The following is a 55,635-nucleotide window of genomic DNA, read 5'->3' as shown; positions in this document are numbered from 1 at the left end:
CGCCGGGCACACCACCACGGATCTCGACTCGACCGTCTTCGTGCGCACGGCCGACCCATCGGCGCTGAACAAGCTGAACGAGCGCTGGCCCGCGCTCAGCGTCGCCTCCGCCGCCACCTCGCCGCAGGCGGGCGAGACCTCCGCGCAGTTGTGGATCAACATCGCGGTGCTGGCCGTTCTGCTCGGGTACGTGCTGGTCTCGGTCGCCAACCGGCTGGTCGCCACCACCGCGGCCCGGGGTACGGAGCTGACCGCGATCAGGCGGCTCGGCGCGACGCCCGGCCAGATCCGCTCGATGATCCGCTGGGAGGCGCTGCTGATCGCGCTCACGGCGTCGGCGGCCGGCCTGCTGATGAGCGCGGTGCCGCTGATGTTCCTGAGCATCGGCTTCCTCGGCCGCCCGTGGCCGGCCCATCCGCTCTGGCTGGCGCCCGCGGCGGTGGCGGTGGTGTGCGCGGTGGTCGGTCTGGCGTACGACCTGCCCGCCCGCCGGCTGGTACGGCGCAGCGAGCGGGTGGCGTGAAAGCGCTCCCAACGCGTAAAACGACCGGCGCGACCTGGGCAAACAGTCCGGGAGCACTGAGAGAGCGTTCTCTTATGTCGCTCGGATCGTTATCTAACCTCCGTTGACGAGCTGCGGTGAAGGGCGGGATAACTCTGAGAGAGCGCTCTCTCATCGTTCCCAGGAAAGCCTTGGAGGGTTTCCATGACCCCTCGTCTGCGACTGCTCGCCGTACCTCTGATGCTCGCACTCGCCGTCACCGCCTGCGGAGGCGGCGGCGGCGAGACCGCCGGCACGGCCTCCTCCGCGAAGCCCGCCGAGAAGGTCAAGCTCACCGTCGGCCTCTTCGGCGACTTCGGCTTCAAGCCGCTCTATGAGGAGTACAAGAAGACGCACCCGAACGTCGAGATCGTCGAACAGGTCACGCAGTTCAACGACCACCACAACAACCTGGTCAAGCGGCTGGCGACCAACGCGGGGGCGGCCGACATCGAGGCGGTCGAGGTGGGCTACATCAGCACGTTCACCGCGCTGACCGGCAAGTTCCACGACCTCAAGCAGTTCGGGCTGGACAAGCGGCAGGCCGACTACCTCGACTGGAAGTGGCAGCAGGGCATCAGCAAGGACGGGCAGCAGGTGCTGGGCCTCGGCACCGACGTCGGCGGGCTGGCCATGTGCTACCGCAAGGACCTGTTCAAGAAGGCGGGGCTGGCCACCGACCGCGCCGAGGTCGCGGGGCTCTGGCCCACCTGGGAGTCCTACATCGAGACCGGCAAGAAGTTCGCGGCCGCCAACGTGGCCGGGGCCAAGTTCGTGGACTCGCCCGGTGAGATCTTCCGCGCGATGGTCAACCAGGCGCCCGTCGGGCTGTACGACACCTCTGACAAGATCATCGTGGACTCCAACCCCGACGTGAAGAAGGCCTGGGACCTGTCCAACCAGATCTCCCAGAACAACCTGTCGGCCAAGCTGGCCGCCTTCTCCCCGCCGTGGAACACCGGCTTCGCCAAGGGCTCGTTCGCCACGATCATCTGCCCGGCCTGGATGACCGGCTACATCCAGGAGCAGGCCAAGAACGCCTCCGGCAAGTGGGACATCGCGGCCGTGCCCGGCGGCTCCGGCAACAGCGGCGGCTCCCACCTGATGCTGCCCAAGCAGGGCAAGCACGCCAAGGAGGCGGCCGAGCTGATCGACTTCCTCACCTCCAAGGAGAACCAGGCGCGGGTCTTCAAGGAGGAGGGCACCTTCCCCTCGATCCCGGCGCTCTACGACGACCCGTCGATCCAGACGTTCACCAAGCCGTTCTTCGGCGACGCCCCGATCGGCAAGATCTACTCCGACGCCGCCAAGGCGCTCAAGCCCCAGCACCTCGGCCCGAAGGAGGCCGACGTACGCACCGCGATCGGCAACGGCCTCGGCCGGGTCGAGCAGGGCAAGCAGTCGCCCGACGAGGCGTGGGCGCAGGTTCTCCAGGACGTCGCGAAGATCAAATGAGCGTCATCTCGCTGAGGGCGCTCTCCAGGAGGCGCAGACGGCACGTCGTTGACATGAAGGTGTCGCCGTATGCGTACGTCGCCCCCTTCTTCCTGCTGTTCTGCGCCTTCGGGCTGTTCCCGCTCCTCTACACCGCATGGGTGTCGCTGCACGAGTGGACACTGCTGTCCGACGTGCACACGTTCGTCGGGCTCGGGAACTTCGGCACGCTGCTCGGTGACGCCTACTTCTGGAACGCCACGTTCAACACGCTGTCCATCGGGGTCATCTCGACGGTGCCGCAGCTGCTGCTGGCCATCTGGCTGGCGCACCTGCTCAACCGGCCGCTGCGGATGCAGACGTTCTTCCGCATCAGCCTGCTCCTGCCGAACGTGACCAGCGTGGTCGCGGTCGTGGTGATCTTCAGCCAGCTGTTCGGACGTGACTTCGGGCTGATCAACTGGATGCTCGGCTGGTTCGGGGTGGGCACCATCGACTGGGCAGCGGGCACCGCCACGTCGCACGTCGCCATCTCCGTCATGATCATGTGGCGGTGGACCGGGTACAACGCGCTGATCTTCCTCGCGGCGATGCAGGCCGTACCCAGAGAGCTGTATGAGGCGGCCACCATCGACGGCGCGTCGAACCTCACGCAGCTGCGCAGGATCACGGTGCCGATGATCCGGCCCACGATCGTCTTCGTGGTCATCGTCTCGACCATCGGCGCGATGCAGATCCTGGCCGAGCCGCTGCTGTTCGGGGGCTCCAGCGTGACTGGCGGTCCCGACCGGCAGTTCCAGACGCTCTCGCTGTTCGTGTACGAGCACGGCTTCACGAAATTCGACTTCGGGTACGCCTCGGCGGCCTCCTGGATCATGTTCCTCTTCGTGGTCCTGGCGGCCGGGATCAACTACCTGCTCACGCGCCGGATGAAGGGCGGTCTGTGATGCGGCTCCGGTACCTGACGCTGATCGCCGTCGCCTTCTTCTCCGCCTTCCCGCTCTACTACAGCGTCGTCGTGGCCTCGCGGCACAACTCGGCGCTGGCCGAGGTGCCGCCACCGCTGCTGCCCGGCGGCAACTTCTTCGCCAACGTCTCGCGCGTCTTCGACACCGTGCCGTTCGCGCTGGCGCTGGCCAACTCGGTGCTGGTGGCGGGGGCGATCTCGGTGGCGGTGATGTTCCTGTCGACGCTGGCCGGGTTCGCCTTCGCCAAGCTGCGCTTCCGCGGCAGGAACGCGATGTTGCTGATCACGGTCGGCACCATGATGGTCCCGGCCCAGCTCGGGATCATCCCGCTCTACATGCTCATGGTGAAGGTCGAGTGGACCGGCACGATGTACGCGCTGATCGTGCCCGCCCTGGTCAACGCGTTCGGGGTGTTCTTCATGACGCAGTTCCTGGAGCGCGCGCTGCCCAACGAGCTGCTGGAGGCGGGGCGGGTCGACGGCGCCACCACGTGGGGTCTGTTCTGGCACGTGGTGCTGCCCGTGGCCAGGCCCGCGATGGCGGTGCTCGGGATGCTGACGTTCATGTCGGCCTGGAACGACTACTTCTGGCCGCTGGTCGTGCTGACCCCCGACAACCCCACGGTTCAGGTCGCGCTCTCGACGCTGGCCAGCGGCTACGTCAACGACTACGTGCTCGGCCTGGCGGGGACGGCGATCGGCACGCTGCCGCTCGTCCTGGTCTTCGCCGTGTTCGGCAAGCAGATCATCGGTGGAATCATGCAAGGAGCTGTTAAGGGATGATTTTCCCGGAAAACTTCGTCTGGGGTGCCGCCACGGCCTCCTACCAGATCGAGGGGGCGGCCAAGGAGGACGGGCGCGGCCAGTCGATCTGGGACACCTTCTCGAGAACGGCCGGCAAGGTCGTCGGCGGCGACACCGGCGACGTCGCGTGCGACCACTACCATCGCTACGCCGACGACGTGAAGCTGATGCGCGAGCTCAACCTGGCCGCCTACCGCTTCTCCATCGACTGGCCCCGCGTCCAGTCGACCGGCTCGGGCGCGATCAACCCGGCAGGCCTCGACTTTTACGACAGACTCCTGGATGAGCTACTTAAGGCCGAAATTTCGCCTTACGTGACGCTTTATCACTGGGATCTCCCCCAACCACTCGAAGACCGGGGCGGCTGGGCCACCCGGGACACCGCCTACCGCTTCGCCGAATACGCGGCAGCCGTACACGCGAGGCTGGGTGATCGTGTCGAGCACTGGGCCACGCTCAACGAGCCCTGGGTCTCGGCGTTCCTCGGCTACGGCAACGGCGTGCACGCCCCCGGCCGCACCGACCCCGCCGCCGCCATGCGCGCCGCCCACCACCTGCTGCTCGGCCACGGCCTGGCAGCCAGGCAACTGCGCGCCGCCGGGGCCCGCAGTCTCATGCTGGTGGTCAACGCCGCCCCCGTCCTGACCACGGCCCAGGTGAACGATCCGGAGGCGGAGCCGTCCGAGGCGGACGCGGCGGCAGTACGCAGGATCGACGCGCTGCTCAACCGCCAGTTCCTCGACCCCGCGCTGCGCGGCGCCTACCCCGGGGAGGTGCTCGCCGCCGCCGAGCGCAACGGCGGCACCGCGCACATCCTCGACGGCGACCTGAACCTCATCAACGCCCCGGTGGATCTCATCGGCGTCAACTACTACAACCCCTGCCTCGTGGCCTCCGCCCCCGGCACCCCCGCCGACCCGGCCTGGCCCGGCTCGGACGACGTGGCCTTCACCTCCGTGGACGCCCCCAGGACCGCGATGGGCTGGCCCGTCGTCCCGTCCGGCCTGTCCAGGCTTCTGGTACGGCTGTCGCGCGACTACCCCCAGGCCGGCCTCATGGTCACGGAGAACGGCGCCGCCTACGAGGACGTCGTGGAATCGGGCCGGGTCCACGACGCCGACCGCCTCGCCTACCTCGACAGCCACCTCCGAGCCGCCCACGACGCCGTGCAGCAGGGCGCCGACCTGCGCGGATACCTGCTGTGGTCGCTGCTGGACAACTTCGAGTGGGCCGAGGGCTACCGCCGCCGCTTCGGCATCGTCCACGTCGACTACGACACCCAGGCGCGTACCCCCAAGGACAGCGCCCTGTGGTACCGCGACGTCATAGCCAGGAACGGACTGTAGATTCCTAGCGTGATGAAACGTCCGACGTTGGAGGCGGTCGCGGCGCGGGCCGGGGTTTCGCGCGCGACCGCCTCGCGGGTCGTCAACGGCCAGACGACCGTGGCGCCGGGAATCCGCGATGCCGTGCTGCGGGCGATCGACGAGCTCGGGTACGTGCCCAACAGCGCGGCCCGCAGCCTCGTCACCCAGCGTACCGACTCGATCGCGCTGGTCGTCTCGGAGCCGCCGACGCGGGTCTTCTCCGAGGATCCGCTGTTCTCGACGGTGATCAGGACGGCCAGCGTCGAGTTGGAGTCGGCCGACAAGCAGGTCGTGCTGATGCTGGCCTCCTCGGCCAAGAGCCACGCGCGCGTGGAGCGCTACATCGCGGGCGGGCACGTCGACGGGGTCATGCTCATCTCCATGCACGGCGCCGACCCCCTGCCCGCCGCCGTCTCGCGACTGCGCGTGCCGGTCGTCTCGTACGGCAGGCCGGCCGTACCGGTGGACATCCCGTTCGTCGACAACGACAACGTGGGCGGCGCGGAGTCGGCGGTGCGCTACCTGCTGGAGACGGGCAGGCGGCGCATCGCGACCATCGCCGGCCCCCTGGACATGATCGCCGGGCAGGACCGCCTGACCGGCTACCGCAACGTGCTGCGCGACTCCGACCGCCGCTCGATCGTGGCGGTGGGCGACTTCACCCGCGAGTCGGGCGCGACGGCGATGCGGCAGCTCCTGCACGACGATCCGGCGCTGGACGCGGTGTTCGTGGCCAACGACCTGATGGCGGTCGGCGCGCTGCAGTCGCTGCGGCAGGCGGGCCGGCGGGTGCCCGATGACGTGGCGGTGGTGGGGTTCGACGACATCGAGGCGGCCAAGTACACCGAGCCGCCGCTGACCACGGTGAAGCATCCGGTCTTCGACCAGGCTGCGGCGATGGTCCGGCTGCTGCTGGCGCTGTTCGAGAACGGCCCGGCCGATCCGGTCATCCTGCCGACCGAGCTGATCATCCGCGAGTCGGCCTAGAACCTAGGACTGGACGCGGAAGACGCGCATCTGCAGGGCGAGCGTGCGGTAGTAGCCGACCAGCGTGGTCAGCTCGAACACCACCGGCGCGGCCAGCAGCGTGTACTCCTCCTCGTCCAGGTCGCCCCGGGTGACCAGGGCGCGGGCGATCCGGTGGACGGCCAGTTCCTCCTCGTCGTCGAGTGACGGCTCCTCACCGGCGCGCAGCGCCGCCAGTTGCCCTTCGGTGAAGCCGAGGTCGCGGGCCAGTCTTTCGTGCGCCTGGCGTTCGAAGGCGCTGTCGCAGTGGTTGGCGACGACCAGCGTGGCCAGCTCGCGGCAGCGGCCGGTGAGGCGGGAGCCGTAGCGGATGGCGGCACCGAGCTCCTGCAGCGCGTCGCCGACCGGCGGGCTGAGCAGCATGGCGTTGAACGGGCCGATGAGGGCGCCGTTCGCGTCGGTCACGGAGGCTCCGCGCGGTCCAGAGGTGATCTTGTCGTAGACCGCGCGGGCGTCCGGGTCCAGCCGGTCGGGGCGCGAAGGGGTGAGTCTGGTCACGCGTCCCGATGCTAGATCAGCCAGGCGGTGGTGTCCTGGGGGATGCGGTCGCCGGTCAGCGGGCCGCTGGCCAGCAGGATCTCGCCGGGTGGGAGGGGTACGGGGTCGGGGCCGAGGTTGGTCACGCAGGTCAGGCCGGAGTCGCGGGTGAACGCCAGGACGTGCGGGCCCATGGGCAGCCAGGTCAGGGTGCCGTCGCCGAGCAGTTCGTGGCGCAGGCGCAGGGCCGTCCGGTAGAGGGAGAGCATCGAGCCCGGGTCGCCGGTCTGGGCCTTCGCGGTCATGGGCGCCCAGTCCGCCGGCTGGGGCAGCCAGGTCGGGTGGCCGCCGAAGCCGAACGGGGCCGACTCGCCCGACCACGGCAGCGGGACGCGGCAGCCGTCGCGGCCCCGGTTGGCGCCGCCGGAGCGGGCGTACATGGGGTCCTGGCGGGCGGCGTCCGGCAGGTCCTCGACCTCCGGGAGGCCCAGTTCCTCGCCCTGGTAGACGTAAACGCAGCCGGGCAGGGCCATGGCCAGCAGCGCCGCCGCCCGTGCGCGGCGCGTCCCCAGTTCCGGGTCCGAGGGGGTGCCGTGCAGGGCGCCGCCGTGGGCGAAGGTGGTGTCGGCCCTGCCGTACCTGGTGACGGGGCGGGTGACGTCGTGGTTGGACAGCACCCACGTCGGCGGCGCGCCGATGGGGGTGTGCGTGGTGAGGGTCAGCTCGATGACGCGGCGCAGCTCCGCCGGCTCCCACGGGCAGGACAGGAAGTCGAAGTTGAAGGCCGTGTGCAGCTCGTCCGGACGCAGGTAGCGGGCGAAGCGCTCCTGGTCGGGCAGCCACACCTCGCCGATGAGGATGCGGTCGCCGTACTCGTCGGCGATCTCCCGCCAGCGCCGGTAGACGTCGTGGACGGGGTCGAGGTCCTCCCAGCGCTCGGCGTCCTTGAACAGCAGGGCGGCCGAGTCGACGCGGAAGCCGTCCACGCCGCGCTCGAACCAGAAGCGCAGCACGTTCTCGAAGTCGGCGTGCACCTCGGGCGAGTCCCAGTTGAAGTCCGGCTGTTCCGGGGCGAACAGGTGCAGGTACCACTGCCCGTCGGCCACCTGCGTCCACGCCGGGCCGCCGAAGATCGACTGCCAGTCGTTCGGCTCGTCGCGGAACCAGAACCGCTCGCGCGTCTCCGGCGCGGTCAGCGCCTCCTTGAACCAGGCGCTCTCGGTGGAGCTGTGGTTGGGCACCACGTCGATGATGACCTTGATGCCCAGCTCGTGGGCGTCGGCGATGAACCTCTCCGCCTCCTCCAGCGTGCCGAAGACCGGCTCGATCCCGCGGTAGTCGGCCACGTCGTAGCCGCCGTCGGCCATGGGCGACGGGTACCAGGGGTTGAGCCAGATCGCGTCCACACCGAGGTCCTTCAGGTACGGCAGCCGCCCCCGCAACCCGGCGAGGTCGCCCACGCCGTCCCCGTTGCCGTCGGCGAAACTACGCAGGTAGACCTGGTAGATCGCGGCCCCCCGCCACCACGCTTGCGACATGTGGTTACCCCTTGATGCTTCCGGCGGTGAGACCCGCCATGATGTGCCGCTGGAAAAGGAAGAACACGATGACGGTCGGGATGCTGGCGATCACCAGGCCGCCCATGATCGCGTTCTGGGTCACCTGGCCGGCCGTCTGGGATAGGCCCACGGAGACCGTCATCTTGTCGCTGTCGGACAGGACGAGGAACGGGTAGACGAAGTCCCTGAAGACGTTGACCACGGTGAAGATGGAGACGACGCCGAGGATGGGCCGCGAGACGGGCAGCACCACCGACCAGAGCACGCGCGCCGCGCCTGCCCCGTCGATCTCGGCGGCCTCCAGCAGTTCACGCGGGATCGAGTCGAAGAACCGTTTGAGCAGGAAGATGTTGAACCCGTTGACCGCCGCCGGGAACCAGATGGCCCAGGGCGTGTTGAGCAGGCCCAGGTCGACGACGGTGACGTACAGCGGGATGAGCACCACCATCGGCGGGATCATCAGCGTGGCCAGCATCGCGCCGAGGATGAAGCCGCCGAACATCGGCCGCAGCTTCGACAGCGCGAACGCGGCGGTGACGTCGATGACCATGGTGAAGGCCCAGGCGCCGAGCGCGTAGACGCCGGTGTTGCGCAGGAGCGTGCCGATGTCGAACAGCTCCCACGCCTCCAGGAAGGCGTCCAGGCTCGGGTTGGCCGGGAAGAACGTGGGCGGCATCTGGGCGATCTCCTCGCCCGTCTTCATCGCCCCGGTGATCATCCAGTAGAGCGGGAAGACGAAGGCGAGGGTGAAGGTGACCAGCACGGTCACCAGCACCAGCCAGTAGACGCGCCTGCCCCAGCGGGAGCCGAGCTGCAACGGAGAGATGATCGTCCGGGTCATGGGCGGTCCTGGCGGTTCAGCCGCAACTGCACGGCGGCGAAGGCCAGCAGCACGAGCATGAGCATGAGGCCCAGCGCGCCGCCCGCGCCGTAGTTGCCGCCGTAGACGAAGGCGTACTGGTACATGAGGTAGGCGACGGTGAGCGTGGCGTTCTCCGGTCCGCCGAGCGTGAGCATGAACGGCTCGATGAACACCTGCATCGTGGCGACGATCTGCAGCATCAGCATGAGCAGCAGGATCAGCTTCGTCTGCGGGATCGTGACGTGGCGGATACGCCGCCAGACCCCGGCGCCGTCGAGCTCGGCCGCCTCGTACAGCTCGCCGGGGATGTTCTGCAGCGCGGCCAGGTAGATGAGCGTGCCGCTGCCCAGGTTCATCCAGGTCGAGACGATCACCAGCGAGATCAGCGCGGTGCTGGTGGAGTCGAGCCAGGCCAGCGGAGGGATGCCGGCCACGTCCAGGATCTGGTTGAACAGGCCGGGCCCCGGGTCGAAGAACCACCGGAACATCAGCACCGACACGATCGGCGGCAGCATGACCGGCAGGTAGACCACGAAGCGCAGGTACGCCCGCGCGTGCCGCAGTTCGTTGAGCACGATCGCGATCGCGAACGGCACCACGTACCCGCACAGCAGTGCCAGGACGGTGAACTCCAGCGTGTTGAGCCACGCCTCGCCGAAGGCCGGGTCGTCGGCCACCGTGCGGAAGTTGTCCAGCCCGACCCAGGTCGGCGCGTCGATCAGGTTGGTCTGCTGGAAGCTCAGGATGAACGTGCGCACCATCGGGTACCACGCGAACACCGCGAAGCACGCCAGCGCCGCGCACAGGAACCCGTAGGCGGTCAGGTTGCGCCGGATGGAACGGCCGAGCCGCGACGGCACGCGTGCCCGCCGCCGCGTCCCGGCATCCGCGATCAGCATCAGCTCTTGGCCAGGACGGCGTTGGCCTTGCTCTCCGCGTCGGTGAGCAGCTTGTCCACGTCGGCGTCCTTACGGCTGAGCACCGCGGACATGGCCACGTCCAGGATGGCGTAGAGCTCCTGCGCCTTCGGCGGCTCCAGCTTCGGCGGCACCGCCGCAGAACCCTCGACGAAGGGCGAGAAGTTCTCCACCGGCAGCGTGGCGTGCTGCTTCTGCAGGTCGGCGATCTTCTTGCCGGACGGCGAGTCGCCGAACAGCGAGTTGTTGGGCAGTCCGACCGGGTTGCCGATCGTCTTCGCCCGCTCGTAGTTGAAGGCGCCCTGACCCGGCGTGGTCCAGTAGAAGTCGATCCATTGCAGTCCGGCCTTCGCCTCCTCCGGCGTGGCCTTCGGGTTGATCATGAAGCCTTCGCCGCCGCTCAGCGAGGCCTTGGCCTCGGGGAACGGGGCGATGCCGTAGTCGGCGATCTGCCCGCCGAACTTGTTGACCAGGTCGGGCACGACGTCGGGGGCGCCGAGCATCATGCCGGTCTTGCCGCTGCCCATGGCCTGCATCAGCGACTCCCAGCCGACCAGCAGCTTGGTGCCCATGCTGTTGTCGCTCCAGCGCAGGTCCTTGAGGAACTGCAGAACGGCCTTGCCCTCGGGGCTGTTGAAGGCCGCCTGCCTGCCGTCGGGCGTCACCATTTCGCCGCCGCGGCCGTAGATGGCCTGGTTGAAGTGCCAGCCGCCGGTGTTGCCGCCGCTGTACTCGCCGTAGCCGACGTAACCGGCGCCGATCCCGGCGATCTTCTTGGCCGCCTCGCGGACCTCGGCCCAGGTCTTGGGCGGGGTGTTCGGGTCGAGTCCCGCCTGGGTGAACAGCTTGCGGTTGTAGACGAGGCCGACGCTGTAGGTGCTGGTCGGGATGCCGTAGACCTTCCCGCCCGCGCTGTAGGGGGTCATGGTGGCGGGCGAGAAGTCGGCGAAGTTCTTCACCTCACCGGTGAGGCCGGAGATGTCGAGCGCCTGGCCCTTGGCGATCACGTCCTGGGTGTTGGTCACCGGTACCCGGAAGACGGTCTCCACCTGGCCGCCGGCCAGTTTGGGGCCGAACGTCTTGGGGTCGAAGCACGGCTGCTGGTCCGTGCTCACGACCGTGACGTCCGGATGCGCTTTCTGGAAGGCGGCGACGTCGTCGTCCCAGACCTTGCGGTTGCGCGGGTCGCTCTTGGCCGGCTGGCACGCCACCTTGATCGTCACCTTGCCGCCCTCGGTCTTCGAGGCGGGTGTGGACGTGCCACATGCCGTTGGTGCCGCAAGCCCCGCGATGAGGAGCAGTGCCAGGGCTCTGCGATTGCTCTGCATGGATCTGACCCTTCTGGTGCGATCCCTGTGGTGTGGCCCACACGATAGGTTCGCGGACAGAAGGCTGCAATAACTCGACAGATATACGCAAGATAACGATTAGGCGCGGGCGGTCGACGACCTCACCACGAGCTCGGGCTCGAACAGCAATTCGTCGGCCGGCACGGCGGCCTTGCCGATCTGCGCGACCAGCAGGTCGACGGCCGCCCTGCCCATCGCGTCGATCGGCTGGCGGACCGTGGTGAGGGGCGGATCGGTGCAGTTCATGAGCGCGGAGTCGTCGTAGCCGATGACCGAGACGTGCTCGGGCACCGACAGCCCGGCCCGCCTGGCCGCGCGGACCGCGCCAAGCGCCAGCAGGTCGCTGGCGCACACGATGCCGGTCACCTCCCGCCTGACCAGCCTGGCGGCGGCGGCGTGCCCGCCCTCCAGCGAGAACATCGTCTGCTCGACCAGTTCGGGATCGCCGCCGCTCGACAGGAACACGGCCAGCTTGCGCCGCGAGGGCATGTGGTCGGCGGGGCCGAGGACCATGCCGATGCGCTCGTGGCCCAGCGCGCGCAGGTGGGCCAGCGACATCTCGGCGGCCACCGTGTCGTCGCAGGAGACCTGCGGGAACCCCAGGTGCTCGACGGCGGCGTTGACCAGCACGGTGGGCAGCTTGCGCTCCAGGATCAGCTCGTAGTGCCCGTGCGCGGCGTCGGCCTGCGCGTACAGGCCGCCGGCGAAGACCACGCCGCTGACCTGCTGTTGCAGCAGCAGATCGACGTACTCGGCCTCGGTCACCCCGCCGACCGTCCTGGTGCACAGCACCGGCGTGAACCCCTGCTGCGCCAGCGCCCCGCCGACGACCTCGGCGAAGGCGGGGAAGATCGGGTTCTGCAGCTCGGGCAGGACCAGGCCGACGAGCCTGGCCCGGTCGCCGCGCAGCTGGCTCGGCCGCTCGTAGCCGAGGACGTCGAGGGCGGTCAGCACCGCCTCCCGCGTGGCATCCGACACCCCGGGCTTGCCGTTGAGCACGCGACTGACCGTCGCCTCGCTCACTCCGACCTTCTTGGCCACCTCTGCCAGTCGTCGCGTCATGCGCAAATCATACGACTATTCACGCAAGAATTTACACTGACTTGCGCTCACTTACGTAGATGTCGTCCTAGCGGCGGTGGCGCAGCACCAGGAGGTCGGCCGCGGCCACCACGGCCACGAACCCGGCGATCGCCGCCTCCCAGAGCCAGACCTCCTCGCCGGTGCTCATCGCGCGCAGCAGGCAGAAGATCGCCAGTGCAGCGCCCACGACCAGCGCGACCACCGACAGGATCCGGCGGGCGCGCACCGGGCTGCGCGCGCTCAGCGGCTCCGTGCCCTCGCGGTTGCGCAACCACATGATCGGCCTCCTCTCAGGCCAGGCACCTCAGTGCCCCGGCGATCCGCGGGTCGGTCCGCTCGTCGGGACGGCCCACGGTCGCGTTGACGAACTCGGGATAGGACAGGGTGGCCTCGTGGCCGTCGGCGTTCACCCAGATGTGGTCGGCCGGCTGCTCGACCTGGATCTTCGCGTCCTGCTCCTCCAGGGCGAAGCGGCCCACCGCGACCCGCCAGAGCGTCCTGCCCTCGACCTCCGCCTCCGTGACGGGCGCGCCGACGTCGTCGGCGTGGGTCGCGTACTCGGAGTCGTAGTGGAAGGTCTGGTCGCCGACGGGGTAGGGGCCGGCGAGGGTGTCGAGCGTCGCGTCCCGGCCGAGGGCGCGCATGCGGGCGCGGGTCTCGCCGTTCTTCTCCCGCCATTCGGCCAGGACCTCGGTCAAGGGTACGGCGCGGCGCTGCCGTACACACCACTCGTTGAAGTCGTTGAAGCCGGTGACGCCCTCGCCCGCCAGGCGGGTCATGAGCTGCTGCACGGTGCCGTCGAGGGCGGCGTGGTTGTACAGCTCCTCCCCGGCGAGGTGGCCGAGCACGTCGCGCACCGACCATCCGGCGCAGCGCGAGGGCCGGTCCCACCCGGCGGCGTCGAGGCCGGAGAAGAACGCGTCCAGGCGCGCCGCCTCGGCGTCGAAGATGTCGAACGGGTCGAAGTCTTTCAGCAGCTCCATACCCTTTAGCTACCTCGCTGAGGCCGTCGTGAACATGCGAGAGCCCGGCCCCTCGCGGGACCGGGCTCTCAGATGGTGCTCAGTGCTTAGTGGTGCCAGCGGACGACACGCACGTAGTCACGACGGCTCTCGGAGCCGTTGAGCTCGTCACTGCCGTTGAAGACGGCCTTGAACGTGCCGGACTTCCAGGCACGCGACTTGGCGTAGAACTTGCCGCCCCACCCGGTCTTGCCGGAGGCGACCCACTTCCAGGTGCTGTAGCCGTTGGCGCGGTAGTAGATGTTCACCTTCTCGCCGCGAGCACCCTCCCAGCCGTCGTCGTTGACCTGGAGGCGACCGGTGTAGTGGATGTACTTGCCCTTGCGGACCTTGTACGGGTCGGCGTTGAACCGGGTGATCCGGGTGTCGGCCTTGCCCGCGTCCTCGATGTCGACGGAGAAGTACGCCTTGTCCTCGGCGACCTTCTTGCCGTTCTTCCACGCCTCCGCGATGGCGCTCCACTTGCCCTCAGGGTCGTTGCTGTCGAACGACACCGCGAAGCGCCAGCTGTGCTGGGTGACGGTCTTCTCGCTGAGAGTGCGGAAGCTGTCGCCCTCGGGCTGGACCTTCACGACGACCTTGTCAACGTCCGAAGAAGCGTTGACCCTGATGAACGCGTCCTCCTCGCCGCCCTTGGGGACGACGACCGGGTTCGGCGAAATGCTCTGGATGTCTACGGATGACGTCTTCTGCTGAGCGGAAGCGGCGCCACCGGTCAGCAGCATCGCGCCGCCGACCATGGCGGAGATGGCGCCTACTGCGATCTTCTTCATGAGGGTGCTAATCCTCTCCCCGTTCTCTGGAGCCGGCTCGGGATAGCCAGCTCCTCTACTACTTTGAGGCACCGGGAGTGGAAAAGGTTGTCTAAAGTTACGAGAAATATTTGATCACGGTCCCGACCAGGGGTAAAGCGCAGAAATCCGTTATGTGCGGCTACAGTCAGGCTCCATGACCGATGTCTACACCCTGGGCGCCGTCATGGGTGTCGTCTCCAGCGGCCGGGTCCGCCACGACAACGAGGCCAGGCTCGACCTGTGCGGGCCGGAGTTCTCCCTGGCCATAGGCCTGTCGCGGCTCGGGCACCGGGTGGCCTTCCTCGGCAAGGTGGGCGCCGACGAGCTCGGCGCGCGAGCCCTTTCCGTGCTGCGCGGAGAGGGCGTGGACATCGCCGACACCCGGGTGGACGACAGCGCCACAACGGGGCTGCTGCTGAAGGAGTCGCGGGTCGGATACCCCGGCCTGACCTCCTACTACCACGGCGGTTCCGCCGGAACCCGCCTGTCGCCGGGCAACGTCCCGATCGACAGGATCGGGGCCGCGCGGCTGCTCCACATCACCGGGACCACCGCGGCGCTCGGCCGCGACTGCCTGGAGGCGGTACGCATCGCGGTCACCGCCGCGCGCAACGCCGACGCCCTGATCTCCTTCGCCGTCACCTACCGGCCCTCGCTGTGGCCGTCGGTACGCGAGGCGGAGGAAGTCCTGAGCGAGCTGGCCCGCGCGTCCCACCTGCTGTTCGTCGACCAGGACGAACTCGACCTGGTCAAGCCCGCGCTCACGCCCGAGCGCGAGGTGGTGGTCAGCCGGGGCACGAAGGGCTTCAGCGTGCGCGCCGACCGGATGCGCTACGACGTGCCGCGCACGCAGGTGCCGGTCGTGGACGTGGCCGGGTCGGAGGAGGCGTTCGCGGCCGGCTACATCTCCGCCGCCCTGGACGGGCTCACCCCGCCCGAGCGCCTGGCGCGCGGCAGCATGCTCAGCGCGGCGGCCACGACCGGCGCCAGCGAGTGGCAGACGCTACCGGCCCGTGCCGACCTGCCGCGGTTCGGCGCGGGTACGGCCCAGGCGGGCGCGGGCTGAACGGTCACCCTTACTTGCCGCCATAGCGCTGCCTGAAGCGCTCGACCCTGCCCGCGGTGTCCAGGACCCGGCCGCGGCCGGTGTAGTAGGGGTGGCTGGCGGAGGAGACGTCCACGTCCACGACCGGGTAGACGCGGCCGTCCGTCCACTCGATCGTCTGGGCGCTCGACCTGGTCGATCGGGTGAGGAAGGCGTAGTCCGCACTCTTGTCGCGAAGGCTCTTGTCGCGAAGGCTCTTGTCGCGGAAGACGACCGGCCGGTACTCGGGGTGCAGGTTCTTCTTCATGGCCGCCTCAACCAGGTGGCAATGGTTTTCATTCCCTGGCTTCGGGGTCGAATCCGAGCACGGTCCTGCCGCCGTCCACCGGGACCGTCGCGCCGCTGACGAACGACGACTCCTCCGACAGCAGGAACGCCACGACGGCGGCGATCTCATCCGCCCTGGCCACCCTGCCCACCGGGTGGAGGCGGGCCATCTCGCGCTCGATCTCCGGCGTGGCCATCTGGTCGTAGCGGCCGGTGGCCACCGAGCCCGGGGCCACGGCGTTGACCCGGATGCCGTGCCTGCCGTACTCGACGGCGAGGGATCTGGTCAGGCCTTCGATGGCGGCTTTGGCCGTGGCGTAGGGGAGGGCGCCGGGCACCGCCCTGGTGGCCTGGTGGGAGGTGAGGTTGACGATGGCGCCCGCCGTACCGGATCGGAGGAAGGTCTGGACGGCGACGGCGCAGCCGACGACGGCGAGGTCGAGGTTGGCGGCGATCAGGCGGCGCACGTGCTCGACGGGGGCGTCGTGGAGGGAGGTGTCGCCGAAGACGGCCGCGTTGTTGACCCAGCCGGCCAGCGGGGCCGCCAGGCGGGCCGCCTCGCGCGCCACCTGCTCGTCGGCGGCGTCGCCGAGCACCGGGATCACACGGTCGTCGTGTCCTTCGGGGGGTTCCCTGTCGAGGACGACGACGGTGCCGGGCAGGCGTTCGGCGATGGCGCGCCCGATGCCCTTGCTGCCTCCTGTGACGACATAGCCCATAGGTGATGCATATCACCACATAGCATGATTGTTCGGGGGAAGGGTCTTGAGTGTGATCGTGGAGGATCGGCGTGGGTCTCCTCCGCAGGGGATGCGGATGGTCGCCGCTCTGGCGATCACGCAGACCGCTGGCTTCGGCGTGCTTTATTACGCTTTTTCGGTTTTTATCATGCCGATGTCGCGGGAGCTTCGTGCGGGCGTGCCGCAGCTCACCGGGGCGCTTACGCTGTCCATCCTGCTGTCCGGGCTGGTGGCGCCGCTGATCGGCGGCTGGCTCGACCGGCGCGGCGGACGCGGGCTGATGACGCTCGGCTCCGCCCTGGGCGCGGGCGCGCTGCTCGCCTGGTCACAGGTGCAGCACCTCGTTCAGCTCTATCTCGTCTGCGCGGTGCTCGGGGTCGCGTCGGCGATGGTGCTGTACGAGGCGGCGTTCGCGGTGATCGTCGCCTGGTTCGACGCGGCGCGGCGGCCGCGGGCGCTGCTGGCCGTCACGATCGTCGCGGGGTTCGCGTCCAGCATCTTCCTGCCGGTCACGGGCCTGCTCGTCGAGCGGTACGGCTGGCGTACCGCCCTGGTCGTCCTGGCGGTGGGGTACGGGCTGCTGGCCGTACCCCTGCATTGGCTGACCGTGAGGAGGCGCGCGGCCGGACGCCCGCCGTCCTCGCGCGCGGCGGTCGGCGCGGCCCTGCGCGAACGGCCGTTCTGGCTGCTGGCGCTCGCCTTCCTGGCGCAGACCGGCGCGGTGTCGGTCATGGGCATCCTGCTGGTCACGTACCTGATCACGCTCGGCCACTCCCCCGTCTTCGCCGCCGCGGTCGCGGGCCTGCTCGGGGTGCTCTCGGTGACCGGCCGCGTGGTCACGACCGGCCTGCAGAGCCGTTTCCGGGTCGCGCCCGTGGCCGCCGCCGTCTTCGCGCTGCAGGGCGGCGCGGCGCTGCTGCTGCCGATCGCCGGCCGCAGCGTGGCCGGGGCGATCGGCGCGGTGGTCCTGTTCGGGCTGGGCTTCGGCGTCGCCACCATCGCCCGCCCCGCTCTCCTGGCCGAGAGGTACGGCACCGCCGCCTACGCCTCCATCAGCGGCGCCCTGGCCCTGCCGATCACCGTCGCCAAGGCCGTGGCACCCCCGATCGCGGCGCTGATGGGCTTCCCCGTGGCCATGATCGCGGTCGCCGCCTGTTGTCTCACCGGGACTGTCGGCCTGATCGCCTACGATCGCCTTGTCTCACGGGGCCTGTCGGCCTGATCGCCGTGGGCGAACGCCCTGACCCGTCTCCCCTCGCCACGTAAGGTAGCCGCATGGATACGCCCCTGGAGGTCCTGCACCGCGTCTTCGGCTACGACTCCTTCCGGCCAGGCCAGCAGGAGATCATCGAGCACGTGGTCGCGGGCGGCGACGCGCTCGTCCTGATGCCGACCGGCGGCGGCAAGTCGCTGTGCTACCAGATCCCCGCCCTGGTCCGCCCGGGCGTGGGTGTGGTGATCTCCCCGCTGATCGCGCTGATGCAGGACCAGGTCGACGCGCTGACCGCGCTGGGCGTCCGCGCGGGCTTCCTCAACTCCACCCAGGACTTCGACGAGCGCCAGCGGGTGGAGAGCGCCTTCGTGGCGGGCGAGCTCGACCTCCTCTACCTGGCCCCCGAGCGCCTGCGCGTCGACTCGACGCTGCGCCTGCTGGAGAAGGGCGAGGTCGCCCTGTTCGCGATCGACGAGGCCCACTGCGTCTCCCAGTGGGGCCACGACTTCCGCCCCGACTACCTCATGCTCTCCGGCCTCCACGAGCGCTGGCCCGACATCCCCCGCATCGCCCTGACCGCGACCGCCACCCCGGAGACCCACGCCGAGATCTCGGCCCGCCTCGGCCTGGAGCAGGCCCGGCATTTCGTGGCCAGCTTCGACCGGCCCAACATCCAGTACCGCATCACCGCCAAGAGCGAGCCCAAGCGGCAGCTCCTCGACTTCATCCGCACCGAGCACCCCGACGACGCCGGCATCGTCTACTGCCTGTCGCGCTCCTCGGCGGAGAAGATCGCCGAGCACCTCTCCGACCACGGCATCGCCGCCATCCCCTACCACGCGGGCCTCGACACCCGCACCCGCGCCCTGCACCAGTCGCGTTTCCTGCGCGAGGAGGGCCTGACCGTGGTGGCCACGATCGCGTTCGGCATGGGCATCGACAAACCCGACGTCCGCTTCGTCGCCCACCTGGACCTCCCGAAATCCCTGGAGGGCTACTACCAGGAGACCGGCCGGGCCGGCCGCGACGGCCAGCCCGCGACCGCGTGGATGGCCTACGGCCTGCAGGACGTCGTCCAGCACCGCCGCCTGGCACTGGAGGGCGACGAGGCCCACCGCCGCCGCCAGGCGCTCCACCTGGACGCCATGCTCGCCCTCTGCGAGACCGTGACCTGCCGCCGCGTCATGCTCCTCGACTACTTCGGCGAAAAGGGCACCGCCCCCTGCGGCAACTGCGACACCTGCCAGACCCCGCCGGAGACCTGGGACGCCACCGTGCCCGCCCAGAAGGTCCTGTCCACGGTGCTGCGGCTGGCCAGGGAGCGCGGGCAGAAGTTCGGCGTGGGGCAGGCGGTGGACATCCTGCTGGGCAAGAAGACGGCGAAGGTCGAGCAGTTCGGCCACGACACGCTCACCGTCTTCGGCATCGGCACCGAACTGACCGGACCGGAGTGGCACGGAGTCGTCCGCCAGCTCCTCGCCCAGGGCATCCTGGCCGTCGAACCCGCCTACGGAGCCCTGGTGCTGACCGACGAGAGCGCGGGGGTGCTGCGCGGCCAGCAGAAGGTCAACCTGCGCCGCGACCTCAAGCCGCGCACGCCGTCCCGCTCGGGTGGTGGCTCCTCGAAGTCCCGCGAGGTGGTGGACCTGACGCCGGAGGCGGCTCCCCGGTTCGAACGGCTGCGGGCGTGGCGTGCCGCCACGGCGAAGGAGACGGGGGTTCCGGCCTACGTCATCTTCCACGACGCGACACTCCGCGAGATCGCCACCCGCAACCCGACGACGCTGCCGGAGCTGGGGACGGTCAGTGGGGTGGGCGAGAACAAACTCGCCAAGTTCGGCCCCCAGGTCCTCGAAACCCTCCACTCCTAAGGGCATGGTCCTCGCGCGGGGGGCGCTACGCGCCAAGGGCTCGGGCAGTGACAGCGGGGGCAAGCCCCGCACCCCCGGCGAGAGGCCTCCGGCCCCTCGCGCTCCCCGGGTCGTGAGCCGGTTAGCCGGAGTCCATACTCACCCGGCTGAGTACCGACAGGCAGGGATGGGACCGAGACGGCTCCGATCTCGGGAGGGAGGCGTGGGCCGGGGCGGTGGGGTGAGGTCACGGACCCGCCCACGCCGCCGCCGGGGGCCTGCGGCGGGCTACGGTCCGGAGCGGTGCGGAGTCCGCGGCAGCGGGGCCTGGAGCACCCGGGCCCCGGGCAGCGTGCTCGGGGCAGCGCGAAAGTCCGGGACAGCGTGCTCGGGGGGGCGGAGCCCGGAGTAGCGTGCTCGGGGCGGCGGGGGCCTGGAGGGGCATGGGCCCGGGGGTGGTGTAGGTCAGGGCAGCGGGATGTCCGCGACGCGGGGGTGGTGCAGGTGGGGTGGGTTGTGGCGAGGGGGGTTGGTTAGGGGTGGGGTGGGTTTTGGGTGGTTAGGGTGTGGATCCGGGTGGCTGCTTGGTCGGCTATCTCGTGACCGGGTGGGCGGGTTACCAGGTCGCTCAGGGCGAACATGTCCAGGACCCAGCCCAGGTATTCCCAGCCGTCCGGGTGGTGGCTGCCGAAGGTTTCGCGGAAGGTGTTCACGAAGTCCTCGGGGTAGTCGGCGCCGAAGCGGGTCATGTTGGCGGCGTCGCCGTACGGGCAGCCTGAGTAGGCGAACTCCCAGTCCAGGATGGCGGTGACGTGCCAGGCGCCGCGGGTTCTGGCTACCAGGATGTTCTTCGGGTTGATGTCGGCGTGGACCAGGAAGGGCTGGGTGTCGATCTCGCTCAGGGCCGGGGCATGGGCTGTGCAGAGGGCGAGCCAGGCTTCTCTTGTCCCGGGGTCCAGGCGGTCGCCTGCCGCGGCCATGCAGGTGGCGGCCATCTCTGGGAGTTGTGATGACCACGAGGGTTCTGGGGGGATGGACAGGGCGGCGTCAGCGAAGAAGCCCGGACGGTCGAAGGTGACGGTGGCGATCTGGGCGACCACCCGGCCTACCTCCTGGCCCAGTTCCTTCATGCCGGGTTCGGTGAAGGCCTCGGTCAGGGGGATGCCGGGGACGTATTCCAGGATCATGGCTTCTGGCAGCAGGTGGAGGACCTCGGGGACGGGGACGTGGTCGCGGGCCACCGCCATCACCGCCGCTTCGATCGCCGGGTCGGGGCCGCCCAGCCGTACCACGACCTGGCCGTCGGGGAGCTCCAGGAGGCATGTCTCGTGGGAGAAGCCGCCTGCCAGCGTTGACACCGATGTCACCGGGCTGCCTAGGGTCTCGGAGATCAGGCTGAGGTCTTCTGGGCGCATCGGGCCAGTATTCAGGGTTCGGCACCTGGGGCGGGACTGAGCCTCCATGGCCTCACGGGGTCAGTTTGACGGTCGGGCGGGTTCGGTTGCCTCGGGTTTCGAGGGTCAGGGAGGTTCTGTCCGTGACCGCCGAGATGTCGCCGTTTCTGGCGAGGACGCGGACGTTGACCGGTGTACCGCGGCCGGGCTCCCCGCGGAAGAGCTGCGATCTGCCACGGGCTATGTCGCGACAGCTTCGCCCGCGGCTCGGCGGCCCGCGACGTGTCCTGGCGCCACACGTGACCGCACCCGGTGCACAGGTATCGGCGGAGGCTGACCTCCAACACCGTGGGCCGCCACCCGAACGGCTCGTGCGCCAACCGCCGGACCACCGTGTCCCTGGCCGCGCCCTGGCATCCGCAGCGACGACACCAACTGTCGGGCTCGACAACCCGGCACCGGAAAATCGCCCGATCAGGCTCCAACCGCTGCCCGAGCACTTCGAGCCCGAGATCATCAAGACGAGCGAACGTGGTCAGGTCAGGGCGGGCGAAGGTAGCGTCAGACACGTCGAGGTCTTCCAGATGGACGGCATATTCACCTCCATCCTCGGGAGACCTCGACCCGTACCCGGCCATCGACGCGCCGACCGGACTACACCCTCAACTGCGACTGCGAAGAGCCCAAAAATAGCCTCGGTGCGAGGGTCGGCCCGCGTGCTACGTTCCGGCCATGACTAGACCCGGTGAGATCCTCGGCAGCGTGTTCGCCGCCAGCGAGCGCGAGCAGCTCGAGACGTTCCTGGATTACCTGCGCGACGCCGTCGTGCGCAAGGCCCGCGGGGTGTCGGAGGAGGACGCCCGGCGCAGCCCCGTGCCGACCGGCACCAACCTCGGCGGCCTGATCAAACACCTGCGTTGGGTGGAACTGGGCGGGTTCGCCGAGCAGATCGGGCAGATCCCCGCCGCGGAGCTGCCCACGCCGCCGTGGACCGACGCAGACCCGGAGGCCGACCTGCGGCTGGAGCCGAACGAGAAGCTCGACGACGTCATCGGCGCCTACCAGGCGGAGTGCGACCGCTCCCGCGAGATCGCCGCCCAGCACAGCCTCGACTACGCCGTCACCACGCCGCGGGGCAGGGAGCTGACGTGGGTGTACCTGCACGTGATCGTGGAGACCGCCCGGCACGCGGGCCACGCGGACCTCCTGCGCGAGATGATCGACGGCAGCGTCGGCGACTGACGGCTCGCGACGCGTCGTCGGTCCGTGTTCCGGGTCGTCGGAGGCGGCGTTACACGGTATCGGCGGAGGCTGACCTCCAACACCGTGGGCCGCCACCCGAACGGCTCGTGCGCCAACCGCCGGACCACCGTGTCCCTGGCCGCGCCCTGGCATCCGCAGCGACGACACCATCTGTCGGGCTCGACAACCCGGCACCGGAGAATCGCCCGATCGGGTTCCAACCGCTGCCCGAGCACTTCGAGCCCGAGATCATAGTCACCTCCATCCTCGGGAGACCTCGACCCCTACCCGGCCACCGACGCGTCGACCGGACTACACCCTCAACTGCGAAGAGCCTCACTTCCGGCTGTGACGAAGAGCAGTACGGGCTCGCCTCCGCGCCGGGTTCAACGGGGCGGCGGAATCAGCGGTAGGTGTCGGCTAGGAAGGTCTTCCAGGCCCGTTCGGTTTCCTTGACGTCGTCGGTGCCGAACAGGTGGACGGCCATGTCCACGCCGCCGCCCATGCCCTCGCCCAGGCCGTGGAAGCGGTAGAAGGCGTCAGCGGTCCGTACGCCGAACATGAAGCCCTTGTCGCCCGAGATGACCACGTAGTCCACGACGCCTTCGGCTCCGTCTGGCGTCAGCCGTACCCGATCGCCTTCCGCGGGGGCGGCGGGGAGGTCGAGTGCGGCGCTGAACCTGGGCCAGAGGTCCGTCTGGCCCTTGGGGCCCTCGGCCAGCGCGTAGACGGCGGTGCGGCCGGGGAAGTGGAGGAGGTACTGGGCGAGGGTGTAGAAGTACTGGTCCCAGCCGGTGTTGAGGCTGGAGATGAACTCCTCGCCCCAGCCTTCGCCGACGTGGCCGGAGTGGATGAAGCGCAGGACCGTGGTGTCGCCGTCGCGGCCTTCGATCAGGTACTCGTAGGCCTGGAAGGCGCCGTCGTCGCCCTCGGCGCTCTTCACGGCCAGGCGGTTGGGCGGGTTCCAGCCGGTGATCGTGGATTCCTCGGTGACGCCGGGCACGTCGAGGCGCATGACGCCGCCCACTCCCGGCTCGATGGCGAAGGGGAACAGCCACGAGCTCAGCCCGGGGCCGGTGGCTATGGCGTCCCAGACCTGCTCGGGGGTCGCCCGCAGCTCGGTCTCCTTCTGGATAGAGAAGTCCTTACCCATGCTCTGGCTCCTTGACGACGGGGTGGACGGCGATCAGCAGCCGGTGATCGCGTCCTTCTTCGGTGTGATATTTGCTGATGAGGACGGCGACCGAGGTGGCCAGTTCCTCGGCGAACGCCGCGCGCTCGGCGGCGGAGGCGAAACGGATCTCGCCGTCTACGGCGAACGTTGCGAGGCGCTTCTTGGCTTTTGCCGCGCCGGTGATCAGTTCGCCTAGTTCGCGGACGAGCCGGGCGCCGAGCGCGAGGAGCCAGCGGGCCGACAGCTGGTCGGGCGCGCGGGCGGGATCGGGTTGTACGGCGCCGAGCGCGCTGGGCGAGATCACGTACGACGCGGCGGAGGCCCGCATGACGCGTTCGGTGAAGTTGCCCTTCTTGCGCTCCTCGACGAGTTCGACGAGGCCGTGCTTCTCGAGTGTCTTGAGGTGGTAGTTGACTTTCTGCCGGGCGAGGCCGACCTTCGCGGCCAGCGTGGTGGCCGATCCGGGTTCGGCGAGAGCGGCCAGCAGCCGGGTGCGCATCGGGTCGAGTGACGCCTCGGCCGCGGCCGGATCTTCGATCACCGCGATGTCGTGCATGCCTCCAGGCTGCCCTTGAAAAATAAAACTGTCAAGCCGACCTGCCGAGGAACGCCAACAACCGATCGGAAGAACGCGCAGGTGAGGCGGGCCGTACCGGAGCATGGAAGCGGTGCGGCCGGTCGTCGTCGTCCACGAACGCCAGCGCGAGATCGAGCAGTGCGGCGGCCAGCGGCTCCGGCACGGGACGGGCGTGACCGCAGGCGGCGGCGACGTCCCAGCCGTGGACGGCCACCTCGATCGCGCCGATCCCCGCCACCACCTCGCGCGCCAGCCACGCGTCCCCGACCGCGATCTGCGAGCAGCGGGACGCGTCCGGCCAGGCGGCGAGCAGGCGGCACGCCCTGCGTTGCAACATCCCGGCCGGGTCGCCCTCGCAGCCGGTGGGCCGGAGCGCGACGTGGCCGAGGTCGCCCGCCTCCGCGAGCGCGAGCAGGGAGTCGTTCATGTGGTCGAGCAGCGCGCGCAGGTCCCACCGCGCGCAGGGCGTCCGGTTGCCCAGCAGCTCAGGTCTGACCAGGACCAGGCTGCCGAGGGTGTAGCTGACGGCTCGTTCGAGCAGGACGGCGCTCACACAGGGATAGACCCGGCCCCGCCGGGGAAATCATCGCCTCCGGCCGGCCACCCGAACACGGCGAACGGCTCCGCGCGCCCGATCGCGGCCAACGCGGCGGCCGGATAGTCCACAGTGTCGGCGGGCAGCCCGGCCAGCGGATGCCAGCCGATGGCCGAGCACTTGTGCGGCTCGGCGTTGTACGGCTCACCGGCCCACTCCCGGGCGGCGAAGAACAGCCCGACCCGGTCGGGCGAGCGGTGCATCACATGGACGAACCGCAGCGCGGCGGCCGCGATCACCACGCCGACCTCCTCGCGCGCCTCCCTGATCGCGCCCTCCACGACCGTCTCGCCCGGCTCCAGGTGCCCGCTGGGAAGGTGCCACTGGCCGTCGCGGTAGCCGGTGCCGGCCCGCCGGATCAGCAGCACCTCCTCCGGCACACGCAGGAGCAGGACGTGCACGTCCACGATGGCGCGGAATCGATCCACGAGGCTAGGGGAGGATCCGGTCAACGAAGGCGGTGACCTCGCCCAGGACTTCGTCCCTGTTGGTCTCGTTGAACACCTCGTGCCGGGCGCCCGGGTAGACGCGCTCGCTGAAGTCGGCGCCCTTGATCGCCTCGACGCCGCCCCGGCTGCCGCTGAGCGGGACGAGCTGGTCGTCCTCGCCGTGGATCCACAGCGTGGGCAGGGCGCCGAGCGAGCCGCCACCGGCGATCTGGCCGAGGGTGCGGGCGAAGGCCTGCAACGTGGGGCGTTTGAACGGGCCGTGCCAGACGAGCGGATCCCCCGCGTACGCGGCGCCGACCGCTGGGTCGCGCGAGAGCGTGGCGGGGTCGATCGGGATGTCGGGCAGGTCGTCCATGGCGAGCAGGACGCCGATGACGTCCCAGGAGCCGATGACCGGGCCGGACAGCACGAGCCCGGCCAGGTCGGCGCCGTAGCGCTGGGCGTACCGGGCGGCGATCATGCCGCCCATCGAGTGGCCGATGACCACGACGGGCAGCCACGGGTGGTCGGCTCTGGCGCGTTCTTCCAGCTGGTGTACGTCGGTGACGACCTCTTCGAAGTCGTGGATCAGGACGCGTTCGCCCGACGAACGTCCGTGTCCCATGTGGTCGACGGCGTAGCAGGCGGCGCCGTGCCGTACCAGGTGGGCGGCCACGTGTTCGTAGCGGCCGGAGTGCTCGCCGTACCCGTGGACGAGGAGGGCGACGTAGCGCGGCGAGGGGTGGGGCCAGTGGCGGGCGGTGAGGGGCCCGCGCGTGCCGGTGAAGGTGATCTCCTGCGCCTCTGACATGCGACCTCCACCGTAGTTGCGGAGATCGTATTCCTTCCCGGGGACTCAGACCAGGGACTCCTCCACGAACAGCCGCTCCAGGTCCAGCAGGTACGCCTCGATGGCCAGCGGCGACAGCATCCCCGTGTCGGCGTAGAGCGAGACCTCCGTGCGGTCCGGCTCCCCGGCGACGCGCAGGTGGAAGTCGCAGATGTTGCGGTCCATGGCATCGGTCCAGGCCAGGTCGGTTTTGTCCATGGCCAGCCGGATCTGCCGCGCGTCCAGCTCGGGAGCCTGGTCGTGCCGGACCGGCCGACGGTCGTCGAAGCGGCCGAACGTCCTGACCCGCCCGGCGAGCGCCTCTTCCATCGCATAAGGGTTGTACTCCGCCCGGCGATCCGCCCGCGAGACCGCCTGCCGGCCCCGCGCGAGCAGTTCGCCGAAGTCGGGGGTGCCGAGGTCCAGGACGACCAGCCCTTCCTGGGCGATCGTGGACACCACGTCCCGCCGTCCGCCGCCGGAGCGGTTGTCGACGGTGACCCGCATGCCGCAGGTGCGCTGCCCGGTCAGCCGCCCCGCCAGGCTCACGGCCCCGGTCAGCAGCGCCGTCGAGGAGCTGACCCGTCGTCGCGCCGCCACCGTCCGGACCGCCGCGGCCAGGGCGGGCGAGGACATGGTCGCCTCCATGTACCGGGGCCGCCTGGGCGTGGCGGTCAGCTCGAAGGGGTCGATGCGCGCGTACTGCTCCAGCCACCACGCGATCACCTCGTCCGAGTGCCCGCGCCCGTCGCCCGAGACCTGCCACGCGGCCAGGTCCCGCGGCCGGTCGGCCTGGTGCGGCGGCAGCTCGCCGCGCCCGAGCAGCGCGCGGAAGTCGCGCACCACCAGGTCGGCGGCGGGCCCGTCCACGGCTAGGGGGCAGAGCACCAGCACGACCTGGCGCACGTACCCGTCGGCGACCAGGAACGCCACCCGCAGCGGCCACTCGTTCCCGTAGTCGAACGGCGCCGCCGACAGCCGCTCCGACACCCGGTGCGGCCGCTCCCCCTCCACCACCTCGACCTGCGGCTCGGCGGACTCCGCGAGCGCCTGCCGTGGGGCCGTGCGCGGGCCGGTGAGCCGGGTGCGCAGCGCCTCGTGCCGGGTGATCAGCCGGTCGAGTGCGCGGTGCGCCCGCTCCGGGGTGACCGGGCGCTGGGGGACGAAGAGGCGGGCGAGGTTCAGGTACTGCTCCTGCGGCGCGGCCGCGACGACCGCGCGCCAGACGTCCTGCTGTCCCCAGGTGAGCGGCGCCTCCGTCATGAATCGCTACCTAAGCATCATCTTCCACGTCGATCTCGACGTAGTCGAAGTCGTCGCCGACCGCGCGGCGGAGCTGGCGGTGGACCTTGTTCTGGTCGTCCTGCGGGCTCGGGACGTAGAACGGGCGTCCGTCGCGGCCGAACGTGATCGCCGAGGGGCCCTCCAGGTCGCCCAGATGCCCCTTGACCTGCTCGAAGTCCTCGAACGACGAGAAGCCCAGGCCGCTCGCGTACTCCTCTGAGCCGTAGACGATCTGCCTGGCCAGCTCGATCGGGGCTTCCTGGTAGCCGGAGTAGTCGCTGAAGAAGAAGTCGCGGAACTGGCGCATGCCGCGCTCGTCCATGATCTCGGGGCCGTGGGTGACCTTGACCCCCAGGCAGTACACATCGGCCAGATACCCACAGATCGACACCCGGTTGTAACCGTGGCGGCGCGCGACCAGCACGCTGACCAGGCCGCCGGTGCCGGGCTCGCCCGCCGCCGCGTCCGTCCAGCCACGGTCAGGGGCGACCGCCAGGCCGGTGCTCCAGCCCGCGCTCACCCACGACCCGACCAGCTCAGGCGCGCTGGTGACGGTCTCGGCGGCGATCTCCCTGACCAGGGGGGCGACGATGGACGGCTTGACACCGAGCGCCCTGGCGATCTCCTTGGGCGACTGCCCGGTCGCCCGCAGCTCCCGGACCCGCTCCTTCAACTCTCCACTCACGACACGCCACACTAGCCCCATAAGGGCGCTTTTCTGTTACGGCCCAGCCGCCCCCACCCCACCCGCCGTACTCCGGCCGGCCCCCGTCCAGGAAACGGCCGTCCAGCTCACACCACCCCACCGTTACGACCGCCCCCTTGACCAGGCACCACGGCACCACACCCCAGGGGCCGCCGTGGCGCCTGGTTCACCGGGAGGGGTCAAGGGTGGGCGAAGTGGAGGGTGAGGGTGGATTCCTGGGCCTGGAGTTCGTACTGCGGGAGGACGCCCGGGCCGCAGGACGCGGAGCCGATGCCGTGGTGGGCCAGGTCCAGGTTGAGGTGGATGCGGTCGCCGGGAACCAGGTCGGGCAGGTGGCGGGCTGCTTCCAGGGCTGCCGTGGTCCAGCGGCGGGCGGTCAGGCCGTAGTCGCCCGTGATCCGGAGGCCCGCGCCTGTCTCGTCCGTCAGGGTGGCCCAGCGGACCTCGGCGCGGTGGCCGTTCTCCTGGGGGAACACGTACGGGGTCTGGAGGTCGTCCACGGTCGCTGACCAGCGGCCCATTCTGGCGGCCAGGCCGGTGTCGGGGTAGGCCTCGCCGGGGCCGCGGCCGTACCACGTCACCTGGTCGTAGGTGGCGGGGATCGACATCGCCACGCCCAGGCGGGGGATCGGGTGTTTCCACTCGCCCTCCGGCACCACGTGGACCTCCAGCAGCACGCCGTCGTCCACGCCCGTCCACGTGTACGTGGTGCGCAGGCCCAGGTCGGAGGCGGCCGGGGCGACTCGGGTGACGACCGTCAGGCGGTCTCCGTCCCGGTCCACCGCGTCCACGCGGTGTGTCAGGCGGTGCAGGCCCATGGTGCGCCAGTGCCAGTCGAGGCCGCCGAAGCGCTCGTTGTCGATGGGCGCCCGCCACAGCTCCAGCCTGGGGCCCTCCACCTCGATGCCGAACAGCCGGACAAGGCGCCCGGTCCCCGGGGTGAAGTCGGCTTCGGTCAGGCTTCCCCTGGACCTCGGAGGAGGGGCCGGGGTGGTCAGGCGTACCTGGCCCCAGGCGATCTCGTGGCCCGCCGGCGCCCACGGCTCGTCGGCGGCCAGCACGGCGCGGACCGTCAGCCAGGTCTCGTCCGAGGTGGCCGGAGCCGCGGGGAGCTTGACCACGCCGCCTTCCGCCGGAACCTCCAGGATCGTGGTCACGTCCTCGACGGTCGCCTCGAAGCGCAGGTGGGTGAGGTCGCGGAAGCCGTGGCGGTTCTCGATGGAGACCTCGCCCGCGGACGGGAAGGTGATGCGGACGGGGGCGAAGACCACCTTCAGGTCCAGCAGGCCGGGTGAGGGGGTGCGGTCGGGGAAGACGAGGCCGTCGATGACGAAGTTGGAGTCGTGGACCGGCTCGCCGTAGTCGCCGCCGTAGGCGTAGCCGAGCTTCTCGTGGCGCAGGCCGTGGTCGATCCACTCCCAGATGAAGCCGCCGGCCAGCCGGGGGTAGGTGTCGTAGAGGTCCTGGTAGTCGAGCAGGCCGCCGGGGCCGTTGCCCATCGCGTGGGCGTACTCGCAGTGCACGAACGGCATGCCCCGCCGCCTGGCGTCGAGGGCGGGGTCGTCGAGCGGGGCTTCCGTGCCCTTGCCGATGGCCTCCACCTCGGCGACCGAGGCGTACATGAGGCTGTAGACGTCGGTGTCCGCGCACGTCACGTCGCCCTCGTAGTGGAGCGGGCGGGACGGGTCGCGCTCGCGGGCCCACTCGGCCATGAGGCCGAGGTTGCGGCCGGTGCCGGACTCGTTGCCGAGCGACCACATGATGATGGACGGGTGGTTCTTGTCGCGTTCGACCATGCGCCGCATGCGCTCGACGTAGGCGTCGGCCCAGGCGGGGTCGTCGCTGGGGTTGCGCCGCCAGCCGACCTGGCCGAAGCCGTGCGTCTCCAGGTCGCACTCGTCGATCACCCACAGCCCGTACTCGTCGCAGAGGTCGAGGAAGGCGGGGTGGGGCGGGTAGTGGCTGGTCCTGACCGCGTTGACGTTGTGGCGCTTCATGAGGAGCACGTCCTCACGCATGGTCTCGTACGGCACCGCCCGCCCGTGGTCGGGATGGAACTCGTGCCGGTTGACCCCGCGCAGCTTCAGCGGCACGCCGTTGGCCAGGAGCACGCCGTCCTCGATGGACACGGTCCTGAACCCGATCCGCAGCCGCACGGTCTCGGTGGGGCCCACGTGGACCGCGTCGTACAGGAAGGGGTTCTCGGCGCTCCACGGCGTGACGTCGAGCCGCGCCTCCACGCCGGGTTCGAGTCCGGTCACGCCCAGCGCCGGGACGCTGAGCAGCCCGTCTCCCTCGAAGGAGAGCCGCCCGTCGTGCGTGGCGTGCACGAACAGGTCGGCGGTGGAGCGGGTGAGCGTCACGTCGCGGAAGATGCCGGGCAGCCACCACATGTCCTGGTCTTCCAGGTAGCTGGCGGCCGACCACTGGTGGACGCGGACGGCCAGCACGTTGCGGCCGGGCACCAGCCATGGCCCTGCGGTGAACTCGGCGGCCAGCCGGCTGCCGGTGGTGAACCCGAGTTCGTGCCCGTTCAGCCAGACCCTGGCGTGGGAGTCGACGCCGTCGAAGCGCAGCACCGCGTCGTCCCAGCCTTCGGGCGCCTCGAAGACGCGCCGGTAGTCACCGGTCGGGTTGTCGTCCGGGACGTTCGGCGGGTCGATCGGGAAGGGGTAGGAGACGTTGGTGTACGCGGGCGAGCCGTACCCGTGCAGCGGCCAGTGCGAGGGCACGGGCAGCCGATCCCACGCGGAGTCGTCGTAGCCGGGATGGACGAAGTCCAGGCTCGCGTGGGCGTCCGGGCTGAGCCGGAAGCTCCACGGGCCGTTGAGGTCGATGGCTGGGGCGTCGCCGGCCAGGGCCGCGCGGGGAGCGCGCAGCCCTGCGCTAGGTGCATGATCGAACACTCGGACATTCTTCCCAAAAAGCTCTAGACCCGCACTACCTCCCCCTTGATGTTCTGCGGGTTGCGGATGAGGTTGAGGATCGGGCAGACGCGTTCGACCTCGGCGTGGAGCCTGGCCAGGTCCTCGTCGGAGGCGGGCGACTCGATCTTCACGACGTAGCGGAAGTCCTGCGGATAGACCGGGATGTCGGTGTTGCCCGGCGCCTGGGCTCGCGGGTCGTAGGTGGCGCTCACGTCCACGGACAGGGCGTCCAGCGGCACCTCCAGCTCGGCCGCCTTGATCAGGAAGATGTGGGTGACGCAGCTGCCCAGCACTCCGGCCTGCAGCTCGGGCGAGCCGGGTCCGAGGTCGTACCCGGCGAAGTCGGCGGCGCTGTCGCTGAGGATCTGGTGCTCGCGGATGCGGATGCGGCGCACGCCACTGCGTCCCTCGGCGGTGACGCCGGCGCGCAGCGGCACCGGCCCGTCCGACGGCTTCTCGCGGCGGGCCAGCAGCGCGGCGCGCTTCTGCGTCAGGTAGTCGCGCAACGTGCTCATGCCAGCGTCACCGGGCCCTCGGGCGTGCCCAGCACGGCGCGCAGCACCACGGACTCGCCCGCGACGACCTCGGCCGTGGCGCCCAGGGCCTTCAGGTCGGCCACCAGGGTGTCCGGCTCGGGGTGCGCGATCGTGAACGAGACCAGCTCAAGCTGCGGCAGCCCCGACGCCGACGGATGCGCCGTGGCGCCCCAGTCGATGAGGAACGGCACCGGCCGCACGCCCGCCGGGTCGTCGCGCCTGGTCAGCCGCCATTCCAGCAGCGTGCCGTCGGGCTTGCGGCGCGAGAGCGGCTGCACGTCACCCGGGTCGTAGCCGGCCTGGCGGGCCTGCCGTACCGTGGCGTCGATGTCGACCGGACGCACCGCCCAGGCGGCGAGCGCCGGCGCGGTCAGCGACTCCAGCCCGAACGCGCGCGGCCGCGCGCCCGCGACCGACGGGTCAGGACCGATGATCTCCAGGTACGCCCCCTCGCCCAGGCCGACGAGGAAGTTGGCCGTGCCGCCGGGATGGGCGCCACCCTCCACGGGCGTCACGCCGGTCCGCTCGGCGAACGCGGCCACCCCCTCCAGAAGGTCGGGCACGGCGTAGACAAGATGGTCGAGAGTGCTCATTCGGGTTCTCCAAGGGACAGCATGAGCCGGTTGGCCCAGTTGAAAAATGCGGCGGAATGGATGACGTCGCTGATGGCCAGATCGTCGAGCCCGGCCGCGCGCAGCGCCGCGAGGTGCCCGGCGTCCAGCGTGCCGGGCGTCGCGGCGAGCGCGGCGGAGGCGTCGATGACCGCCCGCCAGCGCTCGTCCTGGTGGGCCTCGACGCCTTCGTCCAGCAGTCGCTGCACGTCGGCGGTGCGCTTGGCGTAGTGGCTGGCGAAGCGGGCGTGCACCGAGGCGCAGAAGACGCAGCCGTTGCGGCGCGAGGTCGCGGTCGCGGCCAGCTCGCGCTCGGCGCGCGGCAGCCCGCCGTCGGCGTTGTAGAAGATGTCGTTGTCGGTCTTGGTGCGCGCGTGCAGCACGTGCGGATCGCGCGCCAGCAGCAGAAAGTACGGCGAAGCCGCCCGCGCCTTGTCGACCAGCGCCTCCCAGTGCTCGTCGGTGAGCTCCTCCTCGGCCAGCGGCGCGAGCCACGGCCGCCAGCCGATCCGGTCCTGGGTGAACTTCACGCGGCGGCTCCCAGCAGGCGCAGGCCCGCGATCACGCGGATCTGGTAGGTCAGGAAGGCGACGAGCTGCGAGAGCGTGACGATGCCCGTCGTGCTCCAGCCGGCGTCAAGGAGGTTCTGCAGGTGCTCCGCCCGCGCCTCGCGCGGCCGGAAGACCAGCAGGTGGGCGTGGTCGAAGGCGGCGGCCAGCCGGCCGTCGAGCTTGGAGCGGTGCACGGGCCCGACAGTGTTCTCCGCGGCCAGTTCCGGCTCGCCGTAGGCGCCGTACGGGCCGGTGGCCCGGCCGGTGTCGATCTCCTGTTTGACCCGGGTGCGCAGGTCGGGGGCGAGTTCGCCCAGCCGTTCCGCGTAGAAGCCGGCCACGGTGTCGTCGCGGTGCAGTCCGGCGACGAACGCGGCCACGGCGTCGCGCTCGATGAGCGTGACGTGCTCCTCGGTCTCCGGGCAGAACAGCGCCTCGTAGCTGCGCTGGGCGTGCTCGCGGGCGTCGGGGCGGCGCTCGCGCAGCAGGTCCAGGCGCGAACCCGGCTGGATGCCGGCCAGCCGGTCGATCACGTCGGCGGTCATACCGTGCTCCCTTCCAGGGCGGGGGCGACTTCGGTCGCGAGCAGTTCGATGGAGCGCAGGACCTGCTCGTGGGGCGGGTCGATGGAGTGCACCTGGAAGACCAGGTCGGTGACCCGCTTGAGTGTCGGGTCGGCCTTGAGGCTGGCCACGACGTCCTCCGGGGTGCCGACGTGGGCGTCCCAGGCGGCGATGAGCTCGTCCACGCCGCCGCCGTCGGGCTGCGGCAGGCCCGGCCTGGCCAGCCCCTGGGCGGCCCAGTGCAGCGCCTCCTCGCGGGTGTCGGCGACGAACGCGGTGCGCGAGGCCATGATCCGCGGCGTCACTCCGGGGGGCAGGGCGGCGTAGTAGGCGTCCACGATCGGCTTCTGGATCTCCGCCAGCGACAGCTCGGGCCGCCCTTCCGGCCGCGGCTGCGTACGCGAGAGCATCAGCCCGTGCTCGGCCCGCCCGGCCCGTTCCCCGCCGCCGACCGAGAACGTCGCCTCCCAGATCGCGTCCAGCAGTCTCGCCCCCGGCGGGTAGAGCCGCTTCCCGCCGCCTAGATCGCCCCCGGACCAGGCGTTGACCAGGACGTCCAGGTGCTCGGCGTAGATCTCGTTGCGCCGCGCCGGGTCCTTGCCGAACGCCTCGAACGCCGAGGGCGTGCCGCCGCCGGCGACGCCGACCTCCAGCCGCCCGCCCGACAGCAGGTCGAGCACGGCGGCGTCCTCGGCCACCCGCACCGGGTGTTCCAGCGGCAGCGTGATGATCCCGGTGCCGATCCTGATCCGTTCGGTCCGCGCCGCCACGTGCGAGAGGAACACCAGCGGCGCGGGCAGCCCGCCCTCCTCGCCGTCGAAGTGGTGCTGCGCCACCCAGGCGGTCTCGAAGCCGAGCCGTTCGGCGTGCACGATCTGCTCCAGTGCGAGCCGGTAGCGCTCGGCGGGCGGGACGTCGTCCAGGAGCCGGGTGAAGAAGCCGAGCCGGGTCATCGCACCGGCTCCGGCACGGCGGCGAGCAGCTCGCGGGTGTAGTCGTCCTGCGGGCTGTCGAAGATCTGTTGCGTCGTCCCTGATTCCACGATGCGTCCCTTGTTCATGACGGAAACGGTGTGAGAGATCTGGCGCACCACCGCGAGGTCGTGCGAGATGAACAGGTAGGTGAGGCCGAGGTCGCGCTGAAGCTCCTCCAGCAGGTCGAGGATCTGCGCCTGGACGGTCACGTCCAGCGCGGAGACCGCCTCGTCCAGCACCAGCACCCGGGGTTCCACGGCCAGCGCGCGGGCGATGGCCACCCGCTGCCGCTGTCCTCCGGACAGCTCCCGTGGTCTGCGCTCCAGCAGCGTCGCGGGCAGCGCCACCCGGTCGAGCAACTCCCCCACCCGGGTACGGCGGGCCGCCCGGTCACCGAGCCGGAAGTTGCGCAGCGGCTCCTCCACGATCCTGGCCACGCTGTGCCGGGGATCGAGCGAGCCGTAGGGGTTCTGGTAGACGAGCTGCACCCCGCGCCGGAACGCGGTGACACCCGGGATCTCCACGCTCCCCGAGGTGGCCTTCTCGAAGCGGGTGACGATGCGGGCGGTGGTGGTCTTGCCGGAGCCCGACTCCCCCACCAGCGCGTGCGTGCTGCCGGTGGCCACCTCGAAGGACACCCCGTCCACCGCGCGGAAGCCCCCGAACGCCTTCACCAGGTCCCGCACCACGATCGCGGGCCCGGTCCGCGGCGGCGGCTCCTTGAAGGCGCGGGCGCTCAGCGCGGGTGCGTCCGCCAGCAGCCGCCTGGTGTAGGCGGCGGCCGGGGCGGCCAGCACCTCGCGGGTGCCGCCGCCCTCCTCCACCCGGCCGTCGCGCATCACGACGAGCCGGTCGGAACGGGCCGCCGCGATGCCCAGGTCGTGGGTGACCAGCAGGACGGCGGTGCCGTACTCCTGCCTGAGGTCGTCGATGAGGTCGAGGATGCGGCGCTGCACGGTCACGTCCAGCGCGCTGGTCGGCTCGTCGGCGATGATCAGGCTGGGCCGCAGCGCGATGGCGGCGGCGATGAGCACACGCTGGCGCATGCCGCCCGACAGCTCGTGCGGGTACTGCCCGGCCCTTCTTTCCGGGTCGTCGAGGCCGACGCGTTCCAGGAGCTCCAGGACCCGGCGCCGCCGTGCGGACCTGTCCCCATGCCTGTGGATGAGCAGGGTCTCGGCGATCTGGACGCCGACCTTCTTGACCGGGTTGAGGGAGTTCGACGGATCTTGCGGGACCAATCCGATCTGGGCGCCGCGGATCGCCCGCAGGCGGCGCTGCGACCAGCGCGCGATGTCGGTGCCGTTGAGCAGGATCTCGCCGCTGTCGCCGGGGTGCAGGCCGATGATCGCGTTCGCCGTGGTGGTCTTGCCCGAGCCGGACTCGCCCACCACCGCGACGAACTCGCCTTTCCCGACGCTCAGCGAGACGCCCTTGACCGCCTCGTGCCCGCCATAGGAGACGCGCAGGTCCCTGACGTCGAGCAGGCTCATCGGATCTCCTTCGAGATACGGCCGGCGGCCAGCACCACCGCGACCACGACGGCGCCGGGCAGCGTGGTCAGCCACCACGAGGTGGCCAGGTAGTTGCGGCCTTCGGAGATCAGCAGGCCCCATTCGGGCGTGGGCGGCTCGGCCCCGTACCCGAGGAAGCCGAGCGTGGAGATGGCCAGGATGGCCACGCCGAACTGCAGGGCGGCCAGCGCGACGACCGGCCCGAGCGAGTTGGGCAGCACGTGCCGCCACAGGACCGCGGCGAAGGTGCCGCCGCTGCCGAAGGCCGCCTCCACGTAGTCGCTGCGCCGTACCCGCACCACCTCGGCACGGGCGAGGCGGGCGAAGGCGGCGACCGAGCCGACCCCCACCGCGATCGCCACGTTCACCGTGCCGGGGCCGAGCAGGATGATCACGGTCAGCGCGAGCAGCAGGCCGGGCACCGAGAGCAGCACGTCCATGAGGCGCATGATGATCTCGTCGGCGGGCCCGCCCGCCGACCCCGCGAGCAGCCCGAGCAGGGTGCCGAGCACGAGTCCGACCCCGACCGCGACGAACGCGCCCGACAGCGAGTGCACGGAGCCGTGCACCACGCGGGCGAAGACGTCGCGGCCCACGGCGTCGGTGCCGAACCAATGGGCGGCGCTGGGCCCCTGCAGTTTCTCCGCGGGTACGCCGTTCAGCGGGTCGTAGCCGGTGAACAACCAGGGCACCACCGCCCAGAGCACCACCAGGGCCACCACGAGCCAGGACAGCCACCTCATCGCGCCAGCCTCGGGTCGAGCACCGGGAACACCAGGTCCACGAGCAAGTTGACCAGGACGAACACCGTCGCCGCCAGCACTACCACGGCCAGCAGCACCGGCGTGTCCTGGGCGTTGACCGCCTGCTCGGTGAGGCGGCCGACGCCGTTGCGGCCGAAGACGGTCTCGGTCACGACCGAGCCGGCGATCAGCTCGCCGAACGTCAGGCCGGCCACCGTCAGCGTGGGCGGCAGCGCGTTGCGTGCCACGTGCCGCCACAGGATCCACGAGCGCGAGGCGCCCTTGGCCGCCACCACCGGGACGAACGGCTGCGTGAAGACCTGGTCGAGGCTGCGGGCCAGGACCTGCGCGATGGGCGCGGAGATCGGCACCGCCAGCGTCAGCACCGGCAGGATGAGCTGCTGGATCTCGCTGCCGCCGATCACCGGCACCAGCCCGAGCCGGAACGAGAACACCTGGATCAGCAGGATGCCCAGCCAGAAGGCCGGCACCGAGATGAACAACGAGGGCACCGCCAGCAGCACGCCGCGCAGCCGCGAGCTGTGACCGGCGGCGAACGCGATGAGCACGGCCAGCAGCACCGCCAGCACGAACGCGGCCGTGGCCAGCTTGGCCGTCTCCGGCAGCCCTTCGGCCAGCCGTTCGAGCACCGGGGTGCCGGTGTCGACCGAGTAGCCGAAGTCGCCGCGCAGGAAGCCGAGGACGGTGTGCAGGTAGCCGCCTGCGTCGTAGTAGGCGCGGATCTCGGCGATCTGCTCGGGCGACAGGCCCAGCTCCGGGTTCTGGAACTTGATCAGGATGGAGTCGCCGGGCATCGCCTGGAGCAGGACGTACGCGCCGGTGAAGGCAGCCCAGAGCACCAGAAGGGCCTGACCCACCCTCTTAGCCAGATATTTCGTCATTTATTGAGCCAGACCGAGTAGAAGCTGGGCCGGGCCACCGCCTCGAAGGCCACCCCCTGGACGTACGGCGCCACGCCGTACACCTGAGGCTCCTCGAACAGCGGGATGGCGTAGCCCTGCTCGATCAGGTACCGCTGGATCTCGCCGACCTTGGCGTTGCGGCGCGCCACGTCGGCCAGCGCGGACTGCTCCTCCAGCAGCGTGTCGAGCTTCTTGTCCGCGGACAGGATCACGTCACGGTTCTTGCTGTGGAACTGGCTCTTGATCACGTCCTGGTCGGCGCGGCCGACCATGCTGTGGGAGACGGCGGTCTTCTCGGCGTCCTTGATGTCCACGGCCATCGTGCCGGCGTCGGCGGGGCGGATCTCCAGCTTGATCCCGAGCTTGGACCATTGCTGGGCGACCAGCTCCAGCGTCTGCTTCGACAGCGGCTGCGGCCCCGCGACGAAGACGCCGAGCTGGAGCTTGACGCCGCCCTTCTCCCGCGTGCCGTCGGCGCCACGCGTCCAGCCCGCCTCGTCGAGCAGCCGGTTGGCCCCGTCGAGGTCGTAGACCAGCTCCTTCGACAGGTCCACGTAGCCCTGGGCCAGGTGGCTGAGCACCGAGGTGGCCCGCGGGTAGTTCTCGGTGAAGAGCGTGTCCACGACCTCCTTGGCGTCCGTGCCCTTCTGCAGCGCCTTGCGGACCTTGACGTCCTTCAGGATGCTGTTGCCCGGACGCAGGTAGAGGCCGTTGTTGACGCCGCGGGTCGGCTCGGCCTTGACGGTGAAGCCGGCCCCCTTGACCGTCTGCTCGTCGTAGGCCTGCACGTAGCGCACGTAGTCGGCCTGCCCCGAGGTCAGCGCGCCGACGCGCACGTTGTCCTCCGGCGTCACGATGATCTTGACGAGGTCGAGGTACGCGCGGCCCTGATGCTCGGAGGACGGCGGCGCCCAGTTGTAGTCCTTGCGGGCCTGGAGGTCGATCTCCTTGTCCACGATCTGCTTGGCCAGCGTGAACGGCCCCGAGCCGATCACGTTCTTGAGCTGGCACTGCTCCTCGTACGGCAGGCCGATCGTCTTCTTCGAGACCAGCCCCGCGCCGATCACCGAGGTGCCCTGCAGGAAGCCGGGCGAGGGCTTGTCGAAGAAGAACTTCACCGTCTTCCGGTCGACGACCTCGGAGCGCTCGTAGTTGTTGACGAACTCGGCCGGGGGCAGCTTCAGCTTCTCGTCGCCCTTGCCGTACACGTCGAAGTTGGCCGCGACCGCGGTGGCGTCGAGCGGGCTGCCGTCGCTGAAGGTCACGCCGTCGCGCAGGTGGAAGGTGTACTCGGTGGCGTCGTCGTTCACCTCCCACTTGGTGGCGATCCACGGCTCGATCTTCAGGGTCGCGGGGTTCTGCCAGGTCAGCTTGTCGGTGATCTGGTTGAGCACGCCGCCGTTCGGATAGAACCCGGCCGCGGGCAGATAGAGGCACGTGGGCGGCTGGTGTTCCAGGTAGGTGAGCGTGCCCCCGTAGACGGGCTCGCCGCCGGCGGCTTTGTCTCCCGCGGCCGATCCGGTGCCGCCTCCACAGGAGCTCAGCAGCCCTACGACGGCGAGCATGGCGACGCTGAAGACCGCAGGTCTGGTTGAGGACATGGAACGACGACCCTTCACTTCTGGGGACTTACGCGACAAAACCCTAATACCTACCAGAAAAGTAGGCAAATATAGGGTCGTCGGTGTGCTGTCCGCGGCCTTCGTGCTTGACCCTCAGGTCTTCCCCGACGTCTACGCACCCGTCCTGGACCGCATCCGCGCCCAGGCAAGCATCGTGTACGGCCCCGCCGCCCACCCCGGCCCCACCCAGGCCGACGTGCTCTGCACCAGCTGGGGCGGCCCCGTGCTCGACCGGGCCCTGCTGGAGTCGATGCCCCGCCTCAAGCTCGTCCTGTACGCCGCCGGATCGGTCCGCGGGATCGTCACCCCGGAGTTCTGGGACCGCGGCATCCCCCTCGTCTCCGCCTACACCGCCAACGCCGTACCCGTCGCCGACTTCACCTACGCGCAGATCGTCTACGCGCTGAAGGGCGGGTGGCGCTACGTCCTGAACGCCCGCGCCGCCAGAGCGCCGCTCCCCCGCACACCCCAGCCCGGCCTGTACGGCTCACGCGTCGGCCTCGTCTCGCTGGGCGCGATCGGCCGGCTGGTCGCGGACCGGCTACGGGCACTGCCCTTGGAAGTGGTGGCCTACGACCCGTCCGCCGCCTACGAGGGTGTGCGGATGGCCGGGCTGGAAGAGGTGTTCGCCACAAGCGACGTGGTCAGCGTGCACACGCCGCTGCTGCCGCAGACGCGCGGGCTGGTCGGCCGGTCGCTGCTGGCCTCCATGAAGCCGGGCGCGACGCTGCTCAACACCGCCAGGGGCGCCGTCCTCGACGAAAGCGCGTTGCTGGAGGTGCTGGCCGGGCGTCCCGACCTGTTCGCCGTCCTGGACGTCACCGACCCCGAGCCGCCCGTCCCGGGATCGCCGCTGTTCACGCTGCCCAACGTGGTGGTGACCCCGCACATCGCGGGCAGCCTCGGGGCCGAGCGCGGTCTGCTGGGCGAGCTCGTGGCGGCCGAACTGGAACGCTTCGCCACCGGCCAGCCGCTCCAGCACACCCTGACCCGAGAAGCCGCAGCCCGCCTCGCCTAACCCACCGGGAAGGCGTGCCGAGAGGCCTTGGGGCGGCGCAAGAGAAGAGGCGGGCGGGCCGACGCACGAAGGGCCATGTCGCCGCGCGGCAAGCCGAGGCGGGCGAGCCAAGGGGCTTGAGGCGGCAGCACGGGGCTTGGGCGGTGGCGCAGGGCTTGGGCTGTGGCGCGGGAAGTCGAGGCGGGCGGGCTGCGGGGGTTGGGGCGGTGGCGTGGGGGTTGAGGGGGTGGGGGAAGGGGCGCGCGAGGGGGCGGTGGGGCGCGCAGACTGGGGGTCATGGAGCTTCCGTGGTCGGAGTCGGGTGCCGGTGAGCCGCTGGTCGTGCTGCGGTGGTTCACGCCCGAGCACTCCGCCAAATCCGCCGCCGGTGAACGACCCGTCCTGACCGCTCTGGGCGAGCGCTTCCGGGTCCACGCCGTGAACCGCGCGCCCGGCATGCCCGAGGGCACCACCATGGCCGACATCGCCGGGCAGCACGCCGAGGCCATCGGTAAGCGGTTCGGCGGGGCGGTGGACGTGCTGGGCATGTCCTCGGGCGGCTCCCTGGCCCTGCAACTGGCCGCCGACCATCCGGAGGTGGTGCGCCGCGTGGTGGTGGCGGGGGCCGCGTACACGCTGCCGCCGCGCACGCGGCTGGCGCAGCGCCGCTACACCGAGGCCGTCGCGGCCGGTCGCCGCGGCGCCCACCACCTGGCTCCGCTGGCCGGAGCCAACCCGCTGACCAGGGCGTTCTTCACGGCGCTCATGTGGCTGGCCGATCCGGCGATCCGTCCTGCCGACCCGCGTGACATGCTGCGCTTCGCCCGTGCGGAGGACTCCTTCGACCTGCGCGACCGGCTGGCGGAGATCGAGGTTCCCGCCCTGGTCGTCGGCGGGGAACGCGATCTGGCCTACACGCCGGAGCTGTTCCGCGAGACCGCGGACGGCCTGCCGTACGGGAAGCTTCTGGTCTATCCCGGAGCCAGTCACCTAGGGACGTTCCGCCACAAACGGTTCGCGGCTGACGTCGCCGGGTTTCTTCCCCCTTAAGCCCGCCGGAAGGGGACCGTAAGCGCGGCGGCGCACCGTGGGGCCATGCAGTACTCCATCGAACGCACGCTCGCCGCCTCCCCCGACCAGGTGTACGCCGCCTGGACCACGCCCGGGTGCTTCGCCCGCTGGTTCGGTCCCCGGATCTTCACCACCCCCGTCGACCGGGTCCTCCTCGACGCGCGCCCCGGCGGCGCGTGGGAGGTCACGCTGGTCGGCGAGCACGGGTTCGAGACCACGCTGGGCGGCGTCTACCACGAGGCCCGCGCCCCCGCCCGGCTCGTCTTCACCTCGGGCGAGGCGGTCGTGACCGTGACGCTGGCGGGCGACGGAGACGGCACCGCGCTGCGCTTCCAGCACCGGGGCGACGGCCAGGAGCACGTCAGGGCGGCCTGGCTGGAGTCCCTGGACCGCCTCGGCGAGCACCTGTCCGGTACGCCGCGCACATGAACCGCGCGCCGCGTTCATGAGCCGCGCGCCAGCAACTGCACCACGCCCAGGAGCAGCAGCGTCGCGACGGTGATCCCGAGCACCACGGCGCCGGTCGGGCGGTCCCAGAAGACGAAGACCAGAGCGGCCAGCGCCACCAGCCCGCCGCGCACCGGTGTGGCGTTGCGGGCCAGCCAGGCGCCGAAGCGGCCGGTGTCCAGCCGGGAACCGGCCACGCCGATGACCCGCTTCAGCGCGGAGCGGGTCCTGACGGCGGTCGCGGACGGGCCGGTGAAGAACGCCGCGGCGGCGATCACCAGGCCCAGGACCAGCACCGTGCGCAGCCCGCCCCTGAGGAAGCGGGCCAGCGTGTCGAACAGGTCCGCGGCCGCCGCCTGGTCCAGCCCGTGCCGGGCGACCGAGCCGAGGTAGGCGGCGCGCCCGGCGGCCAGGGCGGCGGCCAGCGCCAGCATGCCGGCCATCAGCCCGATCCCCACCCCGGCCAGGGCGCGGCGGCGGCTGTTCGCGACGTAGACGCCGAGGGCGAGCAGGATCAGCGCCAGCACCGGCAGTGCCCACTTGAGGGTCATCAGCCAGCCGTACCAGCGCTGCCAGGTGACCAGGTCGGCCGAGTCGAACAGCTCGATCGTGGGGTGCAGTTCGGGGATGGAGGCGGCCAGGCCGAGCCCGGAGGCGACCAGCTTCTGCTTGACCCGGTCGATGATCGGGCCGAGGTCGAGGCTGACGGCGCCGCCGTTCACCTTGAGCAGTTGGCTGCCCTCGCCGGACAGCACCGCGACGAACTGCTTGTGCGCGACCTGGTTGGCCCGCACCCACACGGTCTGGAAGGTGTCGCTCGCGATGACCTGCCCGACCTTGTCGCGTACGAAGCCCTCGACGCCGTCGGCCATCGGCCCGGACAGCCCCTTGAGCTTGTCCCCGACACGCGGCGGCAGCCTGCCGGCGATCTGGCCCACGACCGCCTGGACGTCGAGCGCCTGCATGACCGCGCCGGTGACCCGGTTGGCGGCGGCGTTCTGGATGGCGGGGTCACCGGCCAGCGGCGTCACGTTCTCGACGTACCGGTCGGTGTCGGAGACCTCGTTGGCGGCCCAGAACCCGGCCCCGGCCAGCGGGACGAGCACGCAGCCGAGCGTGATCAGCGCCGCGGAGACGACCGCGCGCCACCTTCCCCCGCCGGTACGGCCCCGCAGCTCGGCGACCTCGGCCCGCAGCCGAGCCAGCTCCGCCCGCACCTCGGCGTCCAGCGGCTCCTCGGACATCGCCACCCCCTCGTTCAGAGAGGAATGCCCGTTCGGCGGCCATCGGGCGGCAAATTCTCGGCCCGCATAGGGCAAGGCCCTGTCGCGCCCCCTCCCACGGGGGCACCTCCAGATGATGAACGCGTATTACACGGAACCCGCCGGCCGCTCCGGCTGGCTCGGATTCGCCGGAATGCTGGGCGTCATCCTCGGCTTCTTCCACGTGATGCAGGGGATCATCGCCTTCTTCCGCCAGGAGTACTACCTGACCTCCGGCGGGCAGCTCCTGGTCCTCGACTACACCACCTGGGGCTGGATCTGGCTGATCCTCGGCCTGGTCCAGGTGGCGGTGGCGCTCGGGATCCTGGCCGGGCAGATCTGGGCCAGGTGGCTGGGCGCCATCTTCGCCGCGCTGGCCATGATCGGCCAGTTCGCCTTTCTCAGCGCGTACCCGATCTACTCGGTGATCAGCATCGCGCTCTGCGTGCTGGTGATCTACGGGCTGATCGCCGCGCCGAGGCAGGCGACGGGCTGAGCGCCGGAGGCGGGCCCCCGGCGCCCGGCGTCAGGCCTTCACCTCGCGCAGCCGGCCGGTCTCCACCTCGTAGACGAAGCCGCGTACCTCATCGCGGTGCGGGATGAAGGGGTCGGCCTTCACGCGCGACACCGACTGGACGACGTCGCCCTCCAGGTCGGAGAACGCCTCCGCGGACCAGTCCGGTTTGATGCCGGTCTCGGCCCTGATGGCCTCCTTGAACGCGTCGTCGGTGAAGGTCAGCATGCCGCAGTCGGTGTGGTGGATGAGGATGATCTCAGTGGTGCCGAGCAACCGCTGGCTGATGGCGAGGCTGCGCCGTTCGTCCGCGGTGATGACGCCACCGGCGTTGCGGATGACGTGCGCGTCGCCCTCCCGCAGGCCGAGCAGGCCGTAGACGTTGAGCCGCGCGTCCATGCAGGCGACGACGGCGACGCCCTTCGCGGGCGGGAGCGGCAGCCTGCCCTTGTCGAACGCGGCGGCGTACCGGTCGGCGTTGGCGAGCAGTTCGTCGGTGACGCTCATCGCACTACCTCCCAGGGGTCGGGCTTCTCAAATTACCCTCATTACCTACACAATCAATAGGGCTTGTTCACCTTGAGCGGCGGGATCTTCGCCAGGCACGAGGTGTCCCCGAGCCGCTCGTCCCGGATGAACCCGCTGACCAGGCCCACGGCGCACCCCGAGGCGTCCATCTCGGCGACGTGCCCGGTGTTCGGCACCGACAGGAACCGCGCCCTGGGGAACTGGGCCGCGCTCAGCCGGCTGTTCTCCGCCGCCGTGTTGTTGTCCAGGTCGCCGGAGAGCACCAGCGTGGGCACGTCGGGCAGCTTGCCACTCAGCGCGTACGGCCGGGCCGTACCCTCCTTCGGCCACCCGATGCACACCTCACCGCCGTCGGGGATGCTGAACGCGTAGCCCTCGCGGCTGAAGGCGCCGAACCCGTGGGGGTCGGCCCGCTTCAGCGCCCGCTCGAACTGCCGCCACCGCTGCCGGACCGGCGCGTCCACCGACCACGGGCGCGTGTAGTCGTTGCAGACCACCGCGATGGTCAGCCCCATGTCCGAGATCTCCTGGTTGGCGATCTCCTGGAAGAGCGTGGTCATCGCGGTGACCAGCGGGCCGGTGTCACCCCTGGCCGCCCGGTGGAGCTGCGCGGGCATCGCGCCGATCAGCGAGACCTCGTCGGGGGAGCCGCCCAGGCCGCCGCTGGCGGCGAACGTGAGGATCTGGGCCAGCACGCTCTCGGTCAGCTTCACCGTCTGAGGCCGTCCCCCGACCGTGATCGTGAGGTCGACCGGCCCGACCCGCAGCATCGCGGCCACCTTGCGCAGATCGCGTACGGCCGCGCCGCCGTCGCAGGCGCCGCTGCGCTCGCAGATCCGGCGCAGGCTGAGCGAGATCGCCCTGGCGCTGGGGGCGCCGAAGGGGTCGAAGGTGACCGGGTAGGCGCCCGACAGGACGATCGAGCGCACGGTGCCCGGGTGGCGTTCGGCGTAGATCGGCATCAGGTAGGTGCCGTAGGAGATGCCGTACAGGACGACCTTGCCGAGGCCGAGCTTGCGCCGGACCGCGTCGAAGTCGTCGGCCGTGGCGGCGGAGGTGTATCCGGCGGCACGCGGACCGAGCGTGGCGCCGCACCTGTCCACGATGCGCCGCTGCTCGGCCCGGTCGGCCCACAGGAAGCCGTCGGTGCCGCAGACGAGCGCGCCGGAGTAGCCGGTGCCGCGCGGGTCGATCAGCAGGAGGTCGTGGTCGGCGCTCAGGGAGCCGAGCAGCGAGGAGTACCAGCCGGCCAGGACGACGGGCGCGCCGCCCGGCCCGCCCGGGTTGACCATGACGGTGTTCTTGGCGGGGGCGGCCTCGTTCTCGCGGCGCACCAGCGCGTAGGCCACCTCGACGGTGCCCAGCTCCGGTTTGCCGGCGACCAGCGGGCGCTGCTCGGTGCCGCACTCCACCCGCCGGCCCGGCACCGGAGGACACCAGGGCGGCGCGCCGGGCTCGGGGGTGTGCGGGGCCTTGGACGCGGTGTCCAGGCCGGACGGCAAGGGGAAGGGCACCGGCGCGAACGGGTGCGGCCGGGCCTGCTGCGTACTCGGTACAGGGGGCGGCGGTGTGGGGACGATCGGCGACAACCCCACGGCCGCCGCTAAAACCACGGAAATCAACGACATACGGCAAGCCTGGTGGAGCGGCGATCAACCCACCACCGCCGTAAGACCCATCCCCCTAGCGCGGCCGCCTCCTCCTCAGGTGCCGGTACCGCGGCGCGACATCCTCCCTGAGAGCCGTCACGCGTGCCCGCTCACAGCGTGCGGCCGGTAGGGCGCCTCCAGCGCGGCGACCTCGTCCGCGCTCAGCGAGACGTCGACCGCGGCGATCGCGTCCTCCAGCTGGGCGAGCTTGGTCGTGCCGACGATGGGCGCGGTGACGCCCGGCCGGCCGAGCAGCCACGCGAGCGCGACCCTGGCCGGGGGCAGGCCCTTCGCCCCGGCCACCGACCTGACCACGTCGACCACGGCCAGGTCGCCGTCGTCGTACAGCTCGCCGGCGTAGGCGTCGCTGCCCGAGCGGACCGTCTCGCCGGAGCGGGCCAGCAGGCCGCGCGCCAGCGGGCTCCACGGGATGACGCCCACGCCCTGGTCGAGGCAGAGAGGCAGCATCTCGCGCTCCTCCTCGCGGTAGACGAGGTTGTAGTGGTTCTGCATGGAGACGAACCTCGTCCAGCCGTTGCGCTCGGCGACGTGCTGGGCCTTGGCGAACTGCCAGGCGTACATGCTGGAGGCGCCGAGGTAGCGGGCTCTGCCCGACCTGACCACGTCGTGCAGCGCCTCCATCGTCTCCTCGATGGGCGTGTCGGGGTCCCAGCGGTGGATCTGGTAGAGGTCCACGTGGTCCACGCCGAGCCGGTCGAGTGAGGCGTCGATCGCGGCGAGCACGTGCTTGCGCGACAGCCCGCGGTCGTTGGCTCCCTGGCCCATGGGGAAGTAGACCTTGGTGGCCAGCACGTAGTCGTCGCGCTTGGCGAAGGTCTTCCTCAGCAGCGTGCCGGTGATCTCCTCGCTGGCGCCGGCCGAGTACATGTCGGCGGTGTCGAAGAAGGTGATCCCCGCCTCGGCCGCGCGCCGGACGATCGGCTCCGCCGCGTCCTCGCCGAGCTGCCAGGCCCGCGAGTGGCCGAAGCTCATCATGCCCAGGCACACACGCGAGACCTTCAGTCCCGATGACCCCAGCCGGGTGTACTCCATGCCAACCCCTCCACGCTCGATCAGGCCATTCACGTTACCCGGCGATCGCCTCGCGCTCCCGGTCGATGATCTGCTGGAGCTCGCGCAGGTCGTAGTTGCAGAGCACGGCGGCCGTCCACTCGGTGTCGAGGTAGATGCTCCAGCTGGTCGAGCCGCCGGCGATGCCGCCGCCGTGCGTGATGATGCGCTGGTTGTTGAAGATGGCGGCGATCGCGCCGTAGGCGTGGAAGCCCTCCCCGCGGCGCGGGTCGGGCGCTCCCATGGACGGCCCGGAGATCTTCGGGCTCAGCCACATCTCGGTGTAGGCGCGGTTGAGCAGCTTGTGGTTCTTCAGCGCCCAGGCGAAGCGCAGCAGGTCGGAGGCCGAGGCGAAGGCGTTGCCGCCACCGGCTCCGATGAAGCCGCGCGCCGAGTTCGTCCCCCTGACGCCGAGGGTGCCGCCCTTGTCGAGGTTGCGGACGCCGTCGATGCGGGAGCCGTCCTCCTGCAGCATGTACGGGTGCGCGATGCGCTCGTCGGTCAGCCATTGGGGCGTGGTGTAGTACGCCGAGCGCCGCATGCCCGCGGGCCGGAAGACGTGCTCGCGCATGTACTCGTGGAACGGCATGCCGGAGACCGCGGCCACGATCTCGCCGAGGACGTTGTAGCCGGTGCTCGCGTACTCCTTCTTGGTGCCGGGGACGAAGCGCAGCTTCTGCTCGCGTGCCTGCTTGGCGAGCTCGGCTTCGGCCTCGGCGATGCTGTTGAGGATCTTGTCGCCGCCGGGGCTGTTGGTCGGGTCGGTCATGCCGCCGGTGTGGGTGAGCATCTGGTGCACGGTGACGGCGCCGACGTCGGCGGGGAAGCCGTCCAGGTAGGTGCTGAGCTTCTCGTGGAACCTCAGCCTGCCCTGCTGGGCCAGCTGGACGATCGCCAGGCCGGTGAACGGCTTGGACGCCGACGCGAGGGCGTAGATCGTGTCGGGGCCGTTGGGGATCTTCCTTTCCTTGTCCGCCATGCCGTACGCGCGGGACAGCACCACGCGGCCGCGGTGGGCCACCAGCACGGTCCCCGAGAACCGGTCCTGGTCAGCCAGGTCCCGGATGTGGTCGTCGAAGGCCTCCAGCGAGCGGCCGGTGGCGGCCGGTTCCCGGCCGGTGCTCGCCATCAGCGGCGCAGCGCCCAGCAGGCCCAGGACGGAGCGCCGCGAAGGGTCGTCGGTCAAGGCAGTTCTCCTTGTTCGTCACGGATGGGTGCCGCCGATACCACTGGAGCGCCTGCTAACTCCACGTAAGAGCGCCCCGCCGGTCGAGGTCCGGCGGGGCGCTCCGATCGGGGGTTCAGGCGGCCACCTGCTCGGCCAGCGCCACCGGCCGCTCGGCGCGCCCGGCGCGGGCGCGCAGGACCGCCACCGTCAGGACGGCCAGGCCCAGGAAGAGCGCCGCGCCCACCCCGACCACCGCGTGCAGCCCCGAGGTGTACGCCGCGCGGGCGGCGGCCAGCAGCGCCGGGTCGCCCAGCGTCTCGGCCACGGCCCCGGCCAGCGTGTCCGCCTTCACCTCGGCGGGAAGGCCGGCGCGGAAGACGGCGGCGGCCAGGCTGCCCAGCGCCGCGACGCCCACCGCGACACCGAACTCGCCGCTGGTCTCGGAGATCGAGGCGGCGGACCCGGCCTTCTCCGGCGGGGCGGCGGCCATCATGATGCCGTTGCCCAGGCCCATCGGCAGCGCGATGCCCGCCTGGGCCAGCACCAGCCCGGCGACCAGGACCGGAACGCCGCTCGTCGCGTCGGCGACGGTCATCAGCGCCATGCCGGCCGCGCCGAGCGCCAGGCCACCGGCCATCACGTACGCCGGCTGGACGCGCCGGGCCAGCATGGGCCCCGCGGACAGAGCGACGATCATGACCAGGCTCGGCGGGATCATCCACAGCCCGGCGGCCAGCGGGGACAGGCCGGCGACCGACTGCAGGAACGTGGTGACGGTCAGCGTGACCCCGGCCATGACGACGCCGCCGAGCATCAGGATGGTCAGGGAGGCGGCGAAGGCGCGGTTGCCGAACAGGCGCAGGTCGAGCAGCGGGTCGGCCAGGCGGCGCTGGCGGCGGACGAACAGCGCGCCCATGGCCAGACCGGCGGCGACGGCCACGAGGGCCGGCGGCTGCCAGCCGTTCCTGGTGATCTCCTTCAGGCCGTAGATGGCGGGCAGGATCGCGCCCAGCGACAGGGCGACGCTGGCCAGGTCGAGGCGGCCGGCCGTGGCGTCACGGTACTCGGGCAGCAGCAGCGGACCGGCGATCAGCACGACGGCCATGAACGGCACGCCCAGCAGAAAGGCCGAGCCCCACCAGAAGTGCTGCAGCAGCAGCCCGCCCACGAGCGGCCCGGCGGCCATGCCCACCATGAAGCAGCTGAACCAGATCCCGATCGCGGCGCCCATCTGCTTGGGGTCGCGGAAGATGTTGCGGATCAGGGCCATCGAGGAGGGCATCAGCGTGGCTCCCGCGATCCCCAGCAGGGCCCGGGTCACGACCAGCATCTCGGCGCTGGAGGAGAACGCCGCCGCGACGGACACCAGGCCGAAGGCGGCCGAGCCGATGAGCAGCAGCTTGCGGCGGCCGACGCGGTCGCCGAGCGTGCCCATGGTCACCAGGAAGCCGGCCAGCATGAAGGAGTAGATGTCCATGATCCACAGCTGCTGCGGGGCGCTGGCGCCCAGCTCGGAGCTGAGGTGTGGCAGCGCGAGGTACAGGACGCTGACGTCGATGGAGAGCAGCAGGGCGATCGAGCTGAGGACGCCGAGTGCGATCCAGTCGCGCTTGCCGGCGGTCGAGGTCGTGTTCATGGCTCCACAGTGGCCGGACCCGCTTCTGGTCTCCTTTCCAGCGCCTTAAGGTGCTTCGTATGCGTTTTGGAGTGCTGGGACCGCTGACCGTCTGGACGGACGCCGGAGAGGTCGTCTCGATTCCGGGGTTGAAGGTGCGTGCCCTGCTCGCGGACCTGCTGGCCCACGACGGCCGGGTGGTGTCCACGGACCGGCTCGTGGACGACCTGTGGGGCGACGACGCGCCGGCCAACCCGGCCGCCGCGCTGCAGGTGCGGGTCTCCCAGTTGCGCAAGGCGCTGGAGGACGCCGAGCCCGGCGGCAAGAACCTGATCGTCTCGCGGGCGCCCGGCTACCAGTTGCGGGTCTCGCCGGAGGCCGTGGACGCGCTGCGCTTCGCCGCGCTGGCCGGAGAAGGCCGGCTGGCCGAGGCGCTGGAGCTGTGGCGCGGCTCGCCGTACGCCGACTTCTCCGACATGGAGTTCACGCGCGCGCCGATCACGAAGCTGGAGGAACAGCGGCTGACCGCCGTGGAAGAGCTCGCGGAGGTACGGCTGGCCGCCGGCGAGCCGGTCGACGTGGCCGAACTGGTGGCCGAGCACCCGCTGCGCGAGCGGCTGCGTGCCGTTCACATGACCGCCCTGTACCGGGCGGGACGGCAGAGCGACGCGCTGGCCACCTACGGCGAGCTGCGCGAACGCCTGGCCGACGAGCTGGGCCTCGACCCGTCCCCCGAGCTGGCCGACCTGCAGGCGCGCATCCTGCGCCAGGACCCCGGCCTCAGCGGCCAGGAGCGGCGCCCGGTCACCAACCTGCCCGCCACCGTCGACGACCTCATCGGCCGCGACCGGGCCGTGGCCGAGGTACGCGAGCTGCTCGGCACGAGCCGCCTGGTCACGCTCACCGGCTCCGGCGGCGTCGGCAAGACCCGCCTGTCCATCGCCACGGCCGCCCAGCTGACCGGCGCGTACCCGGACGGCGCGTGGCTGGTGGAGCTGGCCGCCCACGACCGCGACACCGCCTCGCTGGCCGACGCCGTGCTGGCCGCGCTGGACATCCGCGACAGCGCCGGGCCGGGCGACGCGCTCGACCGGCTGGCCGACACGTTGCGCGCGCGGCGCATGCTGCTCGTCCTGGACAACTGCGAACACGTCATCGACCAGGCGGCGAAGCTGGCCGAGTCGCTGCTGCGGGCCGCGCCGGGGTTGCGGATCCTGGCGACCAGCCGGGAGCCGCTGAGCGTGGCCGGCGAGACGCTGTGGAGTGTGCCGCCGCTGGGGCTGCCCGAGGAGGAGGGGCTCGACGCGGTGGCGGCCTCCGACGCGGTACGCCTGTTCATGGCCAGGGCCACGGCGTCGGCGCGCGGGTTCGTGCTCGACGAGTCCACGGCGGCGGCCGTCGCGCAGCTGTGCCGGCGCCTCGACGGGCTGCCGCTGGCGCTGGAGCTGGCGGCCACCCGGGTGCGTTCGCTCGGCATCCACGAACTGGTGTCGCGGCTGGACGACCGGTTCCGGGTGCTGTCCGGGTGGCAGCGCGGGGTCTCCGACCGGCAGCAGACGCTCATGGGAATGATCGACTGGAGCTGGACCCTGCTCACCGACGACGAGCGGGTGGTGCTGCGGCGGCTGGCCGTACACGCGGACGGGTGCACGCTGGAGGCGGCCGAGGTCCTGTGCGGCGACGGCGGGCTCGACGTGATGGAGCTGCTCGCGCGGCTGGTCGACCGGTCGCTGGTGACCGTGGTGGAGGGGCCGTCCGGGGTGCGGTACCGGCTGCTGGAGTCGGTCGCGGCCTACTGCCGCCGCCGTCTGGACGACGCCGGGGAGACCGATCGGGTACGGCGGGCGTACGTGGCCTACTACACCTCGCTCGCCGAGCGGGCGGAGGGGCACCTGCGCGGCGCCGAGCAGGTGCGCTGGATGCGCGATCTGGACTCCGAGGCCGCGAACCTGCGCAGCGCCCTCGACTCCGCGCCGGCCCCTGAGGCGTTGCGGCTGGTGAACGCGCTGTCCTGGCACTGGTACCTGCGCGGCCGCCTGCACGAGGCCCTCCGCTCCCTCGACGTCGCGCTGAACGCCCCCGGCCTGCCGGACGGGGCCGAGGTGGAGAAGGCGCGGGCCTGGCGGGCCGGGTTCGCGTTGCTGCTGGGCGAGAACGTGGACTGGGAGGCGGCGCTGGAGATCGCCGACCCGGCCGTGCGGGCGCGGGCGGAGCTGTTCGTGCAGTACGGGGTGACCGACATGCCGACCGCGACCGCCGTGGTGGACCGGGCGCTGGCGGCCTGCCGCGAGCTCGGCGACCGGTGGGGCGTCGCGGTGGCGCTGAGCCGGCAGTCCCGCGACGCCTTCACCCTGCGCGAACTGGACAAGCTCGACCGGGTCGGCCACGAGAGCCGGCGGCTGTTCACCGAGCTCGGTGACCGGTGGGGTGTCCTGCAGGCCAATGAGTGGCTGGGCGGTCTGGAGGAGATTCGCGGCGACTACGACGCGGCCGTCCGGATCTTCACCGACGACGCCGAAGTGGCCGAGGAGCTGGGCCTGTGGCCGGACAAGGTACGCCGCCTGTCGTGGCTGGGCTGGATCGCCACCTACCTGCGCGACTACGACCGCGGGATCGAGACCTGCCTGGAGGCGCTCCGCCTGGCCGACGGCCAGGGCTACAAGGAGGGGACGATCTTCGCCAGGCTGGGCCTGTGCATCGCGGCCCGGCACTCGGGACGGCTGGAGCTGGCCGAGGAGCACATCGCCGTCCTGCTGCGTGGCGTGCCGCGCGGCCCGGACGTCGATCCCCAGTTGTTCATCCCGACCGTCCTGAACGAGCTCGGCCATGTCCGGCGCGAGCAGGGCAGGGAGCCGGAGGCCCGCGAGCTGTTCCGGGAGTCGCTGGTGGCCTCCAGGAAGATCGGCGACCCGCGGACGATCGCGGGCACGATGGAGGCGCTGGCCACGGTGGCCGAGCCGGAGGAGGCCGCCCGCCTGCTGGGCACGGCCGCCGCCAGCCGTACCGCGCACAGCACCCCGGCCTCCCCTGACGAGATCGACGACATCGCCCGCGCGACGGACCGGGCCAAGGCCGCCCTGGGCGAGGCGGCCTTCGCCGCCGCCTACACGAGCACCCTGTGAGTCAGGGGCGGAGACGTTCTTCGTGGGCGGTGCCGCGGAGGGTCAGGAGGGCGGCGGTGCTGATCAGGCAGGTGGCCATCACGTAGTAGGCGGGGATGTCGGCGTCGCCGGTGTTCTTGATGAGCTGGGTGATGATGAGTCCAGCCGAGCCGGAGAACACCGCGTTCGACAGCGAGTAGGCCAGGCCCAGGCCGGTGTAGCGGACGTTGGTGGGGAACATCTCGGCGAGCATCGCCGGCCCCGGCCCCGCCATCAGGCCGACCACGGCTCCGGCCACGAAGACGGCGGCGGCTTTCAGGGTCAGGGAGCCGCCGGGGTCCTGGAGGACGTTCAGGAGAGGCAGCGCCAGGACGACGATGAGGGCGGCGCCGGTGGTCATGACGACGCGCCGGCCGTAGCGGTCGCTGAGGATCCCGGCCGGGATGATGGCCAGCGCGAACCCCAGGTTGGCCACGACGGTGGCGATGAGCGCCTGCTGGAAGGTGGCGTTGAGGGTGGTCTGCAGGTACGACGGCATGACGACGAGGAAGGTGTACCCGGCCGCCGACCAGCCCATGAGGCGGGCGATGCCGAGCAGGATGGCGCGCGCGGTCTCGCCCGCGGTGGGCTTCACGCTCGTCTCGCGGTTGGTGAACGACGGCGTCTCCTCCAGCCGCAGCCGCAACCACAGGGCCAGCCCGCCGAGCGGGACGGCGAGCAGGAACGGGATGCGCCAGCCCCACGCCTTGAGGTCGGCCTCGGTCAGCAGGGTGGCCATGACGGCCGCCGCCCCCGCCCCGCCGAGCAGCCCGAGCGCCACGGTGAACGACTGCCACGACCCGTACAGGCCGCGCTTGCGGTCGGGCGCGAACTCGGTCATCAGCGATACGGCCCCGCCGAACTCACCGCCCGCGGACAGCCCTTGCAGAATCCGGACGAGCGTCAGCAGCCAGGGAGCCGCGGCGCCGATCGTGTCGTAGGTGGGCAGGACGCCGATCAGCGCGGTCGCGGCCGACATGAGCAGGACGACGAGGATGAGCAGCGGGCGGCGGCCGATCCGGTCCCCCAGGCGGCCGAAGACGGCGGCGCCGAGTGGCCGGAAGAAGAACGCCAGGGCGAACGAGGCATAGGTCTTGACCAGGGCTTCGAGGTCGCTCGCCCCGGCGGGGGCGAAGAAGTTCGCCGCGATGATCGTGGCGAAGTATCCGTAGACCCCGAACTCATACCACTCGATGAAATTTCCGACTGATCCGGCCACGAGTGCCCGGCGGGACCGTGCCGTGGCCACGCCCGTCGTGCCGGTTCCATCCGCCATACCCGTCATGCGCGAAAAGCTTCACGCACTGCCCGCATCGTGTCAATAAGCTTCAGCCCAGCATGCGGAGCGGGGTGACAGCCTGCCGGTGCACGATCACGTCGAACCACTGGGTGATCGCGCCGCCGTACATGTAGTAGTCGTAGGGGCGTTTGGGGTCGTAGTTGGCGATGCCCCGCATCTTCTTGGGCCGGTTGAGCTGAGGTGGCGTCTTGACCCGCAGGTCGACGGCGAACTGGGAGATCCCGGCGTCGCCGAACGGGCGGTCTGCCCAGGAGCGGGGCGGGCGGGGGATGCGGACCGGCTTGCCGCCGACCTTCAGGGTGCCGTGGTCGAAGGTGAAGCCGATGGACAGGTACCGCGGGCCGTACCAGCGGCGCAGGTGTGAACCCGCGCTGGCGAAGCGACGCTCGGGGGCGGGCGGCAGCGACAGGCGCAGGTCAGGGGCGTTGGCGGTGTGGGCGCTCGCGGCCCAGTAGGCGACCTTGTCGCCGGAGAAGCGCTGCCACCAGCGCAGGTTGCGCGAGGCCTGCTGGTCGCGGTAGCCGGTGTCGGCCCCGCGGTCCAGGTACTCGAAGAACGAGACGATCTGGCGGGCGTTGTGCAGGGCCAGCGCCTGCGCGCGGGAGTCCGGCAGCGCCTTGACCACGTCGTAGGCGGCACGGGCGTGGGCGATGTACGGCTTCATGTCCCGGCCGCTCTCGAACAGCTCGCGCAGGTACTTGCCGACGTCGTCGGAGGGCGGGCGGATCTCCGCCAGATGCGCCCTGACCGACTCGAGCTTGGCGGGAGCGGCCTTCGCCACGTGCCGGATCACCGCGTCGTACGCGGCGGGGCGGGTGGCGTAGAACTCCACGCCGACGAAACGCACCTTGTCGGCGTGCTTGGCGTTGTAGGCGCGCAGCCAGCGCAGCACGTCCCTGATCTCCTCGGCCTGCCACGTCGTGGTCATCTGCTTCACCACCGCGTCCAGGTCGCCCTTCCCGGTGACGACGTAGCGGTCGACGAGCTGCCCGGTGGTCCAGTCCTCCTCCCACGCGATCGTGCGGAACCCGCGCTTCTCCACCAGGTACCGCAGGAGCCGGTGCTTGAGCAGCGCCTCCTCGCGCGCCCCGTGCGTCGACTCGCCCAGCCCCACGACCTTGGCGTTTCCGACCATCCTGGCCAGCGGCGCGAGGTCGTCCAGCGGCGCCGCCGGGTCGATCGTGGCCAGCGGGACGGCGTGTTCCTTCACCCAGTCGACGACCGGTCCCGTGGTGAGCGAGAACGCGGTGGCGGCGGCGAGGGCGGCGTGCGTGATCATCTGGGATCTCCTTCGCGATCGGCTACGCCCCTACCGTCCTGCGGGACGCCGTCCGCCGCGTCCGCCGCGCGGCCCCCGCGCCGCTACCCCAGCCGGTGTAGCGCCGCGGGCCGGTCTCCTCCCGGGAGCGGAGACCTTAAGGCACGCTGAGGTACGCGCGCACGGTCGCCACCGTCCCCTCGGCCATGATCCGCTCCAGCGCCTCGGTCACCAGCTCACGGAACCCCGCGTGCTCCGGCAGATCCTCGCCGAACACCTCCCTGACCGCCAGGAGCCGCCCCGCCACCCGCGCCGCGTCACCGGTGACCCTGAGCCGTCCCGCCAGCGGGTCGTCCACGGCGGCAGCCGTACTCACGTGTGCCATCCACCCCGCCACGACCAGCGCGATCCACCGCGGCTCGCGCCCGGCGGCGAGCAGCTCGCGGGCCGGATCGAGCAGCCGCTGCGGCAGTTTCTGCGAGCCGTCCGCGGCGATCTGCGCGGTGCGGTGCCGCAGCTCGGGGTTGGCGAACCGCTCCAGCAGCGACGCCTTGTACGCGCCCAGGTCCACGCCGTCAAGCTCCCCCAGGGTCGGCGTCACCTCGTCCATGAGGCGCACGAGCGCCGGACGAAGCTCGCCGAGCGCCTGCGCGACGTGCTCGCGCGCGCTGAGGTAGGCGAGCGCGGAGTGGCTGCCGTTCAGCAGCCGCAACTTCATCACCTCGTACGGCCCCGCCCGAGCCACCAGCAACGCCCCCGCCTTCTCCCAAGCGGGCCGCCCGGCGGCGAAGTCGTCCTCGATCACCCACTGCAGGAACGGCTCGGCGACCACCGCGCCCCGATCCTCCAGCCCCAGCCGGGCCGCCGCCTCGGCCAGATCGGCGGGCGTGCTCGCGGGCACGATCCGGTCCACCATCGTGCAGGGGAAGCGGACCTGCTCGCCGATCCAGCCGAGCAGCCACGGCTCCGCCGCCGCCCTGACCAGGTTGGCCAGCCTGGCCCCGTTTGAGGGCAGGTTGTCGCAGCTCAGCACCGTGATCGGCCC

At 70.9% G+C, this 55,635-nt stretch carries 53 protein-coding genes and 2 pseudogenes (2 of these 55 cut by a window edge); 15 read left to right on the top strand and 40 right to left on the bottom strand.

What is annotated here, in order from left to right; genetic code table 11:
* The 6 genes from ACFWYW_RS01285 to ACFWYW_RS01260 form a co-directional block, all read left to right on the top strand.
* On the top strand, nt 1–523 hold the 3' end of the coding sequence (locus tag ACFWYW_RS01285; RefSeq protein ID WP_379609009.1) for an FtsX-like permease family protein. It extends 2,012 nt beyond the left edge of the window; the window shows 523 of its 2,535 coding nt (coding positions 2,013–2,535); the start codon falls outside the window, past its left edge; the stop codon is at nt 521–523.
* A gap of 183 nt (nt 524–706) precedes the next feature.
* Nucleotides 707–1,996: an extracellular solute-binding protein gene (locus tag ACFWYW_RS01280; RefSeq protein WP_379609008.1), complete on the top strand. Its 1,290-nt coding sequence runs from the start codon at nt 707–709 to the stop codon at nt 1,994–1,996.
* Nucleotides 1,993–2,922, top strand: coding sequence for a carbohydrate ABC transporter permease (locus tag ACFWYW_RS01275; protein WP_379609007.1), 930 nt, complete (start codon nt 1,993–1,995; stop codon nt 2,920–2,922). The genes ACFWYW_RS01280 and ACFWYW_RS01275 overlap by 4 nt, the downstream gene beginning before the upstream one ends.
* Complete coding sequence (locus ACFWYW_RS01270) at nt 2,922–3,725, top strand: carbohydrate ABC transporter permease (protein ID WP_379609006.1); 804 nt, start codon at nt 2,922–2,924, stop codon at nt 3,723–3,725. Before ACFWYW_RS01275 ends, ACFWYW_RS01270 begins: the two co-directional genes overlap by 1 nt.
* Nucleotides 3,722–5,092 (top strand): GH1 family beta-glucosidase, encoded by a 1,371-nt coding sequence (locus tag ACFWYW_RS01265; RefSeq protein WP_379609004.1) that lies wholly within the window; start codon nt 3,722–3,724, stop codon nt 5,090–5,092. The genes ACFWYW_RS01270 and ACFWYW_RS01265 overlap by 4 nt, the downstream gene beginning before the upstream one ends.
* A gap of 12 nt (nt 5,093–5,104) precedes the next feature.
* Nucleotides 5,105–6,100, top strand: a complete 996-nt coding sequence (locus tag ACFWYW_RS01260) for a LacI family DNA-binding transcriptional regulator (protein ID WP_379609348.1) — start codon at nt 5,105–5,107, stop codon at nt 6,098–6,100.
* A gap of 3 nt (nt 6,101–6,103) precedes the next feature.
* On the opposite strand, the gene ACFWYW_RS01255 is transcribed toward ACFWYW_RS01260, so the two are convergent.
* The 9 genes from ACFWYW_RS01255 to ACFWYW_RS01215 form a co-directional block, all read right to left on the bottom strand.
* A complete protein-coding gene (locus ACFWYW_RS01255) occupies nt 6,104–6,637 on the bottom strand; it encodes a carboxymuconolactone decarboxylase family protein (protein ID WP_379609003.1) in 534 nt (177 codons plus the stop codon).
* Between the two features lie 11 nt (nt 6,638–6,648).
* Entirely contained in the window at nt 6,649–8,154 is a 1,506-nt protein-coding gene (locus tag ACFWYW_RS01250) for a glycoside hydrolase family 13 protein (RefSeq protein ID WP_379609002.1), read from the bottom strand.
* Nucleotides 8,155–8,158: 4 nt separating this feature from the next.
* Nucleotides 8,159–9,016 (bottom strand): carbohydrate ABC transporter permease, encoded by an 858-nt coding sequence (locus ACFWYW_RS01245; RefSeq protein ID WP_379609001.1) that lies wholly within the window; start codon nt 9,014–9,016, stop codon nt 8,159–8,161.
* Nucleotides 9,013–9,936: a carbohydrate ABC transporter permease gene (locus ACFWYW_RS01240; protein ID WP_379609000.1), complete on the bottom strand. Its 924-nt coding sequence runs from the start codon at nt 9,934–9,936 to the stop codon at nt 9,013–9,015. The genes ACFWYW_RS01245 and ACFWYW_RS01240 overlap by 4 nt, the downstream gene beginning before the upstream one ends.
* On the bottom strand, nt 9,936–11,282 hold the full coding sequence (locus tag ACFWYW_RS01235) for an extracellular solute-binding protein (RefSeq protein ID WP_379608999.1): 1,347 nt from the start codon (nt 11,280–11,282) through the stop codon (nt 9,936–9,938). The genes ACFWYW_RS01240 and ACFWYW_RS01235 overlap by 1 nt, the downstream gene beginning before the upstream one ends.
* A gap of 99 nt (nt 11,283–11,381) precedes the next feature.
* Complete coding sequence (locus ACFWYW_RS01230) at nt 11,382–12,365, bottom strand: LacI family DNA-binding transcriptional regulator (protein WP_379608998.1); 984 nt, start codon at nt 12,363–12,365, stop codon at nt 11,382–11,384.
* Between the two features lie 67 nt (nt 12,366–12,432).
* Nucleotides 12,433–12,663: a DUF6343 family protein gene (locus ACFWYW_RS01225; RefSeq protein WP_379608997.1), complete on the bottom strand. Its 231-nt coding sequence runs from the start codon at nt 12,661–12,663 to the stop codon at nt 12,433–12,435.
* A 13-nt stretch (nt 12,664–12,676) separates the two neighbouring features.
* Nucleotides 12,677–13,369 (bottom strand): maleylpyruvate isomerase family mycothiol-dependent enzyme, encoded by a 693-nt coding sequence (locus tag ACFWYW_RS01220; protein WP_379608996.1) that lies wholly within the window; start codon nt 13,367–13,369, stop codon nt 12,677–12,679.
* 86 nt (nt 13,370–13,455) lie between these two features.
* Nucleotides 13,456–14,181, bottom strand: a complete 726-nt coding sequence (locus ACFWYW_RS01215; RefSeq protein WP_379608995.1) for a hypothetical protein — start codon at nt 14,179–14,181, stop codon at nt 13,456–13,458.
* A gap of 175 nt (nt 14,182–14,356) precedes the next feature.
* Between ACFWYW_RS01215 and ACFWYW_RS01210 the strand changes: the two genes are divergently transcribed.
* Nucleotides 14,357–15,268, top strand: coding sequence for a sugar kinase (locus ACFWYW_RS01210; RefSeq protein ID WP_379608994.1), 912 nt, complete (start codon nt 14,357–14,359; stop codon nt 15,266–15,268).
* Between the two features lie 10 nt (nt 15,269–15,278).
* Here the strand turns inward: ACFWYW_RS01210 and ACFWYW_RS01205 are convergent, their stop codons facing one another.
* Together ACFWYW_RS01205 and ACFWYW_RS01200 are read right to left on the bottom strand one after the other, a co-directional pair.
* The gene (locus tag ACFWYW_RS01205; RefSeq protein WP_379608993.1) at nt 15,279–15,554 is read right to left on the bottom strand and encodes a type B 50S ribosomal protein L31; all 276 of its coding nucleotides are present in this window, start codon (nt 15,552–15,554) and stop codon (nt 15,279–15,281) included.
* A gap of 28 nt (nt 15,555–15,582) precedes the next feature.
* Nucleotides 15,583–16,293, bottom strand: a complete 711-nt coding sequence (locus ACFWYW_RS01200; RefSeq protein WP_379608992.1) for an SDR family NAD(P)-dependent oxidoreductase — start codon at nt 16,291–16,293, stop codon at nt 15,583–15,585.
* Between the two features lie 91 nt (nt 16,294–16,384).
* On the opposite strand from ACFWYW_RS01200, the gene ACFWYW_RS01195 reads away from it, so the two are divergent.
* Together ACFWYW_RS01195 and recQ are read left to right on the top strand one after the other, a co-directional pair.
* Nucleotides 16,385–17,536: an MFS transporter gene (locus tag ACFWYW_RS01195; RefSeq protein WP_379609347.1), complete on the top strand. Its 1,152-nt coding sequence runs from the start codon at nt 16,385–16,387 to the stop codon at nt 17,534–17,536.
* Nucleotides 17,537–17,589: 53 nt separating this feature from the next.
* Nucleotides 17,590–19,398: a DNA helicase RecQ gene (gene recQ / locus ACFWYW_RS01190; RefSeq protein ID WP_379608991.1), complete on the top strand. Its 1,809-nt coding sequence runs from the start codon at nt 17,590–17,592 to the stop codon at nt 19,396–19,398.
* A 512-nt stretch (nt 19,399–19,910) separates the two neighbouring features.
* Here the strand turns inward: recQ and ACFWYW_RS01185 are convergent.
* Entirely contained in the window at nt 19,911–20,735 is an 825-nt protein-coding gene (locus ACFWYW_RS01185) for a phosphotransferase (protein ID WP_379608990.1), read from the bottom strand.
* Between the two features lie 281 nt (nt 20,736–21,016).
* Nucleotides 21,017–21,340: pseudogene (locus tag ACFWYW_RS01180) on the bottom strand (ISL3 family transposase); the annotation flags it as partial.
* Nucleotides 21,341–21,503: 163 nt separating this feature from the next.
* Here ACFWYW_RS01180 and ACFWYW_RS01175 point away from each other — a divergent pair.
* A complete protein-coding gene (locus ACFWYW_RS01175; RefSeq protein WP_379608989.1) occupies nt 21,504–22,013 on the top strand; it encodes a DinB family protein in 510 nt (169 codons plus the stop codon).
* A gap of 53 nt (nt 22,014–22,066) precedes the next feature.
* On the opposite strand, the pseudogene ACFWYW_RS01170 reads toward ACFWYW_RS01175, so the two are convergent.
* The 18 genes and pseudogenes from ACFWYW_RS01170 to ACFWYW_RS01085 form a co-directional block, all read right to left on the bottom strand.
* Nucleotides 22,067–22,264, bottom strand: a pseudogene (locus ACFWYW_RS01170) (ISL3 family transposase); the annotation flags it as partial.
* Between the two features lie 152 nt (nt 22,265–22,416).
* Nucleotides 22,417–23,166 carry an SRPBCC domain-containing protein gene (locus ACFWYW_RS01165; RefSeq protein ID WP_379608987.1) on the bottom strand — a complete coding sequence of 250 codons (750 nt, stop codon included), beginning with the start codon at nt 23,164–23,166 and terminating at the stop codon, nt 22,417–22,419.
* Entirely contained in the window at nt 23,159–23,743 is a 585-nt protein-coding gene (locus ACFWYW_RS01160) for an ArsR/SmtB family transcription factor (RefSeq protein ID WP_379608986.1), read from the bottom strand. The genes ACFWYW_RS01165 and ACFWYW_RS01160 overlap by 8 nt, the downstream gene beginning before the upstream one ends.
* Nucleotides 23,744–23,774: 31 nt before the next feature.
* Complete coding sequence (locus tag ACFWYW_RS01155; RefSeq protein ID WP_379608985.1) at nt 23,775–24,317, bottom strand: TIGR03086 family metal-binding protein; 543 nt, start codon at nt 24,315–24,317, stop codon at nt 23,775–23,777.
* Nucleotides 24,314–24,787, bottom strand: coding sequence for an NUDIX domain-containing protein (locus ACFWYW_RS01150; protein ID WP_379608984.1), 474 nt, complete (start codon nt 24,785–24,787; stop codon nt 24,314–24,316). The genes ACFWYW_RS01155 and ACFWYW_RS01150 overlap by 4 nt, the downstream gene beginning before the upstream one ends.
* A 4-nt stretch (nt 24,788–24,791) precedes the next feature.
* The gene (locus ACFWYW_RS01145; RefSeq protein ID WP_379608983.1) at nt 24,792–25,598 is read right to left on the bottom strand and encodes an alpha/beta hydrolase; all 807 of its coding nucleotides are present in this window, start codon (nt 25,596–25,598) and stop codon (nt 24,792–24,794) included.
* A gap of 45 nt (nt 25,599–25,643) precedes the next feature.
* The gene (locus ACFWYW_RS01140) at nt 25,644–26,879 is read right to left on the bottom strand and encodes a condensation domain-containing protein (protein WP_379608982.1); all 1,236 of its coding nucleotides are present in this window, start codon (nt 26,877–26,879) and stop codon (nt 25,644–25,646) included.
* A 10-nt stretch (nt 26,880–26,889) separates the two neighbouring features.
* A complete protein-coding gene (locus tag ACFWYW_RS01135) occupies nt 26,890–27,585 on the bottom strand; it encodes a helix-turn-helix domain-containing protein (protein WP_379608981.1) in 696 nt (231 codons plus the stop codon).
* 200 nt (nt 27,586–27,785) lie between these two features.
* Nucleotides 27,786–30,512: a glycoside hydrolase family 2 TIM barrel-domain containing protein gene (locus ACFWYW_RS01130; RefSeq protein WP_379608980.1), complete on the bottom strand. Its 2,727-nt coding sequence runs from the start codon at nt 30,510–30,512 to the stop codon at nt 27,786–27,788.
* 23 nt (nt 30,513–30,535) lie between these two features.
* Nucleotides 30,536–31,048 (bottom strand): OsmC family protein, encoded by a 513-nt coding sequence (locus tag ACFWYW_RS01125; protein ID WP_379608979.1) that lies wholly within the window; start codon nt 31,046–31,048, stop codon nt 30,536–30,538.
* Complete coding sequence (locus tag ACFWYW_RS01120; RefSeq protein ID WP_379608978.1) at nt 31,045–31,662, bottom strand: VOC family protein; 618 nt, start codon at nt 31,660–31,662, stop codon at nt 31,045–31,047. Before ACFWYW_RS01120 ends, ACFWYW_RS01125 begins: the two co-directional genes overlap by 4 nt.
* Complete coding sequence (locus tag ACFWYW_RS01115) at nt 31,659–32,210, bottom strand: alkylhydroperoxidase domain protein (protein WP_379608977.1); 552 nt, start codon at nt 32,208–32,210, stop codon at nt 31,659–31,661. Before ACFWYW_RS01115 ends, ACFWYW_RS01120 begins: the two co-directional genes overlap by 4 nt.
* Complete coding sequence (locus ACFWYW_RS01110; RefSeq protein WP_379608976.1) at nt 32,207–32,776, bottom strand: CMD domain protein; 570 nt, start codon at nt 32,774–32,776, stop codon at nt 32,207–32,209. Before ACFWYW_RS01110 ends, ACFWYW_RS01115 begins: the two co-directional genes overlap by 4 nt.
* A complete protein-coding gene (locus ACFWYW_RS01105; protein WP_379608975.1) occupies nt 32,773–33,747 on the bottom strand; it encodes a putative FMN-dependent luciferase-like monooxygenase in 975 nt (324 codons plus the stop codon). The genes ACFWYW_RS01110 and ACFWYW_RS01105 overlap by 4 nt, the downstream gene beginning before the upstream one ends.
* Nucleotides 33,744–35,261 carry a dipeptide ABC transporter ATP-binding protein gene (locus ACFWYW_RS01100; RefSeq protein ID WP_379608974.1) on the bottom strand — a complete coding sequence of 506 codons (1,518 nt, stop codon included), beginning with the start codon at nt 35,259–35,261 and terminating at the stop codon, nt 33,744–33,746. The genes ACFWYW_RS01105 and ACFWYW_RS01100 overlap by 4 nt, the downstream gene beginning before the upstream one ends.
* Nucleotides 35,258–36,025, bottom strand: a complete 768-nt coding sequence (locus ACFWYW_RS01095) for an ABC transporter permease (RefSeq protein ID WP_379608973.1) — start codon at nt 36,023–36,025, stop codon at nt 35,258–35,260. Before ACFWYW_RS01095 ends, ACFWYW_RS01100 begins: the two co-directional genes overlap by 4 nt.
* Nucleotides 36,022–36,885 carry an ABC transporter permease gene (locus ACFWYW_RS01090; RefSeq protein ID WP_379608972.1) on the bottom strand — a complete coding sequence of 288 codons (864 nt, stop codon included), beginning with the start codon at nt 36,883–36,885 and terminating at the stop codon, nt 36,022–36,024. The genes ACFWYW_RS01095 and ACFWYW_RS01090 overlap by 4 nt, the downstream gene beginning before the upstream one ends.
* 38 nt (nt 36,886–36,923) lie before the next feature.
* Complete coding sequence (locus tag ACFWYW_RS01085; protein ID WP_379608970.1) at nt 36,924–38,549, bottom strand: TIGR04028 family ABC transporter substrate-binding protein; 1,626 nt, start codon at nt 38,547–38,549, stop codon at nt 36,924–36,926.
* Between the two features lie 85 nt (nt 38,550–38,634).
* On the opposite strand from ACFWYW_RS01085, the gene ACFWYW_RS01080 reads away from it, so the two are divergent.
* The 3 genes from ACFWYW_RS01080 to ACFWYW_RS01070 all read left to right on the top strand — a co-directional run bounded on the left by ACFWYW_RS01080 (nt 38,635) and on the right by ACFWYW_RS01070 (nt 41,067).
* Nucleotides 38,635–39,588, top strand: coding sequence for a hydroxyacid dehydrogenase (locus ACFWYW_RS01080; protein ID WP_379608969.1), 954 nt, complete (start codon nt 38,635–38,637; stop codon nt 39,586–39,588).
* 276 nt (nt 39,589–39,864) lie between these two features.
* On the top strand, nt 39,865–40,617 hold the full coding sequence (locus ACFWYW_RS01075; RefSeq protein ID WP_379608968.1) for an alpha/beta fold hydrolase: 753 nt from the start codon (nt 39,865–39,867) through the stop codon (nt 40,615–40,617).
* A gap of 45 nt (nt 40,618–40,662) precedes the next feature.
* Nucleotides 40,663–41,067: an SRPBCC domain-containing protein gene (locus tag ACFWYW_RS01070; protein ID WP_379608967.1), complete on the top strand. Its 405-nt coding sequence runs from the start codon at nt 40,663–40,665 to the stop codon at nt 41,065–41,067.
* 14 nt (nt 41,068–41,081) lie between these two features.
* Here the strand turns inward: ACFWYW_RS01070 and ACFWYW_RS01065 are convergent, their stop codons facing one another.
* Entirely contained in the window at nt 41,082–42,329 is a 1,248-nt protein-coding gene (locus tag ACFWYW_RS01065; RefSeq protein ID WP_379608966.1) for a hypothetical protein, read from the bottom strand.
* A 112-nt stretch (nt 42,330–42,441) separates the two neighbouring features.
* On the opposite strand from ACFWYW_RS01065, the gene ACFWYW_RS01060 reads away from it, so the two are divergent.
* Complete coding sequence (locus ACFWYW_RS01060; RefSeq protein WP_379608965.1) at nt 42,442–42,843, top strand: hypothetical protein; 402 nt, start codon at nt 42,442–42,444, stop codon at nt 42,841–42,843.
* A gap of 30 nt (nt 42,844–42,873) precedes the next feature.
* Here ACFWYW_RS01060 and ACFWYW_RS01055 read toward each other — a convergent pair whose 3' ends face one another.
* The 5 genes from ACFWYW_RS01055 to ACFWYW_RS01035 form a co-directional block, all read right to left on the bottom strand.
* A complete protein-coding gene (locus ACFWYW_RS01055) occupies nt 42,874–43,368 on the bottom strand; it encodes a beta-class carbonic anhydrase (protein WP_379608964.1) in 495 nt (164 codons plus the stop codon).
* Nucleotides 43,369–43,421: 53 nt separating this feature from the next.
* Nucleotides 43,422–45,017, bottom strand: coding sequence for an alpha/beta fold hydrolase (locus ACFWYW_RS01050; protein ID WP_379608963.1), 1,596 nt, complete (start codon nt 45,015–45,017; stop codon nt 43,422–43,424).
* Between the two features lie 117 nt (nt 45,018–45,134).
* Nucleotides 45,135–46,091 (bottom strand): aldo/keto reductase, encoded by a 957-nt coding sequence (locus ACFWYW_RS01045; RefSeq protein WP_379608962.1) that lies wholly within the window; start codon nt 46,089–46,091, stop codon nt 45,135–45,137.
* A gap of 34 nt (nt 46,092–46,125) precedes the next feature.
* Nucleotides 46,126–47,295 (bottom strand): serine hydrolase domain-containing protein, encoded by a 1,170-nt coding sequence (locus ACFWYW_RS01040; protein ID WP_379608961.1) that lies wholly within the window; start codon nt 47,293–47,295, stop codon nt 46,126–46,128.
* A 115-nt stretch (nt 47,296–47,410) separates the two neighbouring features.
* Nucleotides 47,411–48,913, bottom strand: coding sequence for an MFS transporter (locus ACFWYW_RS01035; protein ID WP_379608960.1), 1,503 nt, complete (start codon nt 48,911–48,913; stop codon nt 47,411–47,413).
* Between the two features lie 59 nt (nt 48,914–48,972).
* On the opposite strand from ACFWYW_RS01035, the gene ACFWYW_RS01030 reads away from it, so the two are divergent.
* Nucleotides 48,973–52,014: a BTAD domain-containing putative transcriptional regulator gene (locus tag ACFWYW_RS01030; RefSeq protein ID WP_379608959.1), complete on the top strand. Its 3,042-nt coding sequence runs from the start codon at nt 48,973–48,975 to the stop codon at nt 52,012–52,014.
* Between the two features lies 1 nt (nt 52,015).
* Here the strand turns inward: ACFWYW_RS01030 and ACFWYW_RS01025 are convergent, their stop codons facing one another.
* The 3 genes from ACFWYW_RS01025 to ACFWYW_RS01015 form a co-directional block, all read right to left on the bottom strand.
* The gene (locus ACFWYW_RS01025) at nt 52,016–53,317 is read right to left on the bottom strand and encodes an MFS transporter (RefSeq protein ID WP_379608958.1); all 1,302 of its coding nucleotides are present in this window, start codon (nt 53,315–53,317) and stop codon (nt 52,016–52,018) included.
* 43 nt (nt 53,318–53,360) lie between these two features.
* Entirely contained in the window at nt 53,361–54,611 is a 1,251-nt protein-coding gene (locus ACFWYW_RS01020) for an erythromycin esterase family protein (protein ID WP_379608956.1), read from the bottom strand.
* Between the two features lie 136 nt (nt 54,612–54,747).
* Nucleotides 54,748–55,635: the 3' portion of a mannitol dehydrogenase family protein gene (locus ACFWYW_RS01015; RefSeq protein ID WP_379608955.1), read on the bottom strand. It continues 414 nt past the right edge of the window; the window shows 888 of its 1,302 coding nt (coding positions 415–1,302); its start codon lies off the right edge, out of view — the gene reads right to left on this strand; the stop codon is at nt 54,748–54,750.

It is taken from the genome of Nonomuraea sp. NPDC059023 (genome assembly GCF_042740095.1).
GTDB lineage: Bacteria > Actinomycetota > Actinomycetes > Streptosporangiales > Streptosporangiaceae > Nonomuraea.
This window is presented reverse-complemented; position numbering and strand designations above follow the sequence as displayed.

Bases quoted from the DNA above. Each gene is read 5' to 3' on its own strand.
- ACFWYW_RS01280 (WP_379609008.1), top strand. From the start codon at position 707: ATGACCCCTCGTCTGCGACTGCTCGCCGTACCTCTGATGCTCGCACTC.
- ACFWYW_RS01275 (WP_379609007.1), top strand. From the start codon at position 1,993: ATGAGCGTCATCTCGCTGAGGGCGCTCTCCAGGAGGCGCAGACGGCAC.
- ACFWYW_RS01270 (WP_379609006.1), top strand. From the start codon at position 2,922: ATGCGGCTCCGGTACCTGACGCTGATCGCCGTCGCCTTCTTCTCCGCC.
- ACFWYW_RS01265 (WP_379609004.1), top strand. From the start codon at position 3,722: ATGATTTTCCCGGAAAACTTCGTCTGGGGTGCCGCCACGGCCTCCTAC.
- ACFWYW_RS01260 (WP_379609348.1), top strand. From the start codon at position 5,105: ATGAAACGTCCGACGTTGGAGGCGGTCGCGGCGCGGGCCGGGGTTTCG.
- ACFWYW_RS01250 (WP_379609002.1), bottom strand. From the start codon at position 8,154: ATGTCGCAAGCGTGGTGGCGGGGGGCCGCGATCTACCAGGTCTACCTG.
- ACFWYW_RS01245 (WP_379609001.1), bottom strand. From the start codon at position 9,016: ATGACCCGGACGATCATCTCTCCGTTGCAGCTCGGCTCCCGCTGGGGC.
- ACFWYW_RS01240 (WP_379609000.1), bottom strand. From the start codon at position 9,936: ATGCTGATCGCGGATGCCGGGACGCGGCGGCGGGCACGCGTGCCGTCG.
- ACFWYW_RS01235 (WP_379608999.1), bottom strand. From the start codon at position 11,282: ATGCAGAGCAATCGCAGAGCCCTGGCACTGCTCCTCATCGCGGGGCTT.
- ACFWYW_RS01230 (WP_379608998.1), bottom strand. From the start codon at position 12,365: ATGACGCGACGACTGGCAGAGGTGGCCAAGAAGGTCGGAGTGAGCGAG.
- ACFWYW_RS01225 (WP_379608997.1), bottom strand. From the start codon at position 12,663: ATGTGGTTGCGCAACCGCGAGGGCACGGAGCCGCTGAGCGCGCGCAGC.
- ACFWYW_RS01220 (WP_379608996.1), bottom strand. From the start codon at position 13,369: ATGGAGCTGCTGAAAGACTTCGACCCGTTCGACATCTTCGACGCCGAG.
- ACFWYW_RS01215 (WP_379608995.1), bottom strand. From the start codon at position 14,181: ATGAAGAAGATCGCAGTAGGCGCCATCTCCGCCATGGTCGGCGGCGCG.
- ACFWYW_RS01210 (WP_379608994.1), top strand. From the start codon at position 14,357: ATGACCGATGTCTACACCCTGGGCGCCGTCATGGGTGTCGTCTCCAGC.
- ACFWYW_RS01205 (WP_379608993.1), bottom strand. From the start codon at position 15,554: ATGAAGAAGAACCTGCACCCCGAGTACCGGCCGGTCGTCTTCCGCGAC.
- ACFWYW_RS01200 (WP_379608992.1), bottom strand. From the start codon at position 16,293: ATGGGCTATGTCGTCACAGGAGGCAGCAAGGGCATCGGGCGCGCCATC.
- ACFWYW_RS01195 (WP_379609347.1), top strand. From the start codon at position 16,385: ATGCGGATGGTCGCCGCTCTGGCGATCACGCAGACCGCTGGCTTCGGC.
- recQ (WP_379608991.1), top strand. From the start codon at position 17,590: ATGGATACGCCCCTGGAGGTCCTGCACCGCGTCTTCGGCTACGACTCC.
- ACFWYW_RS01175 (WP_379608989.1), top strand. From the start codon at position 21,504: ATGACTAGACCCGGTGAGATCCTCGGCAGCGTGTTCGCCGCCAGCGAG.
- ACFWYW_RS01165 (WP_379608987.1), bottom strand. From the start codon at position 23,166: ATGGGTAAGGACTTCTCTATCCAGAAGGAGACCGAGCTGCGGGCGACC.
- ACFWYW_RS01160 (WP_379608986.1), bottom strand. From the start codon at position 23,743: ATGCACGACATCGCGGTGATCGAAGATCCGGCCGCGGCCGAGGCGTCA.
- ACFWYW_RS01145 (WP_379608983.1), bottom strand. From the start codon at position 25,598: ATGTCAGAGGCGCAGGAGATCACCTTCACCGGCACGCGCGGGCCCCTC.
- ACFWYW_RS01140 (WP_379608982.1), bottom strand. From the start codon at position 26,879: ATGACGGAGGCGCCGCTCACCTGGGGACAGCAGGACGTCTGGCGCGCG.
- ACFWYW_RS01125 (WP_379608979.1), bottom strand. From the start codon at position 31,048: ATGAGCACGTTGCGCGACTACCTGACGCAGAAGCGCGCCGCGCTGCTG.
- ACFWYW_RS01120 (WP_379608978.1), bottom strand. From the start codon at position 31,662: ATGAGCACTCTCGACCATCTTGTCTACGCCGTGCCCGACCTTCTGGAG.
- ACFWYW_RS01110 (WP_379608976.1), bottom strand. From the start codon at position 32,776: ATGACCGCCGACGTGATCGACCGGCTGGCCGGCATCCAGCCGGGTTCG.
- ACFWYW_RS01105 (WP_379608975.1), bottom strand. From the start codon at position 33,747: ATGACCCGGCTCGGCTTCTTCACCCGGCTCCTGGACGACGTCCCGCCC.
- ACFWYW_RS01100 (WP_379608974.1), bottom strand. From the start codon at position 35,261: ATGAGCCTGCTCGACGTCAGGGACCTGCGCGTCTCCTATGGCGGGCAC.
- ACFWYW_RS01095 (WP_379608973.1), bottom strand. From the start codon at position 36,025: ATGAGGTGGCTGTCCTGGCTCGTGGTGGCCCTGGTGGTGCTCTGGGCG.
- ACFWYW_RS01085 (WP_379608970.1), bottom strand. From the start codon at position 38,549: ATGTCCTCAACCAGACCTGCGGTCTTCAGCGTCGCCATGCTCGCCGTC.
- ACFWYW_RS01075 (WP_379608968.1), top strand. From the start codon at position 39,865: ATGGAGCTTCCGTGGTCGGAGTCGGGTGCCGGTGAGCCGCTGGTCGTG.
- ACFWYW_RS01070 (WP_379608967.1), top strand. From the start codon at position 40,663: ATGCAGTACTCCATCGAACGCACGCTCGCCGCCTCCCCCGACCAGGTG.
- ACFWYW_RS01065 (WP_379608966.1), bottom strand. From the start codon at position 42,329: ATGTCCGAGGAGCCGCTGGACGCCGAGGTGCGGGCGGAGCTGGCTCGG.
- ACFWYW_RS01060 (WP_379608965.1), top strand. From the start codon at position 42,442: ATGATGAACGCGTATTACACGGAACCCGCCGGCCGCTCCGGCTGGCTC.
- ACFWYW_RS01055 (WP_379608964.1), bottom strand. From the start codon at position 43,368: ATGAGCGTCACCGACGAACTGCTCGCCAACGCCGACCGGTACGCCGCC.
- ACFWYW_RS01050 (WP_379608963.1), bottom strand. From the start codon at position 45,017: ATGTCGTTGATTTCCGTGGTTTTAGCGGCGGCCGTGGGGTTGTCGCCG.
- ACFWYW_RS01045 (WP_379608962.1), bottom strand. From the start codon at position 46,091: ATGGAGTACACCCGGCTGGGGTCATCGGGACTGAAGGTCTCGCGTGTG.
- ACFWYW_RS01035 (WP_379608960.1), bottom strand. From the start codon at position 48,913: ATGAACACGACCTCGACCGCCGGCAAGCGCGACTGGATCGCACTCGGC.
- ACFWYW_RS01030 (WP_379608959.1), top strand. From the start codon at position 48,973: ATGCGTTTTGGAGTGCTGGGACCGCTGACCGTCTGGACGGACGCCGGA.
- ACFWYW_RS01025 (WP_379608958.1), bottom strand. From the start codon at position 53,317: ATGACGGGTATGGCGGATGGAACCGGCACGACGGGCGTGGCCACGGCA.
- ACFWYW_RS01020 (WP_379608956.1), bottom strand. From the start codon at position 54,611: ATGATCACGCACGCCGCCCTCGCCGCCGCCACCGCGTTCTCGCTCACC.